The organism is Lactiplantibacillus paraxiangfangensis, from assembly GCF_036246185.1.
GTDB classification, from domain to species: domain Bacteria; phylum Bacillota; class Bacilli; order Lactobacillales; family Lactobacillaceae; genus Lactiplantibacillus; species Lactiplantibacillus paraxiangfangensis.
On sequence record NZ_BTPW01000020.1, the window covers coordinates 1 to 57,671 of the forward strand.

Annotated in this window: 60 protein-coding genes and 2 tRNA genes (1 of these 62 running past the window's edge); 53 read left to right on the forward strand and 9 right to left on the reverse strand. The window is 45.1% G+C overall.

The window, feature by feature from the left end:
* Nucleotides 1-337 (reverse strand): transposase family protein (locus AAA939_RS11100; RefSeq protein WP_338230860.1); only part of this gene is annotated, 337 nt, incomplete at its 3' end.
* A 455-nt stretch (nt 338-792) separates the two neighbouring features.
* On the opposite strand from AAA939_RS11100, the gene AAA939_RS11105 reads away from it, so the two are divergent.
* From AAA939_RS11105 to AAA939_RS11170, 14 genes are all read left to right on the forward strand, one after another.
* A complete protein-coding gene (locus tag AAA939_RS11105) occupies nt 793-984 on the forward strand; it encodes a hypothetical protein (protein ID WP_338208821.1) in 192 nt (63 codons plus the stop codon).
* A gap of 376 nt (nt 985-1,360) precedes the next feature.
* On the forward strand, nt 1,361-3,355 hold the full coding sequence (locus tag AAA939_RS11110; protein ID WP_338208822.1) for an ABC transporter ATP-binding protein/permease: 1,995 nt from the start codon (nt 1,361-1,363) through the stop codon (nt 3,353-3,355).
* A gap of 21 nt (nt 3,356-3,376) precedes the next feature.
* Nucleotides 3,377-4,936 carry a glycosyltransferase gene (locus AAA939_RS11115; RefSeq protein WP_338208823.1) on the forward strand — a complete coding sequence of 520 codons (1,560 nt, stop codon included), beginning with the start codon at nt 3,377-3,379 and terminating at the stop codon, nt 4,934-4,936.
* Complete coding sequence (locus AAA939_RS11120; protein WP_338208825.1) at nt 4,926-6,692, forward strand: ABC transporter ATP-binding protein; 1,767 nt, start codon at nt 4,926-4,928, stop codon at nt 6,690-6,692. The genes AAA939_RS11115 and AAA939_RS11120 overlap by 11 nt, the downstream gene beginning before the upstream one ends.
* A 959-nt stretch (nt 6,693-7,651) precedes the next feature.
* Entirely contained in the window at nt 7,652-7,789 is a 138-nt protein-coding gene (locus AAA939_RS11125; RefSeq protein ID WP_338208827.1) for a hypothetical protein, read from the forward strand.
* A gap of 37 nt (nt 7,790-7,826) precedes the next feature.
* Entirely contained in the window at nt 7,827-7,970 is a 144-nt protein-coding gene (locus AAA939_RS11130; RefSeq protein ID WP_338208828.1) for a hypothetical protein, read from the forward strand.
* Between the two features lie 51 nt (nt 7,971-8,021).
* Nucleotides 8,022-8,159, forward strand: a complete 138-nt coding sequence (locus AAA939_RS11135; RefSeq protein ID WP_338208830.1) for a hypothetical protein — start codon at nt 8,022-8,024, stop codon at nt 8,157-8,159.
* 34 nt (nt 8,160-8,193) lie between these two features.
* Nucleotides 8,194-8,337, forward strand: a complete 144-nt coding sequence (locus AAA939_RS11140; protein WP_338208828.1) for a hypothetical protein — start codon at nt 8,194-8,196, stop codon at nt 8,335-8,337.
* Nucleotides 8,338-8,548: 211 nt separating this feature from the next.
* Nucleotides 8,549-8,686 carry a hypothetical protein gene (locus tag AAA939_RS11145; protein ID WP_338208832.1) on the forward strand — a complete coding sequence of 46 codons (138 nt, stop codon included), beginning with the start codon at nt 8,549-8,551 and terminating at the stop codon, nt 8,684-8,686.
* A gap of 34 nt (nt 8,687-8,720) precedes the next feature.
* Nucleotides 8,721-8,864, forward strand: a complete 144-nt coding sequence (locus AAA939_RS11150) for a hypothetical protein (protein WP_338208835.1) — start codon at nt 8,721-8,723, stop codon at nt 8,862-8,864.
* A 41-nt stretch (nt 8,865-8,905) separates the two neighbouring features.
* Nucleotides 8,906-9,043 (forward strand): hypothetical protein, encoded by a 138-nt coding sequence (locus AAA939_RS11155; RefSeq protein ID WP_137606536.1) that lies wholly within the window; start codon nt 8,906-8,908, stop codon nt 9,041-9,043.
* A 484-nt stretch (nt 9,044-9,527) separates the two neighbouring features.
* Nucleotides 9,528-11,987 carry a MucBP domain-containing protein gene (locus AAA939_RS11160; RefSeq protein ID WP_338208839.1) on the forward strand — a complete coding sequence of 820 codons (2,460 nt, stop codon included), beginning with the start codon at nt 9,528-9,530 and terminating at the stop codon, nt 11,985-11,987.
* Nucleotides 11,988-12,089: 102 nt separating this feature from the next.
* Complete coding sequence (locus AAA939_RS11165; RefSeq protein WP_338230883.1) at nt 12,090-14,057, forward strand: hypothetical protein; 1,968 nt, start codon at nt 12,090-12,092, stop codon at nt 14,055-14,057.
* A 57-nt stretch (nt 14,058-14,114) separates the two neighbouring features.
* Nucleotides 14,115-14,603, forward strand: a complete 489-nt coding sequence (locus AAA939_RS11170) for a MarR family winged helix-turn-helix transcriptional regulator (protein ID WP_338230884.1) — start codon at nt 14,115-14,117, stop codon at nt 14,601-14,603.
* Between the two features lie 46 nt (nt 14,604-14,649).
* Here the strand turns inward: AAA939_RS11170 and AAA939_RS11175 are convergent, their stop codons facing one another.
* From AAA939_RS11175 to AAA939_RS11190, 4 genes are all read right to left on the reverse strand, one after another.
* Nucleotides 14,650-14,922: a hypothetical protein gene (locus AAA939_RS11175; RefSeq protein WP_338208846.1), complete on the reverse strand. Its 273-nt coding sequence runs from the start codon at nt 14,920-14,922 to the stop codon at nt 14,650-14,652.
* Between the two features lie 23 nt (nt 14,923-14,945).
* Nucleotides 14,946-15,179, reverse strand: coding sequence for a hypothetical protein (locus AAA939_RS11180; protein ID WP_057707805.1), 234 nt, complete (start codon nt 15,177-15,179; stop codon nt 14,946-14,948).
* A 228-nt stretch (nt 15,180-15,407) separates the two neighbouring features.
* Nucleotides 15,408-15,480: transfer RNA gene (locus tag AAA939_RS11185), tRNA-Glu, on the reverse strand.
* A 50-nt stretch (nt 15,481-15,530) separates the two neighbouring features.
* Nucleotides 15,531-15,734, reverse strand: a complete 204-nt coding sequence (locus AAA939_RS11190; protein WP_338208849.1) for a hypothetical protein — start codon at nt 15,732-15,734, stop codon at nt 15,531-15,533.
* A 140-nt stretch (nt 15,735-15,874) separates the two neighbouring features.
* On the opposite strand from AAA939_RS11190, the gene AAA939_RS11195 reads away from it, so the two are divergent.
* A tRNA-Gln gene (locus AAA939_RS11195) sits at nt 15,875-15,947 on the forward strand.
* 148 nt (nt 15,948-16,095) lie between these two features.
* Here AAA939_RS11195 and AAA939_RS11200 read toward each other — a convergent pair.
* Nucleotides 16,096-16,935, reverse strand: coding sequence for a polysaccharide deacetylase family protein (locus AAA939_RS11200; RefSeq protein WP_338208851.1), 840 nt, complete (start codon nt 16,933-16,935; stop codon nt 16,096-16,098).
* Nucleotides 16,936-17,175: 240 nt separating this feature from the next.
* Between AAA939_RS11200 and AAA939_RS11205 the strand changes: the two genes are divergently transcribed.
* The 4 genes from AAA939_RS11205 to AAA939_RS11220 all read left to right on the forward strand — a co-directional run bounded on the left by AAA939_RS11205 (nt 17,176) and on the right by AAA939_RS11220 (nt 22,451).
* Nucleotides 17,176-17,568 (forward strand): YxeA family protein, encoded by a 393-nt coding sequence (locus AAA939_RS11205; protein ID WP_338208853.1) that lies wholly within the window; start codon nt 17,176-17,178, stop codon nt 17,566-17,568.
* Nucleotides 17,569-17,845: 277 nt separating this feature from the next.
* Entirely contained in the window at nt 17,846-19,576 is a 1,731-nt protein-coding gene (locus AAA939_RS11210) for an ABC transporter ATP-binding protein (RefSeq protein ID WP_338208855.1), read from the forward strand.
* The gene (locus AAA939_RS11215) at nt 19,576-21,465 is read left to right on the forward strand and encodes an ABC transporter ATP-binding protein (protein WP_338208857.1); all 1,890 of its coding nucleotides are present in this window, start codon (nt 19,576-19,578) and stop codon (nt 21,463-21,465) included. Before AAA939_RS11210 ends, AAA939_RS11215 begins: the two co-directional genes overlap by 1 nt.
* 14 nt (nt 21,466-21,479) lie before the next feature.
* Nucleotides 21,480-22,451: a hypothetical protein gene (locus AAA939_RS11220; RefSeq protein WP_338208859.1), complete on the forward strand. Its 972-nt coding sequence runs from the start codon at nt 21,480-21,482 to the stop codon at nt 22,449-22,451.
* A gap of 362 nt (nt 22,452-22,813) precedes the next feature.
* Here AAA939_RS11220 and AAA939_RS11225 read toward each other — a convergent pair whose 3' ends face one another.
* Nucleotides 22,814-23,176 (reverse strand): hypothetical protein, encoded by a 363-nt coding sequence (locus AAA939_RS11225; RefSeq protein WP_057707763.1) that lies wholly within the window; start codon nt 23,174-23,176, stop codon nt 22,814-22,816.
* A 135-nt stretch (nt 23,177-23,311) separates the two neighbouring features.
* Between AAA939_RS11225 and AAA939_RS11230 the strand changes: the two genes are divergently transcribed.
* From AAA939_RS11230 to manA, 4 genes are all read left to right on the forward strand, one after another.
* A complete protein-coding gene (locus tag AAA939_RS11230; protein ID WP_338208862.1) occupies nt 23,312-24,340 on the forward strand; it encodes a branched-chain amino acid aminotransferase in 1,029 nt (342 codons plus the stop codon).
* Nucleotides 24,341-24,448: 108 nt separating this feature from the next.
* Nucleotides 24,449-24,634 (forward strand): hypothetical protein, encoded by a 186-nt coding sequence (locus tag AAA939_RS11235; RefSeq protein ID WP_338208864.1) that lies wholly within the window; start codon nt 24,449-24,451, stop codon nt 24,632-24,634.
* A gap of 79 nt (nt 24,635-24,713) precedes the next feature.
* On the forward strand, nt 24,714-25,733 hold the full coding sequence (locus AAA939_RS11240; RefSeq protein ID WP_338208866.1) for a serine hydrolase domain-containing protein: 1,020 nt from the start codon (nt 24,714-24,716) through the stop codon (nt 25,731-25,733).
* A gap of 103 nt (nt 25,734-25,836) precedes the next feature.
* Nucleotides 25,837-26,802 carry a mannose-6-phosphate isomerase, class I gene (manA, locus tag AAA939_RS11245; RefSeq protein WP_057707755.1) on the forward strand — a complete coding sequence of 322 codons (966 nt, stop codon included), beginning with the start codon at nt 25,837-25,839 and terminating at the stop codon, nt 26,800-26,802.
* Nucleotides 26,803-27,069: 267 nt separating this feature from the next.
* Here manA and AAA939_RS11250 read toward each other — a convergent pair whose 3' ends face one another.
* Nucleotides 27,070-27,792, reverse strand: a complete 723-nt coding sequence (locus tag AAA939_RS11250; protein WP_338208868.1) for a type 1 glutamine amidotransferase — start codon at nt 27,790-27,792, stop codon at nt 27,070-27,072.
* Nucleotides 27,792-29,138 carry a MurT ligase domain-containing protein gene (locus AAA939_RS11255; protein ID WP_338208870.1) on the reverse strand — a complete coding sequence of 449 codons (1,347 nt, stop codon included), beginning with the start codon at nt 29,136-29,138 and terminating at the stop codon, nt 27,792-27,794. Before AAA939_RS11255 ends, AAA939_RS11250 begins: the two co-directional genes overlap by 1 nt.
* Nucleotides 29,139-29,385: 247 nt before the next feature.
* On the opposite strand from AAA939_RS11255, the gene AAA939_RS11260 reads away from it, so the two are divergent.
* The 30 genes from AAA939_RS11260 to AAA939_RS11405 form a co-directional block, all read left to right on the forward strand.
* Nucleotides 29,386-29,964 (forward strand): thymidine kinase, encoded by a 579-nt coding sequence (locus AAA939_RS11260; RefSeq protein WP_338208928.1) that lies wholly within the window; start codon nt 29,386-29,388, stop codon nt 29,962-29,964.
* A 14-nt stretch (nt 29,965-29,978) separates the two neighbouring features.
* Entirely contained in the window at nt 29,979-31,061 is a 1,083-nt protein-coding gene (prfA, locus tag AAA939_RS11265) for a peptide chain release factor 1 (protein WP_057707749.1), read from the forward strand.
* Nucleotides 31,054-31,908: a peptide chain release factor N(5)-glutamine methyltransferase gene (prmC, locus tag AAA939_RS11270; RefSeq protein ID WP_338208873.1), complete on the forward strand. Its 855-nt coding sequence runs from the start codon at nt 31,054-31,056 to the stop codon at nt 31,906-31,908. The genes prfA and prmC overlap by 8 nt, the downstream gene beginning before the upstream one ends.
* 14 nt (nt 31,909-31,922) lie before the next feature.
* Nucleotides 31,923-32,942, forward strand: a complete 1,020-nt coding sequence (locus AAA939_RS11275) for an L-threonylcarbamoyladenylate synthase (protein WP_338208875.1) — start codon at nt 31,923-31,925, stop codon at nt 32,940-32,942.
* Between the two features lie 58 nt (nt 32,943-33,000).
* Entirely contained in the window at nt 33,001-34,239 is a 1,239-nt protein-coding gene (gene glyA / locus AAA939_RS11280) for a serine hydroxymethyltransferase (RefSeq protein ID WP_338208877.1), read from the forward strand.
* A gap of 80 nt (nt 34,240-34,319) precedes the next feature.
* Nucleotides 34,320-34,949, forward strand: a complete 630-nt coding sequence (gene upp / locus AAA939_RS11285) for a uracil phosphoribosyltransferase (protein WP_057707741.1) — start codon at nt 34,320-34,322, stop codon at nt 34,947-34,949.
* An 811-nt stretch (nt 34,950-35,760) separates the two neighbouring features.
* Nucleotides 35,761-37,041 (forward strand): uracil-xanthine permease family protein, encoded by a 1,281-nt coding sequence (locus tag AAA939_RS11290; protein ID WP_338208883.1) that lies wholly within the window; start codon nt 35,761-35,763, stop codon nt 37,039-37,041.
* A 277-nt stretch (nt 37,042-37,318) separates the two neighbouring features.
* Complete coding sequence (gene atpB, locus AAA939_RS11295) at nt 37,319-38,035, forward strand: F0F1 ATP synthase subunit A (protein ID WP_057707739.1); 717 nt, start codon at nt 37,319-37,321, stop codon at nt 38,033-38,035.
* A gap of 41 nt (nt 38,036-38,076) precedes the next feature.
* The gene (atpE, locus tag AAA939_RS11300) at nt 38,077-38,289 is read left to right on the forward strand and encodes a F0F1 ATP synthase subunit C (protein WP_003639224.1); all 213 of its coding nucleotides are present in this window, start codon (nt 38,077-38,079) and stop codon (nt 38,287-38,289) included.
* A 53-nt stretch (nt 38,290-38,342) separates the two neighbouring features.
* Entirely contained in the window at nt 38,343-38,861 is a 519-nt protein-coding gene (gene atpF, locus AAA939_RS11305) for a F0F1 ATP synthase subunit B (protein WP_057707738.1), read from the forward strand.
* A complete protein-coding gene (atpH, locus tag AAA939_RS11310; protein WP_338208892.1) occupies nt 38,851-39,396 on the forward strand; it encodes an ATP synthase F1 subunit delta in 546 nt (181 codons plus the stop codon). The genes atpF and atpH overlap by 11 nt, the downstream gene beginning before the upstream one ends.
* A 22-nt stretch (nt 39,397-39,418) precedes the next feature.
* Nucleotides 39,419-40,939, forward strand: coding sequence for a F0F1 ATP synthase subunit alpha (gene atpA / locus AAA939_RS11315; protein ID WP_057707734.1), 1,521 nt, complete (start codon nt 39,419-39,421; stop codon nt 40,937-40,939).
* Between the two features lie 30 nt (nt 40,940-40,969).
* Nucleotides 40,970-41,914 carry a F0F1 ATP synthase subunit gamma gene (locus AAA939_RS11320; RefSeq protein WP_057707732.1) on the forward strand — a complete coding sequence of 315 codons (945 nt, stop codon included), beginning with the start codon at nt 40,970-40,972 and terminating at the stop codon, nt 41,912-41,914.
* 19 nt (nt 41,915-41,933) lie between these two features.
* Entirely contained in the window at nt 41,934-43,337 is a 1,404-nt protein-coding gene (atpD, locus tag AAA939_RS11325) for a F0F1 ATP synthase subunit beta (protein WP_057707729.1), read from the forward strand.
* A gap of 11 nt (nt 43,338-43,348) precedes the next feature.
* Complete coding sequence (locus tag AAA939_RS11330; protein WP_057707727.1) at nt 43,349-43,777, forward strand: F0F1 ATP synthase subunit epsilon; 429 nt, start codon at nt 43,349-43,351, stop codon at nt 43,775-43,777.
* Between the two features lie 478 nt (nt 43,778-44,255).
* The gene (gene murA / locus AAA939_RS11335; protein WP_338208895.1) at nt 44,256-45,572 is read left to right on the forward strand and encodes a UDP-N-acetylglucosamine 1-carboxyvinyltransferase; all 1,317 of its coding nucleotides are present in this window, start codon (nt 44,256-44,258) and stop codon (nt 45,570-45,572) included.
* 111 nt (nt 45,573-45,683) lie between these two features.
* Nucleotides 45,684-46,238, forward strand: coding sequence for a GNAT family N-acetyltransferase (locus AAA939_RS11340; RefSeq protein ID WP_338208896.1), 555 nt, complete (start codon nt 45,684-45,686; stop codon nt 46,236-46,238).
* A 73-nt stretch (nt 46,239-46,311) separates the two neighbouring features.
* Nucleotides 46,312-47,313, forward strand: coding sequence for a rod shape-determining protein (gene mreB / locus AAA939_RS11345; protein ID WP_057707720.1), 1,002 nt, complete (start codon nt 46,312-46,314; stop codon nt 47,311-47,313).
* Between the two features lie 5 nt (nt 47,314-47,318).
* Nucleotides 47,319-47,591 carry a membrane protein insertion efficiency factor YidD gene (gene yidD / locus AAA939_RS11350; RefSeq protein ID WP_338208898.1) on the forward strand — a complete coding sequence of 91 codons (273 nt, stop codon included), beginning with the start codon at nt 47,319-47,321 and terminating at the stop codon, nt 47,589-47,591.
* Nucleotides 47,575-47,802, forward strand: a complete 228-nt coding sequence (locus tag AAA939_RS11355) for a DUF2969 domain-containing protein (protein ID WP_057707716.1) — start codon at nt 47,575-47,577, stop codon at nt 47,800-47,802. The genes yidD and AAA939_RS11355 overlap by 17 nt, the downstream gene beginning before the upstream one ends.
* Nucleotides 47,803-47,899: 97 nt before the next feature.
* Entirely contained in the window at nt 47,900-49,102 is a 1,203-nt protein-coding gene (locus AAA939_RS11360; RefSeq protein ID WP_338208901.1) for an FtsW/RodA/SpoVE family cell cycle protein, read from the forward strand.
* Between the two features lie 32 nt (nt 49,103-49,134).
* Nucleotides 49,135-49,431 carry a glycine cleavage system H family protein gene (locus AAA939_RS11365; RefSeq protein WP_057707712.1) on the forward strand — a complete coding sequence of 99 codons (297 nt, stop codon included), beginning with the start codon at nt 49,135-49,137 and terminating at the stop codon, nt 49,429-49,431.
* A 380-nt stretch (nt 49,432-49,811) separates the two neighbouring features.
* Entirely contained in the window at nt 49,812-50,843 is a 1,032-nt protein-coding gene (locus tag AAA939_RS11370) for a methionine ABC transporter ATP-binding protein (RefSeq protein ID WP_338208904.1), read from the forward strand.
* The gene (locus AAA939_RS11375) at nt 50,836-51,528 is read left to right on the forward strand and encodes a methionine ABC transporter permease (RefSeq protein WP_338208906.1); all 693 of its coding nucleotides are present in this window, start codon (nt 50,836-50,838) and stop codon (nt 51,526-51,528) included. The genes AAA939_RS11370 and AAA939_RS11375 overlap by 8 nt, the downstream gene beginning before the upstream one ends.
* Before the next feature lie 26 nt (nt 51,529-51,554).
* Nucleotides 51,555-52,373, forward strand: coding sequence for a MetQ/NlpA family ABC transporter substrate-binding protein (locus AAA939_RS11380; RefSeq protein WP_338208908.1), 819 nt, complete (start codon nt 51,555-51,557; stop codon nt 52,371-52,373).
* Between the two features lie 362 nt (nt 52,374-52,735).
* Nucleotides 52,736-53,665, forward strand: a complete 930-nt coding sequence (locus tag AAA939_RS11385; protein ID WP_338230885.1) for an L-lactate dehydrogenase — start codon at nt 52,736-52,738, stop codon at nt 53,663-53,665.
* A 187-nt stretch (nt 53,666-53,852) separates the two neighbouring features.
* Nucleotides 53,853-54,824: a DUF2785 domain-containing protein gene (locus AAA939_RS11390; RefSeq protein ID WP_338208912.1), complete on the forward strand. Its 972-nt coding sequence runs from the start codon at nt 53,853-53,855 to the stop codon at nt 54,822-54,824.
* A gap of 21 nt (nt 54,825-54,845) precedes the next feature.
* Nucleotides 54,846-55,883: a zinc-binding alcohol dehydrogenase family protein gene (locus AAA939_RS11395; RefSeq protein ID WP_338208914.1), complete on the forward strand. Its 1,038-nt coding sequence runs from the start codon at nt 54,846-54,848 to the stop codon at nt 55,881-55,883.
* A gap of 96 nt (nt 55,884-55,979) precedes the next feature.
* Nucleotides 55,980-57,092 carry a D-alanine--D-alanine ligase family protein gene (locus AAA939_RS11400; RefSeq protein ID WP_338208915.1) on the forward strand — a complete coding sequence of 371 codons (1,113 nt, stop codon included), beginning with the start codon at nt 55,980-55,982 and terminating at the stop codon, nt 57,090-57,092.
* 111 nt (nt 57,093-57,203) lie between these two features.
* Nucleotides 57,204-57,671 carry the 5' end (the start) of a glycerophosphodiester phosphodiesterase gene (locus tag AAA939_RS11405; RefSeq protein ID WP_338230886.1) on the forward strand. It continues 1,029 nt past the right edge of the window, so 468 of the gene's 1,497 nt are visible here — the first part of the coding sequence; it begins with the start codon at nt 57,204-57,206; the stop codon falls past the right edge of the window.

The following is a 57,671-nucleotide window of genomic DNA, read 5'->3' on the forward strand; positions in this document are numbered from 1 at the left end:
AGATAATCATTTGCTTCGTATCTTCTGATATCTGGCAATGCGGTTTAACTAATGATGTTTGTGCGCTAAAAGTATGCTTACAGGATTTACACCGATAACGTTGCTTACGCAATTTTAAAATAATTGGCCGTTCTTTGACTGGGGGCATTCTGACATTAATTAGATTAGTCCCAAAACGTACTACTTCTGGCTGGCCACAAAGTGGGCAGTTCTCTAAAGGATAGGTCAGTTTGGCGTGAACAACCTGTTTGCTTGGATCACTACTATCAATATCAGTACAAATAATATTTGGGTCTTTAATTTGAAGAGTATCTTCGATAAAATGGTTTTGGGACATCTTTTCTCACTTGCCTTTACTTTTACTTTGGTCGGTGCTAGTGGTGCATTGAGGAGATTTGTCCTTTTTATTTTACACAAAAACTGGGTGTTGATGGAAATCCATCAACACCCAATATTCTAGAGCCTAAATAAAAGAATAACGTCGTTCGGACTGCTTTTGTGGCGTCCGAGCGACGTTTTTTTGATTAGTTACTTATGAGCTATTCCGGTTGCCACTGATGACATGCGGTCGTGGGACCGGGGCTAGCCTGGGGAGCGGTCTAGCCCCTCGCCCGGAACGATTGCAAAAGTCGCAATTGTCCCGAACCGTCCGTGGCCTAAGACCGGAAAATCACCGGTCAAAAGCCACCTTCACGACCGATATCATTAGCAGCTCATCGTTGCGGTGATTTCAAAACGCTGTCACTTCAGTTATAATAGAAATAATAATCCGAGTCGATGAGGAGAGTAACTATGCGAACGTTGAACTTAGTTGAAAGTATTCTGATTGTCTTTGGCCTGATTCTTTTTGGTGCCGGCAGTCAGGTGGTCAGTATTAAAGATAGCCTCCCGTGGCTCCAATACGTTGGCCTCGGGATCGTGTTCGTGACCGGTCTTGGCGACGCCATTTATCGCATCGTTGCCAAGAAGAGTTTCTTTAAATAACAGAACGATAGCTTAAAATTAACAGCAAATATCCTTAAAACCCGTCTTCAGGAAAGTATCACTTTCTGAGGGCGGGTTTTTGTTTGGAAAAAAGCGGTTATTTAGTTTGCTAAAGCGCTTTATTAACCGGTGTACTTTTGCTGGTATCTGAATGGTCTGAGAAAGCATTTTCAAAGAAAATTCACAACTTGTTTACGTTAATTGTTACTAACAATAAGTAGTTACCACGGGGATTTAGGTGCTAATTGTTAGATTAATAAATAGTTACCCCTGGTATTCGATAACACTTTACATCATTCACTAAAAATCGCAAAGTTATTACTGAGGAACTGTATTCTGGGGTATTCTCCAAAAAAGAATCGGGAGGTACATATATATGAGCTTTTTAGAATTACATGATATTCGTAAAGCCTATACCTTAAATCACGAGGAAAACGTGATTTTGAAAGGTATTAACCTAAACTTTGACCGCGGGGAATTTATTTCAATTCTCGGGGAGTCTGGTGGTGGTAAATCTACATTGATGAACATTATCGGGGGCTTGGATCACCATTATGATGGTGACGTTTTATTGGATGGTAAATCGTTACGTTCAATGAATGAACGGCAGATGGACCGGTATCGGCGTGAAACGGTTGGGTTTATTTTCCAAAACTTCAACTTAGTAAGTTATCTGAATGTTTTGGATAACGTTTTACTCTCATTAAAGATGACACGGCTCTCACACGCCGAACAGGTGAAGCAGGGTGAGGCGCTGTTAAAACGGGTTGGCTTGGAAAAACAATCCCACCAATTTCCAAATGAGCTGTCAGGGGGACAAAAACAACGGGTCGCGATTGCGCGGGCGCTGGCCAGTGATCCTGATATTATCATTGCCGATGAACCGACCGGGGCGTTAGATAGTGAAAACACGCAGGATGTCATGGATATCTTGTATTCAATCGCTGCGGAAGGCAAGTTAGTTATCACGGTGACCCACTCACAAGAAGTTGCCGATTACGGGACGCGGATCGTGCACTTAGATGATGGGAAAATTCACGATGAGTTAGTCATCGGGGCCCCGTTTGATGACGTTGAAAAGCAGCCCACCCGTTACCGGGTACTAGGTTTTCGACAAATGTTTAAGATGTCAATGCAACATATGCGCCGGATGTGGTTACGGTACCTGTTGATTATCTTTGGCTCATCAATCGGGATCAGTAGTATTGTCGTGATGCTTGGATTGGGGTCTGGGATTCAGGATTATATGAATCACCAAATCACGTCACAAGTTAACCCAACGGCGGTTCAGATTAGTAAGAAGACGGGCAAAGTCAGCACCAAAGCGCGTGACAAAGCGAAAACGGCGAAGGCTTATAAGGAAGCGGTCAACAAAGAAACAACGGCGGCGGCCAAGAATGCTCAAATTACTAGTGCAAACATTAACAAGATTGCCAAAATCAAACACGTTAAATCCACGACACTCGGTTACTATGCGGGCGCCCAGGCTAGTTATAAGAAGAACAAGGCCACGGTTAGCTTACAAACGGATAACCAGACTATTTTAGCTAAGACCATTAAGAACGGGACCCGTCCCGGAACTAATGGAGTCTTGATTGGGCGGAAGCTCGCTAAAAAGTTAGTTGGGACGAAGAAGTACAAGCAAGCGTTGAATAAACGTGTGACGGTTAAGTTGTCCATGGTCGACAAGCATAACAAGTCCGTAACCGTGAAAAAACAGTTAAAAGTTAGCGGGATCACAGGTAGCAACGATACCAACGTCGTTGTGACACCTAAGACGGCTAAAGCAATGGTGAACACTAAGAAGGTTACTTACCGGCCAAACTTTGCCATTGTACAGATTGATAAGTTGAGTCACGTCAAGTCCGTTGAACACCAGATCAAGGCCATTAAGGGCTCAAATAAGAAGCAACAGTACAACTACACTGGAATTGGTGATTTGATTGATTCCTTGAACACCTACATTCGTTTAGCAACGAACGTCTTGACCGGGGTTGCGGGGATTGCGTTATTAGTTTCCGCCATCATGATCATCGTGGTCTTGTATGTCAGTGTGTCTGAACGGACACGTGAAATCGGGGTTTTACGAGCTTTAGGTGCCCGTAAGCGTGATATCAGTCACTTATTCTTTGCTGAAGCCCTAACTATTGGGGTATTAGCTGCAATTATGGGGATTATTTTTGGACAATTATGGCAAGTGTTAGGGAACACTGCTATCTACAGTTTAATTAAATATCCAATTGTGCGAATTTCAGGGACTGCAATGCTAGGCGGAATGGCTGTCAGTGTGGTTATTAGTTTGTTAGCGGCCTTAGCGCCAGCACACATGGCTGCCCGGTTAGATCCAGTTGAAAGTTTGTCACATGAATGATAAAAAATGAGGGCATAGGCTATGTACTTTTTCATTACGAGCAAAATTGATTCAACACCATCAGCCATTGAACTGGCGATGATCAACCGGCAACGCCTCTTTACGAAACACCGCGTACCGGCGATGATCGTGACGCGCAATTATGTGCGCGACTTGCATCAAAATATGCACCAAGTCGGGCTGGATGATGAATTTGTTGTTAATATGTACGATTATTTTCAAGGCACGACTGATTACGAAGGGGACCCACTGACGGCGGCCAACTATCCGCGCGTTAAGGGAGAAACCTTAGTACGGGTCAATACGCGTGAATTTGACGTGATCCAACGGAACCAGCGGCGCAAGCGGATCGTTTTGAATCCAAAGGGCAACATTGATTACGTTGATATCTTAAATCCACAGGATGCTGTTAGTCGGCGAGATTACTACGATACGCGGGGGTTCTTGTCCGTCGCGCAGTATTTTGACGAAAACCAGATCATTGTGTTTGAACAGCATCTAAATCCGAAGAGACAACCGGTTTTAGAGACCTTTTTCCGGCCCAATGAACACCACGAACCGGTGGCGACCCATCAACGGGTCCTCAATTACAAAGGGAATACCTATGAATTTGAAGACTGGGATCAGTTAACGGCTTTCTTCTTGGATGCAATCAACACGGAATTTGGCGGACACGGGACGATGATCGTTGATCGTAGCGACGCGGGGATGCACCCGCTAGTTGAAATGACGACCACGGCGCGTAAGTACGAATTCTTGCACAGTAACTTTACTTTGGATCCTTTAGACGTAGTCAATTCGCCAATCGTGCCGTACACCCAAATTGGGCTCGACCACGCTGACCAGATGAATGGCTTCATTATGTCCACTCAGGCTGAGTGTGATGATATGACGAACCATATCCATAACATCGTGCCAACCATCGGGATTCCGGTGGGCAGTGTCAGCGATGAACGGCTGGACGCGCAACCAGTAGACTTTAGTCAGCGCCAGGCAGGTAAAGTGATTGCCGTCGCCCGTTTGTCAGTCGAAAAGCAGTTAGATCAGCTGATCAAAGCAATTGCGTACGTGCATGAGAAGTTACCGCAAGTCACGTTAGACATTTACGGGTATGGCGACTCCTGGACGGGCTTCAAAGAAGAAAAACGGCTTCGTAACCTCGTTAATTCGCAACAGTGGCAATCCTTTATTAGTTTTAAGGGGTTTGTTCACGATTTGACGCCCGTCTATGACCAGGCTCAGATGATGGTCTTGACGAGTCAATATGAAGGATTCAACTTAGGCATTCTTGAAGCACTTAGTCACGGGGTTCCAGTAGTGGCGTATGACGTCAAATACGGGCCGTCTGACATGATTGAAGATGGCCAAAACGGACGGTTGATTCCGGCCAACAACTTGGTGGAATTAGGCAAAGTGATTCTCGGACTATTACGACAGCCAGAGCAATTAGCTGAAATGAGTGAAGCGGCGTACGGTCGCAGTAGTCAGTTCTCTGAAGCCAAAGTATGGCAAAAATGGAATGACCATGTCGTTCAGCCAGATATTCAGGCAATGAGGGGAGTAGCAACATATGGCGAGTAACGCAGCGAGTGCGGTTAAACAACCGCCTAAGCGTAAGTATGGCACGAGGGACCTACTACGCTTAATTACGACGAATGCGAGTCCTAAGAAAGGACTATTCATTTTAGGCATTTTATTATCCTTCGTAGCAACGATTTGTAGTTTAGGCATTACGTTAATGCTGAAAGATTTCATCGATGCGTTTAATCACGGGACGTCTGGACAACTGTTAGGAAAATTGGCCGTTGTGATTATTGTGCAACTCTTTTCAAGTGTGGCGTCGAGCTTTTTGCTGAGTTATACCGGGGTCGACGCGGTGTCCAAGCTGCGGAGTACGTTGTGGGAACACATTGTTGATTTACCCATTCCGTATTTTGACCATAACCGGACCGGGGAACTTTCTAGTCGGGTGGTTAACGATACGTCAACTATCTTTGAATTAATCTCTAGTCAATTCTCGAACGCCATTAATGGGGTCATCTCGATCATCGGGTCAGTGACCTTAATGCTCTTATTGAACTTTAAATTAACGATCATTATTTTGATTGTTGTGCCGTTGATGGCACTCATCATTGTACCGATGGGCCAAATTTTGGCGCGAATCTCGAAGGCAATTCAAAAAGAGACAGCCAACTTGAACAGTGCGTCCGTACAGATGATTTCACAAAACCGACTCGTTAAAGCCATGGTCGCTGAAAAATCCTTGAAGCAACAAGGGACGGATCAGGTTAACCGAATCAAGGGCTTTAGTGTTCGGCAAATTAAGTTAATTTCATTTTTGAACCCAATCTTAAACATCATGCTGCTGGGCGCTATTTTCGTCATCATCGTTTATGGTGGGGTCCTAGTGCAAACAAAAGCCTTGACCATTGGGAGTTTAGTGGCGTTCTTAATGTACGCGGTTCAGATGATCTCACCTTTGAGTAGTGTGACTGGGTTAGTGACTGCCGTTCAACAGACGGTCGGTGCTACTGAACGAATCGATGATATTTTGGACAGCCCGGTTGAAGACAAGCGGTTAGATGGGGCTACGTTAAGCACCATCGACACGGTTGACTTTGACCACGTGGACTTTGGTTATGAAGCTGATAAACCAGTTCTTAAAGATATTGACCTGCAAATTAACCGCGGTGAACGCATTGCCTTGATTGGTGAAAGCGGGAGCGGGAAGACCACCTTAGTTTCGTTACTAGAAGCTTATTACGAGCCGACTACTGGGTCGTTGGACGTAAACGGGCACTCCGTATCGAGTTATACGATTCCGTCGATTCGAAACCAAATTGGCTACGTGAGTCAAGAAGTTGACTTGATGCCCGGAACTATGCGAGATAATTTACTGCTTGGATCGACGACACCGGTCTCAGATGAGCGTCTAATGACGTTATTAGGCCAAGTCGGGCTTGGTGACTGGTTAGCTGAATTACCGGCTGGGTTGGATACGGACGTCGGAGAACGCGGTTTAAACGTCTCTGGTGGGCAGCGCCAACGCCTTGCCATCGTGCGGGCCTTAGTTCGTGAACCATCACTGCTGATCTTAGACGAAGCGACGGCGAGCCTGGATAATCAGAACCAGGAACGGGTAACGCAGCTGTTAGCAACGTTACCAGCAGAATTAACGACGATTACGATCGTCCACCGACTCAACCAGATTGAAGCCTACCCGCGGATTCTATTTATGGAAGACGGTCAAATTACGGGGGATGGTGATCATGAGACCTTACTAGCGACCCATGACCGGTACCGTGATTTTTATCGTTTGCAATATCAACACGGGTAATAAAAAAAAGATTTATGATGAATTACACAAAAAAGTCGACCGTGACGGAAGCGTCATCATGGTCGACTTTTTTGTGCAATTTTGATGTACTTACTTGGTAAACGATGGGTACACCGATTTGTCTAATTGTGAAGGAAGTATGTCTTTGTATTAATATTATTAATAATTATTTCAAAAAAAGGGGGCAATTTGGTCCAAAAAAATAAAAAATATTAATAGTGATATTAGATGGGTAATTAGTAATTTAGACCAATTTACTGACAGCAACAGTAAAATTAAAACCCTTTGATACCAGTAGGTTAAGCGGTGTCATTAGGGACGTTTAAGTGCATTAAAACATGCTGAAATAGGCCGAAATTGGGCTATTTTTAAATCATAGTGAAACGCATGACTTGTACATAGTGTGCATATTTTCCTAATGAATATGATACTGCCCTGTATTTATTCAAATATTAGTTATTTTATTGACGCAAGTGTGCCTGGTTGGTTACTATTTAACCGTAAACAAGGTTACTTGTTTCACATGAAGATTAAATGACTTGAACGATTCACTTAAATATTTCAAGCCACTGATAGGTTGGATGAACAAATTGAATGAGAACTTCAATCTGATAGTTCAATAACATGACCATCAAGTTGTCTGATATGACGATGGCTTAATCAATTAGCTTCTTCATGCTTTTGTAAATTTGTTTTCAATGTGATTGATGCTGTAAAAGGCTAAATCAATTAAAAAAAGTATTAATCAGAAAAGGGGGCAAACATTATGAGTTTCTTTAACGATTTCCACGTACTTCCAGGTACGCATACGTCATCATATACTTCAAGTGTTTCCAACGATCCATTTGGTGGTTTACACTCATTTCTTTTGAACTTAGTTTCAGCACTCAAAGGTTTATTCAACAAATAAGCTAAGTACTGATAACTAATAACTCATAATTAAAGGGAGGCAACATATCATGGGTATTTTCGGTGATTTTCACGTATTACCAGGCACACACACTTCATCACATACTGCTAGTGTTTCAAATGCGCCACTCGGTAGTTTCTATTCATTTGTTTTGAGCTTAGTTTCAGCACTCAAAGGTTTATTCTAAATTTTAAAATTTTTAATGCCATTAGGAGGCAAATAACATGAGTTTCTTTAACGATTTTCACGTATTACCAGGTACCCACACTTCTTCATACACTTCAAGTGTTTCCAATGATCCATTCGGTGGGTTACATTCATTTCTTTTGAACTTAGTTTCAGCACTTAAGGGTTTATTCAACAAATAAGCTAATTACTGATAACTAGATTAATACATTAATAAAGGGAGGCAACATATCATGGGAATTTTCGCAGATTTTCACGTATTACCAGGTACTCATACTTCATCACATACTGCTAGTGTTTCAAACGATCCATTCGGTGGATTCCATTCATTCATCTTGGACTTAGTTTCAGCACTTAAAGGTTTATTCTAAATTAAAATTTTAACTGCCATAGGAGGCAAATAACATGAGTTTCTTTAACGATTTTCACGTATTACCAGGTACCCACACTTCTTCATACACTTCAAGTGTTTCAAACGATCCATTCGGTGGGCTACATTCATTCCTTTTGAACTTAGTTTCAGCACTTAAGGGTTTATTCAACAAATAAGTTGAATCCTAAAAATCATTAATAGGGGAGGCAAACAACATGAGTTTCTTTAACGATTTTCACGTACTTCCAGGTACGCATACATCATCATATACTTCAAGCGTTTCAAACGATCCATTCGGTGGATTCCATTCATTCGTATTGAACTTAATTTCAGCACTTAAAGGTTTATTCTAAATTAAAATTTTAACTGCCACGGGAGGCAAATAGCATGAGCTTTTTCAATGATTTCCATATTTTACCAGGTACTCACACCGCTTCATACACTTCAAGTGTTTCAAACGATATCTTTGGTGGATTCCATTCATTCGTATTGAACTTAATTTCAGCGCTTAAAGGTTTATTCTAAATTAAAATTTTAACTGCCATAGGAGGCAAATAACATGAGTTTCTTTAACGATTTTCACGTATTACCAGGTACCCATACTTCTTCATACACTTCAAGTGTTTCAAACGATCCATTCGGTGGATTCCATTCATTCATCTTGAACTTAGTTTCAGCACTTAAGGGTTTATTCAACAAATAAGTTGAATCCTAAAAAATTCATTAATAGGGGAGGCAAACAACATGAGTTTCTTTAACGATTTCCACGTACTTCCAGGTACGCATACGTCATCATACACTTCAAGTGTTTCAAACGATATCTTTGGTGGATTCCATTCATTCGTCTTGAACTTGATTTCAGCACTTAAAGGCTTGTTCTAAAGTAAAATCATGATTCAACGGAGTTAAGCAGGTTTCTTATCAAACGCCTAACTTCCTAGTGTGTGTAGTAGCTGTTTTTACCAAAAGGTTAATTTTAGGACATAAATTAATTATTGTACTAATTTATCCCTTGATATTATTATAATTATGAGAGATTATAGAGTTAACAGGTTACCCCGTTAAATGATTGAGCTCGTAATTATAATAGTGATGCACATACTATGAGATTCAATGATTTTAATATTTTACCAGGGATGCACATCATCGTACACATTAAGTGTTACTAATGATGTTCTTTGGCGAATTACGCGGCCTTGATTCAAGTTTGAGTCATTACAGTGTGATCGAATGCCAATGGAATCATTAATGGTGTAATAGACACAACACAAATACGCGTGACTAAGATGGTGGGTTGGCAAGCGATTTGTCACCCACCGTTTTGATTAAGCGGTGTATTTGGTTGATGTTTGGGGAGGAAAACCACATGTCAAAAGATAATCAAAAAATTACCGGCGATTCAGTATACCGGGTAAAGATGTATAAGGACGGCAAAAAGTGGGTTGCTGCTGGTGCAACGACCTTAGCTTTACTTGCCGGACTCTCTCTTGCAAATGTAAACGCTTCTGCTGATACTTCCAATAATGGTGGTTCACAAGTTGAAGAAGTTCAAGGGGATACGAAGTCTAATACTGGTGCCAGTTCTGCATCGAATGTAAAGGACGATACTCAAGCACAAGTTAAGACTGACACTACGAATTCTGCTGCACCTGCTACCCAAGGAATTCAAGCAACGTCTGCCAAGGTTAATACTAACACTGCTGCAAAGCCAGCTGCTGATGATGCAACCAAAGGTGCTACTGCACCTAAAGCTGCTGATACGGCAGTTTCACAAGCTGCACCAACAGTTACGAAGCCAGCTTCACAAGCAACGGTTAGTGTTTCAGAAGCTGCCAAAGTTGATGTTACTTCCGTGGCACCTAGTGAAGTGGTTCCTACGGATAAAAACTCCGACACGGTTGCTAAAAATAATGATAATGTAGCCGGACAAGATGTTAAGAATACTGCAATCAGTAATCCTAAAGCCGGTGAATCTTATAATGTCAACATTACGTTGACAAAGAATACTACTCCTGGTGAAGTTGACTGGAGCAATGCTAATGGTCAGTTCACAATCAAGCAGACTAGTTCAAGCGCTGATCGTGGAACATGGACGTTGGCTTCTTACAAGACTAATAACAAAACAACTCAATTGAATGAAACCTCTGCGACTTCATTTGCACCGATTCCATACAGTGCTATTGGTGATGACATAACCTTCAATTTTGTTTATAAAGCACTTACGGATGGTGCTTCTGGTTCGTTGCAATTTGCAGATGTGCCGAATTCCAATGATCGTACCGTGGGCAATGCCTCTGTTCCCGGCTGGAACTATGTAACTGAAAATACATCAACACCAGTTGATCAAGCCAATATCAAGGTGACTTACTACATTGTCAATAAGCAAGGTGCAAACGGCAGTGAGTTGGTTCCAGTAGATGATGCTGTAGTCACTAAGGCCGGTGACGTAGGTGGCACTTACACGATTACACCAGCTGTATTGAATGGTTATCATTTTGTTGAAGCTGATAAGGACTTAACAGGGACGCTTGGTGCATCTGGCCTGGATGTTAGTTTAGCTTATGTTGAAAGTACAGGACTACAAGTTCAGTACCAAGATAAAGATGGTAATGAAGTTGCTCAAGCTACTGAATTTATCCAAGGTGCTGATGGGACATTTACCCAAAATGAAGGGACTTATTCCGCTGTTCATCCTGAAATTGCTGGTTACACTTACGTTGGCTACAAACTTGGTGATAACGGTGCCCTTCAAGATGGCGACGCTAATGCGGTTGCATTAGCTGCTGGTCCTAACGTGTTGACCTTTGTTTACAACAAAGACGTTGCTGCTCAATACACCGTAACTGCTAAGTACGTTGACGAAGATGGTAATGCACTTGCAGACGATCAAACCTTTACTGGTGAAACTGGCACAGACTACGATGCAACCAAGGATTTTGATGGTTACACGCTTAAGTCAGGTGTTGCTAAGGGTACGATTGGTGATGCTGACAGTGTTGTAACGTTAGTTTACAGCAAGGACGCTGCTGCTCAATACACCGTAACTGCTAAGTACGTTGACGAAGATGGTAACGCACTTGCAGACGATCAGGCCTTTACTGGCGAAACTGGTACGGCCTACGATGCAACCAAGACTTTCGAAGGTTACAGCCTCAAGGAAGGTAACGCTAAGGGTACGATTGGTGATGCTGACAGTGTTGTAACGTTGGTCTACGCTAAGACGTCGCAACCAACGACTGCACCAACTACGGCCCCAACGACCGCACCAACTACGGCTCCAACGACCGCACCAACTACGGCTCCAACGACCGCACCAACTACGGCTCCAACGACCGCACCAACTACGGCTCCAACGACCGCACCAACTACGGCCCCAACGACCGCACCAACTACGGCCCCAACGACCGCACCAACTACGGCCCCAACAACCGCACCAACTACGGCTCCAACGACCGCACCAACTACGGCGCCTACAACTGCACCAACTACGGCTCCAACAACCGCACCTGGCGATGGTGACAAGGTTCAAGGTAGCACCGCACCAACTACGGCTCCTGCCGATGGTGATAAGGCTCAAGGTAGTACTGCACCAGTTGCTAAACCGGTTGCACAACAACCCGTTGAAGCTGGGACTGCCGGTGTTCTTCCTGCAGCCGCTGCTTTGAAACCTGTTGAAACACCTAAGACTAAGACTTCCGATGCAAAGGCATTGCCACAAACTGACGAAGACGAAAATGGGACTGCTTTAGCAATCTTAGGTCTTGGGACGATGTTAATGGGTTCAGCACTGTACTTCGGTGTATCACGTCGCAAGCATGAAGCATAATAATTAATTACAACTTGATTATTTGCTGAACGGATGGAAAGGTCGCTTTCCCGACCTTTCTACTCTTTGAGCAAACAATCAAGTTTATGGAGGAGTTGCATTATGAAGATGTTCAGTTTAAAGCGCAAAGATAAGAATGAGGATTTTGCGGGTCATTCTGAGCGCGCAACAGCGACCTCGACTGTCGCTGCTCAGAAGCCAAAGCCCAAAGTTACACCTGGCAATGATCAAAAAGCCGCGGGTGCTTCACCAGCAGGTAGCAGTAGTGCGACTGCATCCAACGTTACACCAATTAAAGGACAGAACCGCGTCAATCAGCGTCGTGCAGGGCAAAAGTCCGCAAAGACCAGCTCAATGATTGAACGTGAAATGTCTGATTTGAACAGTCAGTACCAAGTTTTACGTGGGGAACTCAAGGTTCAATTGGTTCAGGACCGCAAGCACGAAAAGCAACGTTACGAGAGTTTAGTTGCGGAACAAAAGAACCTGGGTCAACAGTTAGCTGATGCTAAAGTTTCTTTACAGAAACAGGATAAAGTTGTCACGAATAATGGCGACGAACGTAAGACGATGGTTGCTAAAATCAATACTGCCCAAAAACAGTATGATGATGCTAAGCACTCCTTAGCTAAGAGCGACCAAACGTTGAACTCATTGCAACAAAAGATTAGCCAATCCGAACGGTCATTAGCTGATTTGCGTCAAAATGAAGCGGATATGCGTAAAGCTATTCAAGGCGAACAAGACTTGAAGAAGTTGTTTGTATTAATGAAGCAACAAGAAAAGCAAGCGCAAGACCTGTATTCAAAGAGTGACGCAATCAACAGTGAACTCGTTAAACTCCAAAAACGTGAACAATCTGAAACTCGTGAACGGTCAAGCAAAGAACACGCCATCACGACTGCGGAAAAATCGTTACATACCGCTCAAGATGCCTTAGTAGCCTATGACCGTAAGACTAAAAACGCGCAGGATGAACAGTCACGTCAGTTGAATTTGGTTAATCAAAAGATCAACCGGCTACAACATGACTATGATGAAAACGAAACTTCCGTTAAAGGCTTACAACAAAAGATTGAAAGCATTGACGCTAAGTTAAAATCAGATTACGGCACGACCCACTTGGTCTCACCTGTTGAGTTTGACCAATCATCGAAGTACTTCCTCTTCAGCAATGATTTAATTCAATCATTATCCGATGAAGAAAAGACTTCAATGGCTATGATCATGGGACTCTTGAAGAATGAAGTTAAGGGTGACGCTAACGTTGTCACGGTTAACTACAATGACAGCTTACCTGATATTTGGAAGAGCTATCAAAATAACGGCTTAGTTGAAAAACAAACTGGCCTATTTAACATGTACTATGCTATCCAATCAAAGGTTCCAGGCGAAGTGGCCAAATCAAAGCCAGAATTGCCTGACAACCCAGCATGGCAATACAAACGGAACTCAGACCAACAGATTACGGCTATCGCTGATGATGGTGGCAACTTGATTATGGATCTGAAGTACCGTAAGAACGGTGCTATTTGGTATATCACGTACTTCAACGGCTCAATTGCAACGCGGCGTGATGTTTATGACGCAGCTGGCTTCATGTCAGTAACGCAGTACCTCGACCGGACGAACAATTCACAAGTTACATTAGAAAACTTCTACCGGCCAGATCGCTCGATTGCGATGATCAAGCAATATGGTAGCAACCATGAATTATCGATTCAACTTGTTAACAAGGATGAAGCCATCACTAACGTATTCCATTCTGAAGCGCAATTATTAACTTGGTGGTTATCATCTGTCTTACAAAAGCAAGACAGTGTTCTAGTTATGGGTGTCGATACACCATTGTTTGATCAATGCTTAAAGGCAACCAACGAACATTTCCATGTCTTACCAATCGTGTCTGCAGACAACTTGGATAACCAACACGTCAAAGACATTATGGATGGGAAGAGTAAGTTATCTAGCTTAGTTGTAACGGATCGTGCCGTTCAAGATGCCATCGAAAAGAAGATGACACGTGACCTTAAAATTACAATTATGCCAGCAGTTAGTGACCGTGCTTAGTCACGGAGTCGTGAATAATCTCCGCCTGAACACGACGCTCAAATGGGGTTGGAAGAATTGAAGACTGATACCATGGAAAAAAAGGCAAAGTATGATGATGCAGAACTGTTTGAGAAGGTCTTAGTAGGGATGTCGTGGCTGGAAAGTCATTTACGAGAAATCATCCAAACGATGGTGGAAGACGCCGATATTTCGTTTGAACAATTTCTAATCCTTTACTACTTGGATCACAGCAGTGAACATCGGATTACAGTGAAGGAACTAGCAGCTGATCGGCACGTTTCTTCGTCTGCCATTTCAAGAAAACTAACCTATCTGATTAATAATGACTTGATTGTGTTGAACATCGATCCATATGATCGACGTTACCGGTATTTAACCCTTACTCCGAAGGGTGAGTCAGTAGCTAAGTTGATTGAAAAAGTAAATGAAGAACGCCTTGGCAAGTTCTTAGACGAGTTCGGCCGGATTCGGACTTCCGAATTGACCGATGAGCTACGAATGGTTAGCAAAGTACTCGTTGATACCAAAGAAATTAAAGGTTAACTAAAAGATCCCCACACATCGTTTGAATGTGTGAGGATCTTTTGCGTTATAAGCTAAGTGCGATTGAATAGATAATAAACCCGACGATAATCATTGCAAGAACGATCAGAACTGTAAAAACAGTGTAGCGAGTCATCCGGCTAACGCGGCGTTCGATGTCGTACCGTGATTGTGAATGTTCATGTTGGGCATTATATAGAGACGCGTTGGTGTCTTTGACCCATTCGGCCCCACGTTTACCGTAGTAGGGATTGGTGTGACGTGCGCCGGTGTGTTGGACCCGACCATCGGGTTTAGTTAACGGTTTGTATAGTCGCATCTGAATCCTCTTTTCGCCAAGTATCAGCGCTTTTGGGCTTTATAAGGGACAGCATAGTTCTTGGGGGCATCACTGGCTTTAGCGTACTTCCAGTGACCGGACATTTTCTTTTCGAGTGGGGCGCCGTCCTTAATACAAGTGAAGCGTGACCCGACTGAGTTTTCAATGATAAAAATACGGTTGAATTCGTGACGTGTTTGGACAATGTGGCAATCGTCATGATCGATCCCAAAAACATCTTTGTATACCAAAAACATTATCTCCTTTGTATTGACACTAAAACGGTTAATTTAACACTGAATAATTACTAACGGGTATTCCGTTACTCTTCTATTATAAACCCTGAAAGCCAACCGTAAAACGTTTTGCATGAATTCACGGGTTCATTGTGGTCAAATTGGAAGAAAACGACAATAAAAAAGCAAGCAGAACGCTGATACAACAACGTTCTGCTTGCTTTTTATTATCCGATATTTTTAATGAAATCACCCGCATGGGGATCGAACCCATAATTCCGCCTTGAGAGGGCGACGTCTTAACCAATTTGACCAGCGGGCACAAATTCAGTTACTATCTTACCGAAACATCAGGGCCTTGTCAAACGGATTTTAACGTTTTAAACGGAATATCGTCACAATAACTAAACCAATGAATAATAATAAACAGTAAGCCACACTACACCAGAAGACAAATGTCAGTAGGGTGGGGAGCAGAAAGGTCCGCATCACGGCTAGACCAACCGCAGTCACCGCCCACACGATCAGTTGTTGGCGTAAGTGGTTGAACATCCGGGTCAGCTCACCAGTTGACATGATAACCACCTCTACAGCCCAGTGTGTCGAAAGTTGGCGGGAAATGCAAGCCATAAGAAAAAATCCACTTTTATTGCATAAAGATGGCTAAGAAGTCTTGACAGTAATTGCGCGAAAAGTTACTATTAAATAGTTGTTATTGGGTATTCGCCAAATTGGTAAGGCAGCGGACTCTGAATCCGTAATTTACTGGTTCGAGCCCAGTATACCCAATTAGTACTGCTCGGTAAAACGTTGATTAGACCGCAAATCAACGTTTTTTTGTTGTTAACATTCATGGATTCTAAAATTCTATTACAAAATAACCAGCCAATCGCGGTAAAGCTTACCGGACGATTGGCTGGTTATTTTGATAGCAATGTTATTTTAGTAGTGCGGCAAAGGTGCCCATGCTCATTCCCGGGGTGACCCGCTGACGCGTTAGATTATACGGACTCTGGCGGCTCGTCGCGATACCTCCAGCCGTTGACAGGGCGTAGGTATAACCCGCAGCCTTGTCCGCTTTGATGGTGGCCCCGTCTGCTCGTCCGGCGGGGTAACAGATGACCTGCGTTTTTTGTTTTAAGTGTTGATCCAACCATTTTTTAGAACTGGTTAGTTCCGTTAGCTGAACTTGGTAGGTTAAGTCGTTGAGGTCCAAATGGCGGACCGTGTGACTTTCAAAGTCGATGTTGCCCGACGCCTTCATCTTTTGCGCTTCAGCCAAATTCAAGTGATTCTTCTTACCCGTGAAGCCAGTAATGAAATTGATGGTCGCGTGTTGATGATTCTTCTTTAGAATTGGCCAAGCTTGCGTCATATTATCCTTATAACTGTCATCTAAAGTAATCCAGACAACTTTTCCTTGAGGCAACGCTTTGTGTTTAAGTGCGTAGACCGCCTCATCCGCCGTTAAGGTTTGATAGTGATGGCGCTTTAGATAGGCCATTTGCGTGCGGAACTCCTTAGTTGGTACTCGCAGCGCGTTGCCACTGGAAATGCTGTGATACATTAAAATTGGTAGCTTAACTTCTTTAACGTGGTGCCAATTAGCGTAATGCCGTTTTTGACGCTGAGTGCTCGTCTGCGGGCTTTTAGTCGCCGCCTGCGCACTGGAATGATGTGCAGACTTACTGGCCGTAGAACCGGCACTACAGCCCCCTAGTAGTAATAACCCGAGTAGTGTGAGTAGCCAAGGTCGTCCCCATTTTTTTGATGACATGATAATCCCCCCTGATTGTACCTTGTTCCTATCTTAATAGATTTAGTAATGGGACGCAGTAATTATTTTGTAAAAATAGCATTTTTTTAATATATAGTTAGGCCGCATATCTTAAGAAAGGCTAGCATTACTTAGGGCTTTGCTAAGTTACTTAAAAATTACTTGGGTGGTCTAGACGACTGGCTATCAGTTGGATAATATAAAATTTGTAATACAAAATACTCGCAGGGGGCGATAAGTATGAAAAAGTTTTTACTCGGATTGGTAACCATTATTGTAGTAGGGGTGGGCGGATTACTGTTCTCGAGCCATCTAACTAAAAATCGGGGCGATGAGCTTGCGATGGCATTGGATAACGTCAATCCCATGGTGAAAGTGACGACGGTATACGGCCTGACGAATCAGGCTGTCAGCCATACGAAGGGTGAGATGAATGAAGATATTTTCACCTATAAGATGAAGACGGTCGATGCTACGGGCCAGACCCGAACACTGACGTTTAATGCGGATCACCGCTTGAAGCAGCAACATTATCTGAAAATTGAAACTAAGGGGCAGAATGTCAATACGTGGGAGGCAGTCAACGAAACGACCGTTCCTAACAATATTCGTACCAACTTAGCCGGTAGCTAAAAAGGCTTCATCAAAATTAAAACTTCCTAATAATTAAGCGCAGTCGTTTCGCAAATGAAGCGGCTGCGTTTTACTTTGCTTGAAATTAAGTAAAGAACATTGTTAACTAACTATTAAAGGCTTTATAAAAAATTAAAACATTTTAGATGTCAAAATTGCCGGAGTGAGTTGCAATAGTTTCCGTGAGTCTTGTCAGGATAGTTGACAAGGAAGTAATTTTTCGTTAGATTAGAATACTGCATTATTATTTTGATAATGAATGAAGGGGAGCGTGTAGATGCTTAAAATAGCGAAGGGGCGTATTTCATATGGCGCAGTCATTGGGGCAATCTTATTCATGATCGTCCAAGTGATTGCTAACTTGAATTTGCCTAGTTTGACGTCGAACATTGTGAATAACGGGGTCGCCACTGGTGACATTGATTACATTTGGAAAATCGGGTTTGAAATGATCGGTTTTTCACTGTTATCCGTAGTTGCCGCTTTCGGGAACGTGTTTCTCGCAGCGCGGTCATCCCAACAATTAGGGAAAAATTTACGTTCGGATATTTATAAGAAGGTCATCAACTTTTCAAATGATGAATTTGATAAAGTCGAAACTTCTTCATTAATTACCCGGACGACTAACGATGTTGTTCAGATTCAAAACGTCGCAATGATGGCGTTACGGATGATGATCATGGCACCAATCATGTTAGTCGGGGCAAGTTTCCTGGCATACACGAAGAGTCATGAATTGACCTGGATTTTCGTGGTCTCAATTCCGGTATTATTAATTTTTATCGGTTTGATTATGTGGGGCGCCATTCCATTGTTCCGGGCAATGCAAACGAAGACCGACCGCATTAACTTGGTCTTTCGTGAAGGTTTGACCGGTGTTCGGGTTATCCGGGCATTCCGACAAGACAAATTTGAACAAAACCGTTTTGAAGACGCCAACCAAGATTACACGGCTAATGCCATTAAAGTTAACACAATTGTTGCCTTAGCTTACCCCGTCATGACCTTGATCATGAGTGGAACGAACGTGGCGATTGTTTGGTTTGGTGGTCAATTGATTGGTAGCCAAACGATGCAAGTTGGGAACATGATCGCATTTATGACTTACGCCATGCAAGTCTTGATGAGTTTCATGTTGCTTGCCATGGTCTTTGCCTTCATTCCACGGGCCGCAGCCTCAGCTTCACGGATTCAAGAAGTCTTAGACATTAAGACCAAGATTACGAACCCAGACAAGCCAGAAGCATTGCCAGCAACGACCACTCACAGCTTAGCATTTGATCACGTTGATTACCGTTATCAAAGTGCTGAACAGTTGGCTTTATCGGACATTGACTTTAAGGCTCATTCCGGGCAAACGGTTGCCATCATTGGTGGGACTGGTTCCGGTAAGACGACCTTAGTTAACTTGATTCCACGGTTCTACGACGTTGAAAATGGTGCCGTTAAATTAGATGACGTGGACGTCCGCAACCTAAACCTGACTGACTTACACAAGGCGGTTTCTTTTGTTCCACAAACGGCGACACTATTTACCGGGACGATCCGGGATAACATGCGGTTTGGGAATGAAAAGGCAACCGATGATGAAATTTGGCACGCCTTAGAAATTGCCCGGTCAACCGACTTCGTTAAAGAAGAAGGCGGACTGGATGCCCACGTTGAACAGGGTGGGGGTAACTTCTCTGGTGGACAACGGCAACGGTTAGCCATTGCCAGAGCATTGGTTAAACATGCTTCCGCGTACGTTTTTGACGACTCGTTTTCAGCTTTGGACTTCAAGACCGACGCTGAATTACGGGCAGAATTACGCCAAGACAAATTGATTCAGCAAAGCGTTGTGGTCATTGTGGCCCAACGGATTGCCACTGTGGCCGATGCCGACTTGATTCTTGTTTTAGATAACGGGAAGTTAGTTGGTAAAGGGACCCACGCTGAACTAAAAGCGAATAATGAAGTTTATCAAGAAATTATGAAGTCACAATTACGAGAGGAGGATCAACTTTAATGAGCGAAAAGAAATCAAATTCAGCCGATGCACCACGTCCTAGTGGGCCACGGCACGGACCTGGCTCGCAAGGGGTCGTTGAGAAGCCTAAGAGTTTTTGGAAGACAGCGATGCGCTTGATGCGCTACATGTCGGACCGTTGGGTTGGTCTGGCCATCGTAATGATTTTTGCCATCACTTCGGTTATTTTCCAAATCCAAACCCCTAAGATTTTAGGGAAAGCGACGACTGAAATTTATAAGGGCATCATGAAGGGTGTCGCACAACAAAAGGCCGGAATTAGTCAAAATGGTTATCCCATCAACTTTGAAAAGATTGGGCAGATCATTCTGATTGTTTTGCTGATGTACGTTGCATCCGCACTGTTTAACTTTATCCAACAATATATCATGACGCGAATTTCCCAACGCACCGTTTATAAATTACGGCGCTCGTTTAAGGGCAAGATGCAAAATGTGCCGATTTCGTACTATGATACCCATTCTAACGGGGATATTATGAGTCGGGCCGTCAACGATATGGATAACATTGCGAACACCTTGCAACAAAACTTAACGCAAGCCGTAACGAGTGTTGTGACATTCGTTGGGACGATTTGGATGATGCTGACGATCAGCTGGAAGTTGACGCTGATTGCCTTAGTTACGATTCCATTGAGCCTGGTCGTTGTTGGTGTGATTGCACCAAAATCACAAAAGTTCTTCGGGACGCAGCAAAAGTCCCTGGGGTTATTGAACAACCAGGTTGAAGAAAATTATGCTGGGCACGTCGTTATCAAGAGTTTCAATAAGGAACAAGACACCATTGATGACTTCGAAGAACAAAACAATAATTACTATCAATCTGCATGGAAAGCCCAGTTTATTTCTGGGATTATCATGCCGTTAATGATGTTTTTGAATAACATCGGTTACGTGTTTGTCGCCATTATTGGTGGGATTGACGTTGCTAACGGGCACGTTTCTTTAGGGAATATCCAAGCATTCTTACAATATACTCAACAGTTCTCACAACCAATCTCGCAAATGGCGAACTTAATGAACACGATTCAGTCGACGGTTGCGTCTGCGGAACGGGTCTTCGAAGTCTTAGACGAAGAAGAAATGAAACAAACCCACTCCAACTTACCAGCTAAGACGGATACGGATAACCTGATCAGTTTGGAACACGTTCAATTTGGTTATACCGACGACGCCTTGCTGATGAAGGACTACAACTTAGACGTTAAACGTGGGCAACAGGTCGCCATTGTCGGGCCTACTGGTGCCGGTAAGACGACCATTATCAACTTGCTAGAACGTTTCTACGATATCAAGGGCGGTTCGATTCGTTTGAATGGGACTGATACCCGTGATTTGAAGCGGGAAGACTTACGGTCGCACTTCGCAATGGTGTTGCAAGATACCTGGCTATTTACCGGGACAATCTATGACAACTTGAAGTACGGACGTGAAGATGCAAGTAAGGACGAAATTATGGCTGCGGCCAAAGCGGCCCACGTGGACAGCTTTGTACGGAAGTTGCCAGATGGCTACGATACCGTCTTAAACGAAGAAGCTTCTAATATTTCACAAGGGCAACGTCAACTTTTGACCATTGCCAGAGCCTTTGTTGCCGATCCAGAAATCCTGATTTTGGATGAAGCGACGAGTTCAGTGGATACTCGGACTGAAGTGCACATTCAACACGCCATGGAACGGTTATTGAAAGACCGGACTAGTTTCGTGGTTGCGCACCGGTTATCAACGATTCAAGGTGCCGATAATATTATCGTAATGAACCACGGTTCCGTTGTTGAAACGGGGACTCACGAAGAGTTAATGGCTCAAAACGGGTTCTATGCTGACTTATATAACAGTCAGTTTACTGGAAATATCGATATTGATTAAAGGAGGGGTGTCATTTGTTTCGGAAAACAGTAATGGTGGTTGCCGGCGCAGGTCTGCTTAGTTTAGTATTAGCAGGCTGTGGGCAGTCCACTTTATCAACCACTAAAACCACTTACAAACAAAACGGGTTAGTCGCTGCCGTTAAGGGTAATGCGAAGACAAGTCGGGTCAGTTACCAAATTGACGGTGCCAAGACAAAACACGCGCGCGTTCGTAACCATACGTTTGTGATTCAAGTTCCAACGAAGACGACCCGCCAGACGGTCAAGATCAAATCTGGTAGCCGCTCAAAGACGGTTCACGTTCAAGGCAGTAAGAAGCTCGTTGGCTATCAAAAGATGGCAACGACTTACAACAATGCTTTGATTGGGTCCAAGCTCAGCAAGTCCGACCAAGCCGCTGCTAAAAAGTTACAGACGCAGGGTGCGGCCTTGAAGAAGCAACAGACGGCGATCCAAGCTAAAGTTAAAAAGGCGCAAGCCCAACTTAAAGCTGGTGGTGCTGCCGCTGCGACGGGTGCCCAAACGTTACAAGCCCAACAAGTCGCTGGTGCAAAGTTGAAGACTGAGGCGGCTAGCTTACAAACCAGCCAGAAGCAAGTTGCCGCAGCCATGAAGACTGCGAAGGCCAAGGTCAAAGATGACTTACTGCCAACGAAGACACCAAGTGACGGCCTAACCAATGTGCTTAAGACTAAGGACTACACGGTTCGTCTTAATGTTCAAAAGGGTGACGTTTTAGGTGCAGCAATGATTGTCCCAACTAAGGCGTTCAAAAATAAGACCCGCCAAAAGAATTTCGGGACGGCTTTTGCGCTGTTGAGCACCACGACTGGTGCCGATGCTAAGACCGTGATGAAGAAGTTCCAAAAAGAAACCAAGAGTAATAACAGCAGTACGACCACGATCGATCCCATTACATCAAAAGGGGTTCGCTTTACGATTGGTGTCTCAGCCGCTGACCTTTACATTTTTATGAATAAGTAATCTAATCTCAAACGGACGACCAAGGCAGTAATGCCAATGGGTCGTCCGTTTTTTTATGTATTAGTCGCTTCGGCTGGCAGAACCGGTGTGCCATGAGGGACGGCCCCAGCCACAGGGCGGTCTGGCGCCTCAATTCAAAGCCGATAGACCGCGTCTTTGAATTGCCCATCCAGATTAGTCGGCTAGAAAGCGCCGACCAATCTGGATACCACGGCACACCAATTCTGCCAGCCTTCGCTAAATAGGTGATTACGCCGGCTTGAGTGTGCTATAGCAGTAGCTGCTTTGAAAATTAATAAATGTGTCACTGGATTTCGAAACTAAAAAAAGAGCCACGACGTTTGCCGTAAGCTCCGATGAATTTATTCAAATGACAATTCCAAAAAATAGATATGTTTGTCAGACAGATGGGCAGTAGAGACCCAGACTTCGTGATAGTTGGGGACTTTTTTTTCGGTGTAATCGAAGAAAAAGTCGAGTAAGTTACCATTTTTGGCCACAAAGTCGTCCTGAAAACGGTTGACGAGCAGTTTGTTATTGGGAAAGTAGATTTCCGGGTTGGCGACTTTAATCTGGTCGGGAATGCTCATGCGCACCACGTTGGTGTAGCCCGGTGTCGTGAAGGTGATTTCTGCCGGGTGATGAGCGATATAGAACATGACATTATAGATTGAATCAGAATTACTTGCCACGACGAACCAGTCCTTTGTTAAATTTAAGTCCATTATAACAAAGATTAATTCATTTGATGGAAAATGTTTTCTGAAACAGCTTGACAAAGTTCTCATAAACTATTAATCTTTTAATTAAATTCAAATTAATTAATTTGAGTAAATTACATATAAAGGAAGTTGAATTACATGGCAGATGTACAATTGGACTGGAATAACTTAGGGTTTGAATACCGCAATCTTCCATATCGTTATCGTGCGTATTATAAAGATGGCGAGTGGTATAAGAAAGAACTTACTGGTGATGCAACTTTACATATTAGTGAAGGTTCGACAGCTTTGCACTATGGTCAACAAGATTTTGAAGGCTTAAAAGCTTATCGGACTAAGGACGGTAGTGTTCAATTATTCCGGCCAGACCGGAACGCAGCGCGGATGCAGACCAGCTGTGAACGCTTGTTAATGCCACAAGTCCCAACCGACATGTTCGTTGACGCGGTCAAGCAAGTTGTTAAGGCGAACCAAGACTACGTTCCACCATATGGGACGGGCGCAACCTTGTATTTACGGCCTTTAATGATTGGGGTCGGTGGCAACATCGGTGTCCATCCTGCCCAAGAATACATTTTCACAGTCTTTGCAATGCCCGTTGGGAGTTACTTCAAGGGCGGCATGACGCCAACTAACTTCACGACGTCAAACTACGACCGGGCTGCACATAAAGGGACCGGTGCTTATAAAGTCGGTGGGAACTACGCGGCTAGCTTATTCCCAGGACAAGAAGCACATCAACATGGTTACTCGGATTGTGTTTACTTGGATCCAGTGGACCACAAGAAGATTGAAGAAGTAGGTTCAGCGAACTTCTTTGGGATTACTAAAGATGGCACGTTTGTGACACCAAAGTCACCATCAATCTTGCCTTCCGTCACTAAGTACTCATTGCTCTACTTAGCAGAACATAAATTTGGGATGAAGACCGAACAAGGCGACGTCTACATCGACGATTTAGACCGTTTTGCAGAAGCCGGTGCTTGTGGGACGGCCGCCGTTATTTCACCAATCGGTGGGTTGGAACATAACGGTAACCTTCACGTCTTCTATAGTGAAACGGAAGTTGGCCCCGTCACGAAGAAGTTATATGACGAATTAACGGGGATTCAATTTGGGGACCGTGAAGCCCCTGAAGGCTGGGTACAAAAGGTAGATTTAGATTAAAATAAGTGATTTAGCGACGATTAGTACTGCTTAGCGGTATTGATCGTCGTTTTATTTTGACTGGATAGCCAGCTGTTCGTTAAAATATAAGTTAATAGAGGTGATACCATGGCTTTTTTATATCGTTATGGCAAGTACGTTGAGTGGGGGAGCGCCACTGTGATCGTCGTTGCGATGATCTTGTGGCAATTACAATTTATTGGGATTCACGTTGCTGGTAGTGTCGCCGTAATCGGATTTATCGCGTATTGGGCGGCCGTATTACCCCGGCTGCTCCACGAACAGAATCACTAAGTTTTGTTAAAACGACTAGTGATTGCCAGAAAGTTGACGCATACTGAAAGTAATTATTTTAGAAGAGAGAATGCAATAGATGGAATTTGAAAGAACACAGCAAGTCATTCAAGCAATGGTTGATCAAGGCGTTATTCCGGGGGCCAGTTATGGCCTGATTAGTGGAACCGACCTTGTCCAGCGGCAGGTCGGCGTGGCGGCCATTGAACCGCAACGAGAAGCTTTGTGGCCCCACGCGTTGTATGATCTGGCATCGGTCACTAAGGTGGTCGGAACGACGACGGTCGCCTTACAGTTGATGAAAAGTGGCGCTTTGGACATCAATCGGCCGGTACACGATTATTTACCAGCTTTTCAAGCGCCAGCGGTGACCGTCTTAAATTTAATGACGCATACGAGTGGGCTCAGTGGCTATATTTCGAATCGTAATGCATTGCCCGCAAGCGACCTACTAGCGGCGATTCAAGCATTGCCCGTCAGCGCGGCAAACTTAAATCACCGGGTGGTCTATACGGACCTGGGGCTAATTTTAATGGGCCTGATTATTGAAAAATTAACGGGGGAAGCGGTTCAGGATGCCGTGACTCACCGTGTATTAGAGCCATTAGGGTTACCGGATGCCACGTTTACACCGGACCCAGCGCAGGCCGTCCCAACGGTTTACTCACAAACGACGGGGCTTTTGCGGGGCATCGTGCACGATCCAAAGGGGCAGGTGCTTCAAGAACACTGCGGTTCGGCTGGCTTGTTTGCCAGTGTCGCCGACTTGACGCGTTTTTCCCGGCTCATGTTAGGTCAGTTGGATGTGCCGAGCGTGCTTGATCAGCCGACGATTCAACAACTTTATCGTGATTGGACGCCGAACCACCACTTGCGGCGCAGCTTTGGTTGGAACTTATGGCATTCGGACGCACAACAGCCACCGATTATTTTTCACACCGGCTATACCGGAACGTTATTGATGTTAGATCGCCAACGCCAGATTGGTTTGATTTTTCTGTCCAATCGGGTTCATCCAACGGTGCGCAACAGTAGTTTCTTACCGGCACGGCGGCACCTAATTGCGGCTTGGCTAGCAGACGTTGCTAATGGCGAATAAAAGAATAGACAATTTTTAATAAAAGAATAGTCATCATTTCACAACCGCTTTCATTTATGATAGAATTTAACTAACAAATCAAACAATGGAGTGTGTCGAATTTATGAGCGAACCTTATTTCTTAGAGCCCGTTTTTCACGAAAAAATTTGGGGCGGTACGAAGTTACATACTGACTTTGGTTACGATATTCCAAGTGACCATACTGGTGAATGCTGGGCAATCTCAGCGCATCCCCATGGTCCCGCAACCGTTGAAAACGGACCGTACGCAGGGATGACTTTGGACCGGGTCTGGGCCGAACACCGCGATGTTTTTGGCAATGCCAAGGGCGACGTGTTCCCACTGTTAACTAAGATTTTGGATGCCAGTGAAGACTTATCCGTGCAAGTCCATCCCGACGATGCTTACGCCGCTGAACATGAGCACGAACTCGGCAAAACTGAATGCTGGTACGTGATTGCGGCTGAACCAGGGGCGACGATGATTTATGGTCACCACGCCAAGACCCGTGAACAACTTGCCGAATGGATCAATAACGGCGAATGGGATAAGCTTTTACGGCGGGTACCCGTTAAACCGGGTGACTTCCTCTACGTGCCATCTGGGACCATTCACGCGGTCGGGAAGGGCATCATGGTGCTTGAAACGCAACAGAGTTCTGACACCACTTACCGGCTTTACGATTGGGACCGGGTTGACAAGACGACTGGTCAAAAGCGTGAATTGCACTTGCAACAGTCAATTGATACGACGAACGTGCCGCACCATGATCCTGACCTAGATATTACGACGACGAAGGTTGGGGATGCGACCGTCACGAAGTACGTCCAGTCACCATTCTTTGGTGTTTGGCAATGGCGTTTGACTGATGGTCAAGCGACCTTCAATCGTGGTAAAGCCCCATACACCTTGGTCTCCGTATTAGCTGGCAAGGGGAGCATCAGTGTTGATGGCAAGGATTATCCACTTGCTAAGGGTGTGCACTTCATTTTACCGTTTGATGTTAAACAATGGACGTTAAAGGGTGACTTACAAATTATTGCTTCTGAACCTGGTGAAAAAGCGTAATTAGTTAAACCCCTGATATGATAAAAAAGATTGATACGCGCAGTTTAGCGGATCAATCTTTTTTTGCCTAATTAACTGATACTATCAGGTTATTGTAGGATTACTTCTTTAAAGTCTATAAATATTTTTTATAACTTTGAGGGGTTAACTAATGGTAGGGCTTACATTGAGGCTGTAACTAAAAAACGTTTGTCCCACTTCCTAGACATAACCGGGTTATCGGATTGGGCTGGGGAGTGGGGCAAACGTTTAGCTGTTAAATAACGATTAAGGCTTGACCACGACGTTTTTGGTCAGGTCTTCGTTTAATTGATCAAGAGCGCTGAAATCGGCATCCGGGTACTTCCGTTGTAAGGACAATTTAAGAATCCGCTTAGCGAGCGCTTCGTTGCGGGCGAGGATTGGGCCGTGGAAGTATGACCCAAAGGTGTTTTTATAAATAACGCCTTCGGTTGCGTCCTTGCCGTTATTCCCGTTACCTTGCAAAACTTTACCGAGTGGACGTTCACCTTCACCGAGGAAGGTCATCCCGTTGTGGTTTTCAAAGCCGTAGTAGGTTTGGTCGGTCTCGGCGTTTTTGATCGTGATGTTACCGATGAACCGGTTATTGTCTTGGCTTAGCGTGTAGTGGTCCAGTGCACCGATACCGGGGATTTTTTCACCCTGAGCCCCGATGTAGTAGTGGCCTAACATTTGAAACCCACCACAGATGGCCAAGAAGGGCCCACCGTTTTCGATGTAGTCCGTTAGTGCGGCCTTTTTAGTCTGAAGGTCTTTAGAGACGATGGTCTGTTCGTAGTCTTGACCGCCGCCGAATAAAACGAAGTCGTACTGGTCGGCATCAAAGGTGTCGTCCAAGCTGACCAAGTCAACGTCAATGGTGGCGTCGACTGCTTTAGCGTAGTAGCGCATGGCTAAGATATTGCCAATGTCGCCGTAGGTATTCATTAAGTCGCCGTATAAATGGGCGGCGTGTAGTGTGTAAGTCATTAAGCCATCCCCCCATCAATAATGCCTTGACTGGCTAGTTGTTTCCGTAATTGGAGCATCGCCGTGTACGTTGCGACGACGTAGACCTGTTTAGTTGGTAATTTTTGAATGGCAGCGGTCATTTCCGTTAAGTCGGGGATAACCGTTAAGTCATCGGTTGTGACCCCGGCAACCTTCAAACGGAACGTGATGTCGCGGTAACGCTCACCACCACTAATGAAAGCGGGGATGTCCATTTGTAACAACTTCTCAAAGTCGCCGTCCCAGATCCAACTAGTGTCAATTCCATCAGCGTAGTTGGCATTCAACAACGCCGCAAAGGAGAAAGGCCGGTCGTCGGTACTGATCATTTGAATCACTTGGTTTAAACCAACCGGATTTTTGACCAAGACTAGCGTGACGTCCTTGTCCCCAACGTGGAAAATTTCTTGGCGACCAAAGACTTGTTCGTCATTTTCGCTGAGTGCGTGGGCGATCTTTTTAGCGGGAACGTCCATGAAACGGCCAACCGCAAAAGCCGCTAACGCGTTATAAATATTATATTGGCCACCGATATTTAAGTGCATTGGTTGACCGTTGATTTCAAAATCAGAACTCGTCGGTGTCATCGTAGTTAAGGCGTTGAGCTTCCAAGTCAGCTGTGGGCGTTCAAAACCACAGTGTGGACAGTAATACTTCCCCATATTGCTATAAGTGCGGCTATGGTAGCGCAAAATGTGTTGACAGTTAGGACATAACAGGCCGTCCGTATTAGCCGGTGCCTGTTGGTCGTGGTCAGCTTGATAATCGAATCCGTAGTATAAAATGGGGTTCGGCAATTTCTTTGAGTGGAAGAGGGGCAGGTCGCCGTTAGCAATGATCGTCGCTTCGGGTGCCAGCGCGACCCCATCTAAGATTTTTTTGTAAGTGGTATAAATTTCGCCGTAGCGGTCCATTTGATCACGGAAAATGTTGGTGAAGACAAACGCTTTGGGCGTGATGTACTTCGTGACCATGATGACGTTAGCTTCGTCGACTTCTAAAACGGCTAGCGGTTTTTGATGCGCTTTAGGGGCCGTTAAAAAGGTCGTCACGATGCCTTGTTTCATATTGGAGCCACTAGGGTTGGTCAAAATGTCAGGGTACTGTTCGCGTAAAACTTTGACCGTCAGTGCGGTCGTAAGTGTTTTACCATTGGTCCCAGTAATGACGATGACGTCATAGTTTTTCGCGAGATGTTTTAAAATGGCTGGATCGAGTTTTAACGCCAGCTTACCAGGCAAGGAACTTCCGCCGCCACGAAAGGTGTGTAAAAACCAATACGCGGATTTGCCGGTCCAAGTGGCTAATGTACTATTAATTGACATAAGTTATCCGTACCCCTATATATTAATTTGCGCCTAGTAAAAATCGGTGCGCAGTGAAAACCAAAGCTCGGACAAACGTCCTACTCTCAAGTATTTTATACTGAACGCTCCTAAAAGAAAAGCGATACTCCCGCCGTTTAAGTCCAACTTATGAATTCGTTAATAGCTTTTCACAGCTCAGTGCTGAAATTCGCGGGAAAATCCGCTATAATTGATTAGAAATGTGTAAAAAAGGGGAATGAGTCGCTTGGCACAGTTATTCTTTCGATATGGTGCGATGAATAGTGGGAAGACCATTGAAATTTTGAAAGTGGCCCACAACTATGAGGAGCAAAATAAGTCGGTCATTATTATGACAAGCGGCTTAGATAACCGCGATGGGGTTGGCTACGTGGCAAGTCGGATTGGCTTAAAGCGTGAAGCAATTCCGGTTTTTGATGATACCAACGTGTTGGACGTGGTCAAGAAGACGAACCTTGATGCGGCCTGCATCTTAATTGATGAGGCGCAGTTCTTGAAAAAACACCACGTTTTAGAGCTGGCCCACATCGTTGACGATTTGCATATCCCAGTGATGACGTTTGGGTTAAAAAATGATTTTCGCAATGAACTGTTTGAAGGCAGTAAGTACCTACTATTGTATGCGGATAAGATTGAAGAAATGAAGACCATCTGCTGGTTCTGTCGCAAAAAAGCCATTATGAATTTACGTTTTCATGATGGCAAACCCGTCTACGAGGGCGAACAAGTTCAAATCGGGGGCAACGAGGCGTACTACCCGGTTTGTCGACGACACTACTTTTACCCGCCGAAATTAACAAAGTGAGGAATTAACTAAGTATGGATAAGTTTTTTGATAAATTACAGGCGGTTGCGGACCGTTATGAAGAACTGGGTGAACTGTTAAGTGATCCTGAAGTGATTGCAGATTCGCAACGTTTTATGAAGTTGTCGAAAGAAATGGGGAACATCCGCGAAACGGTTGAAAAGTATAACCATTACAAGGAAGTTCAAAGCCAGATCGAAGAAAACAACGAATTATTACGGGAAAAATTAGACGACGAGATGAGTTCAATGGTCAAAGAAGACTTGAAGAACTTGAACGCCGAAAAAGAACAGTTGGAACATGAAATTACCTTATTAATGTTGCCACAGGACCCGAATGATGATAAGAACATTATTATGGAAATCCACGGTGCTGCCGGTGGGGATGAAGCCAGTTTGTTTGCGGCGGACCTCTTCAACATGTATTCAAAATACGCAGAACGCCAAGGCTGGAACGTTGAAGTCGCCGACCGTAACGAAACGGAAGTCGGTGGGTTTAAGGAAATCGTGCTGATTATTTCTGGTAAGAAAGTTTACTCAAAGCTGAAGTATGAGAGTGGCGCGCACCGGGTTCAACGGGTGCCCGTTACCGAATCAGCTGGCCGGGTCCACACGTCAACTGCAACGGTTGGGGTCATGCCTGAAGCTAAAGACGTTGATATTAAGTTGGAACAAAAGGATATCCGGACCGACGTGTTCCGTTCTTCCGGTGCCGGTGGTCAGCATATTAACAAAACGTCTTCTGCCGTTCGGATGACCCACTTGCCTACGGGGATCGTTGTTTCAATGCAAGATCAACGGTCACAACAACAAAACCGGGCGAAGGCGATGGAAATCTTACGCGCACGGGTCTACGACTACTACCAGTCGCGGGAACAAAACCAATACGACGCCGAACGGAAATCAGCCGTCGGTAGTGGGGATCGTTCCGAACGAATTCGGACGTATAACTACCCACAAAACCGGGTTACGGATCACCGGATTGGTTTAACGTTAAATAAATTAGACCGGGTAATGAACGGTGAATTGGATGAAGTCATCGACGCGTTGGTCTTAGCAGATCAAGCCAAGAAGATGGAGCGATTAGCCAATGACTAATTCTGCCCCAACTTACTTTGAAGCCCAGAAATGGGCTTCTTTTTGTCTAAAAACGGCGGACTTACCAACGGACAGTGCGCGGTTTTTAATGCTCGGGTTAACGCATTTAAATCAGACCCAATTGTTGATTCGGTACCGTGACACAATGCCTAGTGACGTTTATCAAACTTACCAGGCCGCCGTTGACCGGGTCGTAGCGGGCGAGCCCGCACAATACGTGCTGGGTTGGGCACCGTTTTACGGCTTAGAACTAACGGTTAATCCCGCAGTTTTAATTCCACGGGTGGAGACGGAAGAGCTGGTCGATTGGATTTTGACCGATTACGCGGATGCACGGACGCTTAACTTATTAGATGTTGGGACGGGTTCCGGTGCCATTGCGTTAGCGTTGAAGCACGAACAAGCCACTTGGCAAGTGAGTGCGAGTGACATTTCATCGGCGGCGTTGGCCGTTGCTGAGGCGAATGCGGCACGTTTAGGATTGAAAGTGTCGTTTTATGAAAGCAACTTGTTACAAGCGGTGCCATCAACAGCGTTTGACGTCATCGTCAGCAATCCACCTTACATTGCACATGCCGAAGAAGCGGTCATGGATGCCAGTGTGTTGAACTACGAACCCCAACAAGCGTTGTTTGCTGATCACCAGGGACTAGCGCTTTATGAACAGTTAGCGGCGACGGTTGCGACGCACTTAACAGATAATGGTCGGCTGTACTTAGAATTTGGCTACCATCAAGGTGCGGCAATTCAACAATTATTCCAACAAGCAATGCCAAAAGCAACGGTCACGATTCGTCAAGACATGGCGGGCCATGACCGGATGTTACGGGTTATCAATCATAAGTGAGGAAGCTAATAATAATGAAAACAAAAATATTTAAGCCGAGTGAAGTCGGTGCGGCTGCTCAGTTAATTAATGAAGGGCAATTAGTCGCATTTCCAACCGAGACCGTCTATGGTTTAGGTGCCGACGCGACTAACGTGGCCGCGGTCAAGCAAGTTTACGTCGCAAAGGGGCGTCCCAGCGATAATCCACTGATTGTCCACGTGGCCGATCTTGAAACGGTGGAGCGTTTTGCCCAACCGTTACCAGAGGCAGCCAAGAAATTGGTCAAGGCATTTTGGCCCGGTCCACTGACGATGATTTTTAAGCTGAAGCCGGGGGCCTTAGCGCCTGAAGTGACGGGCGGCTTGAATACGGCGGCATTCCGGAATCCGGATAACGCTGCGACGTTGGCGTTAATCAAGCAAGCCCATACGCCAATCGTTGGGCCATCTGCCAATACGTCGGGTAAGCCTAGTCCCACCACCGCACAGCACGTTTTGCATGACTTAGACGGTAAGATTGCTGGTATTTTGGACGACGGCGCAACCAAAGTCGGCGTTGAATCGACCGTCCTCGACCTTTCAACGGATATGCCGGCCATTTTACGGCCCGGTGCCGTAACGGCCAGCGCGATTGAAGAAGTGATTGGGATGCCCGTTCAGACTGAACAACATCACGTTGGGGCGACGGAAGTACCAAAAGCACCCGGGATGAAATACAAGCACTACGCGCCCGATGCACAGGTTTACATTGTTGATCGTACGGAAGATTGGCCAGCCGCGTTAACGTGGGCGGCCCAACAAAAGGTCCCAATGGGAGTGATGGCAACGGACAGCGTTTTAGCGAATAATGTCTTGCCAGCTAATTGCGAACAATTTTCGTTAGGAACGGGAATTCAATCGGCAACTCAGGAACTGTTTGCGGGGCTGAGACATTTCGATACCGAAACTAATATTAAGGATATTCTCTGTCAATCCTTTGATAATAACGGTTTAGGAGCTGCCTATATGAACCGGTTAAATAAATCTGCCGGTCAAACCCATTTTAGTGTATAATGATTGAAAGTCGGGAAAACCCGAAAGTTGTCACTTGCGAAATGGAGGAGAATTATTCATGAATTACCAAGAACAAGATCCAGAAGTATGGTCTGCTATTAGTAAGGAACAGGCGCGTCAACAACATAATATTGAGTTGATTGCTTCCGAAAACATCGTCTCAAAAGGCGTACGGGCTGCTCAGGGTAGTGTCCTCACTAACAAGTACTCTGAAGGTTATCCTGGTCACCGTTTTTACGGTGGCAACGAGTTCATTGACCAAGTTGAAACGTTGGCCATTGAACGAGCAAAGAAATTATTTGGCGCCGAATATGCCAACGTGCAACCACATTCTGGTTCACAGGCAAACGCCGCTGCTTACATGGCCTTGATCCAACCAGGTGACCGGGTCATGGGGATGTCGCTGGATGCGGGTGGTCATTTGACCCACGGTTCCAGTGTCAACTTCTCAGGAAAACTTTATGATTTTAATGATTATGGGTTGGATCCTGAAACTGAAGAATTAAATTACGATGCAATTTTAGAACAAGCTAAGGCATTTAAGCCTAAATTGATCGTGGCCGGGGCCTCAGCCTACAGCCGCATCATTGATTTTGCGAAGTTCCGTGAAATTGCGGATGAAGTCGGCGCCCTATTGATGGTCGACATGGCCCACATTGCTGGGTTAGTTGCGGCGGGGTTACATCCAAGTCCAGTCCCTTACGCCGACGTGGTAACGACAACAACGCATAAAACGTTACGCGGCCCACGTGGTGGGATGATCCTTGCCAAAGAAAAATATGGCAAGAAGATCAACTCCGCGGTCTTCCCAGGCAACCAAGGTGGTCCATTAGACCACGTGATTGCTGGTAAGGCGATTGCTTTAGGTGAAGACTTACAACCAGAATTTAAAGCCTACGCCCAACAAATTATTGATAACGCTCAAGCAATGGCGGAAGTCTTCAATCAATCCGACCTCGTTCGGGTTATCTCTGGTGGAACGGATAACCATTTGATGACTTTGGACATTACGAAGTCCGGTTTAAATGGTCGCCAAGTCCAAGACTTACTGGATACGGTGTACATTACCGTTAACAAGGAAGCCATTCCAAACGAAACGTTAGGCGCCTTCAAGACGTCCGGGATTCGTCTAGGGACACCCGCTATCACAACGCGTGGTTTTGACGCGCCTGAAGCGGCCCAAGTCGCCAAATTGATTTTACAAGCTTTAAAAGCGCCTCAAGATCAAGCCAACTTGGACGATGTCAAACAGCAAGCAATGGCGTTAACATCGAAACACCCAATCGATGTTGATTAAGGAATTTATATTGGGGTCTGGTTTTTTCTCTCTAAATTAGCTACAATAGAAAGAAATCACTAAGGAGCGTGCGTAGCAACATGGGTAAGTTTGAGGTTTTGAATCATCCGCTCATTCAACATAAGTTAACGATTATTCGGGAAAAGCAATGTGGAACAAAGGTTTTCCGTGAAATGGTCAATGAAATTTCAACTTTGATGGCATACGAAGTCTCACGGGACATGCCTTTGGAAGATATTGAAATTGAAACGCCAATTTGCAAGACGACCCAGAAGACACTAGCTGGTAAGAAAGTAGCTATCGTGCCAATCTTACGGGCAGGCTTAGGTATGGTTGACGGGGTCTTAAACATGATTCCCGCCGCTAAAGTTGGTCACGTCGGGATGTATCGCGACGAAAAGACTTTAAAGCCAGTTGAATACTTCGTTAAATTGCCAAGTGATATTTCACAACGCCAATTATTCGTGGTTGATCCAATGTTAGCCACTGGTGGTTCTGCCATCATGGCCATGGACATGTTGAAGAAGCGGGGCGCAAGCAATATCAAGTTTATGTGTTTAGTTGCTGCTCCAGAAGGGGTTAAAGCCCTTCAAGAAGCTCACCCAGATATTGATATCTACACGGCCGCATTAGATGACCATCTGAATGAAGATGGCTACATTGTCCCAGGTTTGGGCGATGCCGGTGACCGCTTGTTTGGTACGAAGTAAATAGCTTTTAAAATAGCGTACGGACTTTATAGTCCTGCGCTATTTTTTGTCTTTTAAATAAAACAGCCACTTGTCAGTTATTCCGGTTGCCACTGATGACATGCGGTCGTGGGACCGGGGTTAGCCTGGGGAGCGGTCTAACCCCTCGCCCAGAACAGTTGCAAAGGACGCAACTGTTCTGGACCGTCCGTGGTGTAAGGAACGGCAAAAAAGCGCCGCTCCAACGCCACCATCACGACCGATGCCATCAGTGGCAACCTCAGATCAGCTGACAATAATAACAATGGTACAGCTGTTTTAGTGTAGTCGGGTGGGGATGATTGGTAGGTGATTTTTACGCCAATCTCGTAGGGCATTTTAAAGTCGCTGGTTATCGAGCTTGAAGTGACGTTTCAAAATGAATTATAGTTGGGGCCATACTTTATAGCACCCAATTCTGTTCGACGGAGTGGCCTATTCAATAATTATTTCCTATTATATAAGGAAGTAATCAATAAAGCGGGTGGAAAGCGACCAAATATATTACACGTGTGTACAATGTGAAATATATTTGGTTGCTGATACTAGGTCAATTGATCTGATTGAATTAGGTCATGGTTATGATTGAGATTTGCTTTTGTTAGTTGACAAGCACAACGTTCACGAGTAAAATTATTTGCAATTGAACAGTTCCTTTAAATTAGCTCAGAGAGGCTGATAAGGATGACGGATGTGTGAACCCTTACTGGATTTGCGTGAATTTTCTGACAGCCCGGCCACTTTGAGTGGTGGGCTGTTTTTTCATGGCAATTTTTGTAAAAAGGGGTGCGTTATGACAAAGAAGCCAGCGTTTCACAATGATGATGTTGTCTTAGATATTCATGACCGACCGAAATTTGGTAGTTGGTTAGGATTGTCGATTCAACACTTGTTCTCTATGTTTGGTTCGACCGTGTTAGTGCCAATCTTGGTGGGCCTGGATCCAGGGATTGCGTTATTCAGTTCCGGGGTTGGGACCTTAATGTATATTTTAATTACCCGACATAAAATTCCGGCATACATGGGGTCTAGTTTTTCATTTATTGTGGTGATGCAATCATTGATGAAGACGGCAGGATACCCGGCCATTGCACAGGGGACCATTGCCGTTGGGTGTGTTTACTTGTTAGTGAGCCTGCTAGTGACTTTAGTTGGTTCAGGGTGGATCGATAAGGCTTTACCACCAATTGTTGTTGGCCCAATTGTTATGGTGATTGGGTTGTCCTTAGCGGGTACGGCTGCTAAGGATGCGACGATGAATGGTAGCGCGTATAGCCTGCGATACTTCATCGTTGCCATGCTGACAATGCTTTTGACGATTGTCTTTAACATGTACCTGCGCGGGTTCATGAGCCTGGTTCCTATTTTATTAGGAATCGTGTGTGGGTACTTGATTGCTGTGGCTGCTGGTATCGTGAACTTTCAGCCGGTCATGGACGCACCCTGGTTCTCGTTACCGAAATTTCAAATTCCATTTGTAACGTACCATCCAGGCATGTATTGGGGCGCCATATTGAGTATGGCACCGATTGCCTTTGTGACGATGTCCGAACATATGGGCCACATCATGGTATTAAATAAATTGACTAAGCGGAACTTCTTCAAGGATCCCGGTTTAAATCATACCTTAGCCGGTGATGGGACGGCTTCAATTGTGGCGGCCTTCTTTGGTGGCCCGCCAGTAACGTCTTATGGTGAAAATATCGGTGTTTTAGCGATTACGCGGGTACATAGTATCTACGTTTTAGGCGGCGCAGCGTTCTTCGCCATCGTCTTTAGTTTCGTTGGTAAATTATCCGCTTTGATTGAAAGTATTCCGTCACCAGTAATTGGTGGGGTCAGCTTCCTCTTATTTGGGGTGATTGCTTCCAGCGGGATGCGAATTCTGATTGATAATAAAATTGATTTCAATAAAAAACGGAATTTAATGATCGCATCCGCAGTTTTAGTTATTGGGATTGGAAATGCCTATTTACAAATTAATTCTTTCCAATTCAGTGGTTTGGCGGTCGCAACGGTGTTAGGAATTTTGATGAACTTAATCTTACCAAAGACGGCGGTTAATGAAGAGTAAGCGCAACCAACGCTTGTAAGAATTGAAAATCAGAATGACTTTATGAAAATCCTACGGTGTGAAAGTTGATTGAAAGCTTGATATCGTGGGATTTTTACGTCGTGAAGAAAACGTGAAATTGTTTTGAAATTTTTCGACGGTGGTGGTATTATTACCATTGTATTTTGATTAGGGGTGACCCTAGTCTACCATTTCAGATTCCGATAAAATTGACGTTGTGTTCGTTACAGGTTAAGGTTATCGTGCACCTGAAATTAAAGGAAAGAGGTGAAATTCAGTGGATGAGGCAGTTCCTACGGTTCACTTTCTAGGGTTAACGTTTAATATTGCGAATGACATTTCAATTCTGTTGACGTGTCTAATAGTCTTCTTATTTGTTTTCTTATTGTCGCGACATATAACGCTTAAGCCTAAGGGTGGCCAAAATGTGCTGGAGTGGCTCATCGAGTTCACGAATGGCATTGTCAAGGGTTCGATCAAGGGTAATGACGCGGGACATTTCGGTTTGTACGCGTTCACGCTGTTCCTATTCATCTTCGTCGCTAACCAACTTGGGTTGTTCTTACACGTCCAAGTCGGCCAGTATACGTACGTTAAAAGTCCAACCGCAGATCCGATTGTGACGTTGACGTTGTCATTTATGACAGTGGCAATAGCGCATGCTGCTGGAGTACAAAAGAAGGGTATGAAGGGTTATCTTAAAGAGTACACTTCACCGTTCCTTGTATTCTTGCCGATCAACATTTTCGAACAGTTTACCGACTTCCTAACCTTAGGACTCCGGTTGTTCGGGAATATCTTTGCTGGTGAAATGTTATTGAGTAAGGTTGCGACTTTAGCAACCGGGAGTGGTAGCTGGTTCAGTTACGTCTACTCCTTCCCAATTGAATTTCTTTGGCAAGGGTTCTCAGTATTTATCGGGAGTGTTCAAGCATTCGTGTTTGTCACCTTGACTTCAGTTTATATTTCTCAAAAGGTTTCATCTGAGGAATAAAGAATTTCTTGTTTTTTAATTTTAAGGAGGATACACAAATTATGGGAGCAATTGCTGCAGGTATTGCTATGTTTGGTGCCGCTTTAGGTGCCGGTATTGGTAACGGTTTGGTTATTTCAAAGATGCTTGAAGGTATGGCCCGTCAGCCAGAATTATCTGGTCAATTACGGACTAACATGTTCATCGGTGTTGGGTTAATTGAATCAATGCCAATCATTTCCTTCGTTGTTGCCTTGATGGTTATGAACAAGTAATCATTGGTCAACGAGTTCATTTTAATGAAAATGAAAGAAGGAGGTGTCATTAGATGCTCTCGCATTTAATTCTCGGTGCATCATCCGGTTTATACCTTGGCGATATGCTGTTTATTGCGATTAGTTTCATTATTTTGATGGCGTTAATTGCAGTCGTTGCTTGGAACCCAATCACGAAAATGATGGGTGAACGGGCTGACAAGATTGCAAACGATATTGATTCTGCACAAAAGTCACGGCAAGAGGCCAACGACTTAGCAGATCAACGGCGCGACGCTTTATCACACTCACGAACTGAGGCCAGTGGAATTGTGGCTGACGCAAAGCAGAGTGGTGAAAAGCAACGTGCAACCATCGTTGCTGACGCTCAAAACGAAGCAACGCAGTATAAGCAAAACGCGCGCAAGGATATTGAACAGGAGCGTCAAGATGCCTTAAAGAACGTCCAATCTGACGTGGCAGATATTTCGGTTGAAATTGCTTCGAAGATTATCAAGAAGCAGTTGGATCCGGAAGGCCAACAGGCATTAATTAATTCGTATATTGAAGGGTTGGGAAAGCATGAGTCTTGATAAACTTACAGTTGCAAACCGATACTCAAAGGCACTCTTTGAGCTTGCAATTGAAAAGGATCAGACCGAAGCATTCCTGACTGAGTTAAAGCAATTACGGCAAGTCTTTGTCGACAATCCGCAATTGGCAGAGGTCCTTTCAGGATCATTGCTTCCGGTTGATCAAAAACAGGCCACGTTGTCAACTTTGACTGACCATGCTTCTGAATACATTAAAAACTTTATTCAAATGTTGTATGATTACGGCCGCATGTCGAACTTAATTGACATTGTCGACGCGTTTGAAGCACGTTTCGATGAAAGTCATAAGATAGTGCATGCCGAAGTGACGTCTGCGGTCAAGTTGTCAGATGAGCAAGCTGATGCCATTGCAGCGGCGTTTGCCCAACGCGTTGGCGCACAAAAGGTTGTTTTGACCCGTAAAGTGGACGAAGCAATCATTGGTGGCGTAATTGTGAAATCAAATAATCAAACGTTTGATGGTAGCGTTGCGTTACAATTAACGAATTTAAGACGAGCACTCATCAACAATTAGTTTACGAAGAGGTGAAACTTTTATGAGCATTAAATCTGAAGAAATCAGTGCTCTAATCAAACAACAATTAGAAAGTTACCAGACTGAACTCTCAGTTGCTGAAACCGGTACTGTCACCTACGTTGGTGATGGGATCGCCCGGGCACATGGACTCGACAACGCCTTACAAGGTGAATTGCTCGAATTCAGTAATGGGGTTTATGGAATGGTCCAAAACCTCGAAAGCAACGATGTTGGTATCGTTGTTTTAGGGGATTTTGATGGTATTCGTGAAGGCGATACGGTCAAGCGGACAGGTCGTATCATGGAAGTTCCCGTTGGGGACGCCATGATTGGCCGGGTTGTTAACCCGTTAGGTCAACCCATTGACGGTTTAGGTGAAATTAAGACCACGAACACGCGGCCAATTGAACATAAAGCGCCTGGGATTATGCAACGGCAATCCGTTAGCGAACCATTACAGACTGGGATCAAGGCCATTGATGCCTTAGTTCCAATCGGTCGTGGCCAACGTGAATTGATTATCGGTGACCGTAAGACTGGTAAAACATCAGTTGCCATCGATGCAATTTTAAATCAAAAAGATCAAGATATGATTTGTGTCTACGTCGCTATTGGTCAAAAAGACTCAACAGTGCGGGCCCAAGTTGAAACGCTTAAGAAGTTAGGCGCGATGGATTACACCATCGTCGTAACGGCCGGTCCTTCTGAACCAGCACCGTTACTTTACTTGGCACCATACGCCGGCGCAGCGATCGGTGAAGAGTTCATGTTTAATGGCAAGCACGTTTTGATCGTGTACGATGACCTTTCAAAACAAGCAACGGCTTACCGTGAACTTTCATTGATCTTACGTCGTCCTCCAGGTCGTGAAGCTTACCCTGGTGATGTTTTCTACTTGCATTCACGTTTACTCGAACGGGCTGCAAAGTTGAATGACGAATTGGGTGGCGGTTCAATGACGGCTTTACCAATCATTGAAACCCAAGCGGGCGATATTTCCGCTTATATTCCAACCAACGTTATTTCCATCACCGATGGGCAAATCTTCTTGGATAGCGATTCCTTCTATTCTGGGGTTCGTCCAGCCATCGATGCTGGGGCCTCAGTTTCCCGGGTTGGTGGGGATGCTCAAATCAAAGCCATGAAGTCCGTTGCTGGGACTTTACGTTTGGACTTGGCATCATACCATGAACTTGAATCCTTCTCACAATTTGGTTCTGACTTGGATGCGGCAACGCAAGCTAAGTTGAACCGTGGGCAACGGATCGTGGAAGTATTGAAGCAACCTGTCCATTCACCATTAAAGGTTGAAGAACAAGTCATGATTCTGTACGCATTGACGAATGGTTACGTGGACAAAGTCGCAGTTTCAGACATTGCGCGTTACCAAGCAGAATTATTTGAATCTCTTCATGCAAATCACCAAGAACTCTTTGACGCTGTCACTTCAACTGGTAAATTACCAGATACTGACAAGTTAAACAGTGCTTTGGATGAATTTGCTGCGCAGTTCCAGCCTACCGCTGCTACTGCAAAGTAATTAATGGCTGAAAAGGATGGTGAGTAGTGCATGGCAGAATCATTAATGGATGTTAAGCGCCGCATTGACTCAACCAAGAAGACCCACCAAATTACGTCCGCGATGCAAATGGTCTCAACTGCAAAGTTGAACCAGATTCAAAAGCATACGTCGACGTATCAGGTGTACGCTTCAAAAGTTGAAAGCATTGTGTCACATCTTGCCAAAGCTCATCTGATGACATCCAGTGCCGGTGTGCCTAACAGTAATTCCAACACCATTTCGGTTAGTGAATTGTTGGCACAACGTCCCGTTAAAAAGACCGGTTTATTAGTGATTACCTCTGACCGGGGGCTTGTGGGAAGCTATAATAGTAACGTCTTACGACAGACGAATGACTTTATGCAAAACCACGACTTAAACGCTGATAATACCGTTGTTTTGGCGGTAGGTGGTACTGGTGCGGACTTCTTTAAAAAGAACGGCTTAAACGTGGCGTACGAATACCGCGGCGTCTCTGACGTACCAACTTTTAAGGAAGTGCGGGAAATCGTTAAAACAGTCACCTCGATGTACCATAACGAAGTGTTCGATGAACTTTACGTTTTCTACAACCACTTTATCAACCGGCTTTCTTCCGGGTTCCGGTCAGTTAAAATGCTGCCGATTTCCGAAGAAACCTTTGCACAAAGTGAAAAAGATAACCGTAAAGCTAAGGACAGCCGGGTAGACGTTGGTCCTGAATACGAGATGGAACCATCGGAAGAAGCCATATTGTCGGCCGTGTTGCCACAATACGCCGAAAGCCTGGTTTATGGGGCAATCTTGGATGCCAAGACTGCTGAACACGCTTCATCGTCAACGGCGATGAAGGCCGCATCAGATAACGCTGGCGATTTAATCGATCGCTTAAATCTGAAATATAACCGTGCGCGTCAAGCTGCTATTACCACTGAAATTACTGAAATCACTGGTGGCTTGGTTGCGCAAGAATAGTGGGAGGAATTAACGACTAATGAGTACAGGTAAAGTTGTACAAGTTATTGGACCCGTTGTCGACGTTGAATTCTCTCTAAACGACAAGTTACCGGATATTAATAACGCCTTGATCATCCAAAAAGACAACGACGAAACCTTAACGGTTGAAGTATCGTTGGAATTAGGTGACGGGGTTGTTCGGACCGTCGCAATGGATGGTACGGATGGTTTACGTCGCGGGATGGTTGTTGAAGACACTGGTTCTTCAATCACCGTTCCCGTTGGTAAAGAGACGTTAGGCCGGGTATTTAACGTTTTAGGGGAAACCATTGATGGTGGTCCAGAATTCGGTCCAGATGCTGAACGTAACCCAATCCATCGGGATGCGCCTAAGTATGATGAATTAACGACCAGTACGGAAGTTCTGGAAACTGGGATTAAAGTTATCGACCTCTTAGCACCATATGTTCGTGGTGGTAAGATTGGGTTGTTCGGTGGTGCCGGTGTTGGTAAAACCGTTTTAATCCAGGAATTAATTCATAACATTGCCCAAGAACATAACGGGATTTCCGTCTTCACCGGTGTTGGTGAACGGACTCGTGAAGGTAATGACCTTTACTTCGAAATGAAGGGGTCTGGGGTTCTTAAGAACACCGCCATGGTCTATGGACAAATGAACGAACCACCGGGTGCCCGTATGCGGGTTGCCTTGACTGGTTTAACCATTGCGGAATACTTCCGTGATGTTGCTGGCCAAGACGTGTTGTTATTTATTGATAACATCTTCCGGTTTACCCAAGCTGGTTCTGAAGTTTCCGCCTTACTTGGCCGGATTCCTTCAGCCGTTGGGTACCAACCAACGTTAGCAACTGAAATGGGTCAATTGCAGGAACGGATTACTTCAACTAAGAAGGGTTCCGTTACTTCAATTCAAGCCGTTTATGTGCCTGCCGATGACTATACCGACCCGGCACCTGCAACGACTTTCGCCCATTTGGATGCAACGACCAACCTGGAACGTTCTTTGACTGAACAAGGGATTTATCCAGCCGTTGATCCGTTGGCTTCTTCATCAATCGCCTTGGATCCATCAATCGTGGGTCAAGAACATTATGAAGTTGCTACCGAAGTTCAACGGGTCTTGCAACGGTACCGTGAATTGCAAGATATCATCTCAATTTTAGGGATGGATGAATTATCTGACGAAGAAAAGACGACCGTTGCACGTGCACGGCGGATTCAATTCTTCTTGTCACAAAACTTCTTCGTTGCTGAAAACTTTACGGGTCAACCTGGTGCTTACGTACCAATTAAAGACACTGTAAAGGGCTTCAAAGAAATCCTTGAAGGTAAATACGATGACCTACCAGAAGACGCATTCCGTCAAGTTGGTAAGATTGAAGACGTCGTCGAAAAAGCGAAATCGATGGTCACTGATTAGGAGGGGTTTCTATGGCTGACAATGGAAAATCATTAACCGTTAGCATCGTAACTCCAGACGGTCAGGTCTATGAGAACAAAACCCCGATGTTGATCGTACGTACGATCAACGGGGAACTCGGGATTTTACCGAACCATATTCCCGTGATTGCGTCATTAGCAATCGATGAAGTCCGAATCAAGCAAATCGAAAGTGATCAAGAAGATGATGAAATTGCCGTTAACGGTGGTTTTGTTGAGTTCAGCGAGAACGTTGCAACCATTGTAGCGGACAGTGCTGAACGTCAAAATGACATTGACGTTGCTCGGGCCGAAAACGCGCGGAAGCGGGCGGAAAGTCGGATTCAAGAAGCGCAACAAAAGCATGATGATGCTGAGTTAGCGCGGGCGCAAGTCGCATTGCGGCGGGCGATGAACCGGCTCCACGTTGCGCACCGGTAATCGTGAATATCCTGCAAAAGCATCTGCATTAGTGCGGATGCTTTTTTTGTGACCTAAATTTGAGAAGGTACAGCTGCGATAGATATGCAAATATTTAGCCTCACAACGAGTAAAAATAAGTGAAAAAACGGGTAATGATACGTAATTAATTAACCAATCATAAGCCTTAAATATTTGTGATGAAATTGTAACAGAAATGTAAAATGTAATATTTATTCAGAAGGGTTCTATGTTATGATGATTAGGAACCGGCTGGGGACTAGCGTTCGGTTAGTGTAAAGGAACGTTAGTCATCATCCATGGTTGTTGCTTTAAATTTGGATTGCTTATTGGGCAGTGTTAGCACTGTTTCGGTACCATGATCGTAACTTGTTTTAGTAACGATTCAATGAGGTTGCTCTTCGAACTTCTTTTTGACGCAATCCGAAATCTCACGTAACTTGTTTGTTTATAATCGCTTGATGATGGAGGGTTATCCATGGAAGAAATTGTTGTTCATGGCGGTCAACGTTTGACAGGAAATGTTCATATTGAAGGGGCTAAAAACGCGGTCTTACCAATTTTGGCAGCGGGTTTGCTTGCAAGTAGCGGTCAGACTCACTTAACAAATGTCCCCGTTTTATCGGATGTCTTTACAATGAATAACGTCTTACGGTTCTTAAATACCAAAGTTGATTTTGATGAAATTAATAAGACGGTTGATATCGATGCCAGTCAGAAATTATCTGCTGAAGCACCGTTTCAATACGTTTCAAAAATGCGGGCTTCCATCGTTGTGATGGGCCCACTCTTGGCACGCTTAGGGCGAGCCAAAGTGGCGATGCCCGGTGGTTGTGCAATTGGTTCACGACCAATTGACCTTCACTTGAAGGGCTTAAGTGCTTTAGGAGCTGAAATCGAACGCCATGATGGCTACGTTGAAGCTCGGGCAACCCATTTACACGGTGCCCAAATTTACTTAGACTTTCCAAGTGTTGGGGCCACACAAAATATTATGATGGCGGCGACCTTGGCTGACGGGACCACGACGATGGAAAACGTGGCTCGTGAACCAGAGATCGTGGACTTAGCAAATATCTTGAACCAGATGGGTGCGAAGATCACCGGTGCCGGAACGGAAACGTTGCGGATCGAAGGGGTCAAAGCCATGCATGGTTGCGAACACAGTGTGGTTCAAGATCGAATCGAAGCCGGGACGTTCATGGTTGCGGCGGCGGTTACTCGGGGGAACGTCTTAGTTGAAGATGCCATTGCTGAGCATAATAAACCGTTGATTTCTAAAATGCGTGAAATGGGTGTTCAAGTCACTGAAGAAGACGCTGGCATTCGGGTAATTGGCCCGGAAAAGCTGAAGCCTACTTCAGTTAAGACGTTACCGCACCCCGGTTTTCCAACCGACATGCAGCCTCAAATGACGATCTTGCAGCTCTGTGCGCAGGGGACGAGTTTGTTAACTGAAACGGTCTTTGAAAACCGGTTTATGCACCTTGAGGAATTACGCCGGATGAACGCGGACTTCAAGATTGATGGGCGTTCGGTCATTTTATATGGTCCAACGGACTTCAACGGGGCGCAAGTGGCTGCTAGTGATTTACGAGCAGCGGCAGCCTTGGTGATTGCCGGCTTGGTTGCGCATGGTTACACCGAGATTACTAATTTGAAATACCTTGACCGTGGCTACTTTAATTTCCACGGTAAGTTGGAAAAGTTAGGGGCGGAGATCGAACGGATCAACGTTCCGGATGAGACCGTTTACGCGTTGAATCCTGACTTTGCTAACGAAGCGGCAGAATAAAAAAGATAATAATTGCTTACAAAACCTTCAAAATGCGATAAACTCGTTTTTGAGGGCTTTTTTTGTGACACGAAGCTACGTAAACCAGTTAATTCATTCAGGAGGACTCAAATGTTCATTAACATTATTGACAAACATATTTCTTTGAAACCAACCGAAGTTGCCGATGCCGAACCATTATTTGACTTAGTTGCGCAGAACCGCGCGTACTTAAAGACGTGGTTACCATGGGTCGATGCAATGACGACGGCAAATGACGAACGTCAATTCATCGAAGGCATGTTAACTAAACAGGCTCAAGGTGACGTCTTTTTGGCAACCATCATCGTGGACGGTGAAGTTGCAGGGGTCATTGATATCCATAATATCAGCGCACTGAACCACCGTGGCGAAATTGGGTACTGGTTAGGCCAAGCCTTTACGGGCCGCGGCGTCATGACTAAATCACTCGAACGCCTAGAAGAAATTGCGTTCACCGAATTAGATCTTCATAAGATTCAATTGGGTGCCATGGTGGACAATAAGGCAAGTCGTGCGGTTGCTGAACGACGCCAATACCATTTAGATGCGACCTTGCCTGAAAATATTTTGGTCAATGAACAGTATCATGATGAAGTAATCTATTCGTTAACGGTCGATGAATGGTCAAAACGGCGCGACGATTAGCGCGTGTTCTCATGAACTATTGAGTATGGTATAATGACAAGTTGTATATTGGATGTTTGAGAGGAGCAAAAACATGGCTTTAGATATTGGTATTGATTTGGGTACTGCCAATGTTTTGATTTATGTATCGGGTAAGGGCATCGTATTGAACGAACCGTCCGTAGTTGCCATTGATACCAACACGAATCAAGTTTTAGCGGTAGGGTCCGAAGCCTATCAAATGGTAGGTAAGACACCGAGCAACATTCGCGCAATTCGTCCGTTAAAAGACGGTGTGATCTCAGATTTTGACGTCACGGAAGAAATGCTGTCGTATTTCATTAAAAAATTAAACGTTCGGGGAATCATGTCGCGTCCTAGCATCATGATCTGTACCCCAACGAACACAACTGAAATTGAACGGAAGGCCATTTTGCAAGCTGCCGAAAAATCCGGTGGTAGCAAGGTCTATTTGGAAGTGGAACCAAAAGTGGCGGCCATTGGTGCCGGCATGGATATCTTCCAACCACGCGGTAACATGGTCATTGATATTGGTGGTGGGACCAGCGATATTGCCGTCCTATCATTGGGCGATATCGTTGCCAGCAGTTCATTACGAATGGCTGGAGATCGCATGAACCAAGATATCGTTAACTATGTGAAGGACAACCATCACTTGTTAATTGGTGAACGTAGTGCTGAACAAGTTAAGATTCAAATCGCCCAAGTCTTCAAACAAGATGACGAAGACGATAAGGTCATGCAAGTTCGGGGCCGGGACACGGTTACTGGGATGCCACGGTCACTTGATATCGATTCAAATCAGGTCGAAGAAGCCATTCACGAGACTTTGATGCAAATCGTCAGTACCGCACACCACGTCATGGAGACGTTGCCACCAGAAATTGCAGCGGACATCATTGATCGTGGAATCACCTTAACTGGTGGTGGCGCGTTACTCAGCGGCTTAGACCAACTTATCAGTGAAAATCTGAAGGTGCCGGTTGTGGTTGCGGAACACCCACTCAACAACGTTGCGCAAGGTGCAGGGATTTTACTCGAGCACATGCAAAAAACGGCTAAAAACAAGAAGTAACACCCATGAAGCGGCTATTAATGAAAGGCATTCGTTTTTATCAACGGGCCTTTTCTGCGTTTACACCGTCGCACTGCCGGTATCAGCCAACCTGTTCCAACTACGCACTAGGCGCCGTTGAAAAATTTGGCTGGTTCAAGGGTGGTCTCATGGGAATTGCCCGGGTCTTACGGTGTCAGCCGTTAGTTAAGGGTGGCTTAGACCCGGTTCCGGACAATTTCACGTTGCGCCGTAACCCGCTATTTAGGGAGGATAAAACGAGTGTCAAAAAAAGATAAATCAATTTCTGTGACTTTAAACGAAACCAAGGTCAATGACCAAACGGTAACGGAAGTCCTAATTGGCAAACAAATCATTGGTCAGGTCATCCAAAATGGTGACCGCTATGAAGCCGAAATGATGAGTGATAATCAACCATTTGCACACAGCAAGTCGTTTGATGAAAGCTTACAAGAAGTTTTGTCAGCTTATCACTTACACAAAGGCTAATTTTTAGTAAACCTTCAACCTGGTTCCGTTTACTCGGGGCCAGGTTGTTGTATAATTAAACGTATCTTAAAGGCATTAAAATTAAGGAGCGTTATTTGTGGCAGAACAATCTAGACTCCGTGGTCAAGAAGACTCACGAATTGACTGGGGTATCATATTTTCAGTGATGATGCTAGGCTTGATCGGGTTAGCCTCGATCTACGTTGCCGCCGTACACGACTCAAGTTCTGTGAACGTGACGAAACAGGTTATTTCACAGTTGATGTGGTTCGTTATTGGGACAGCACTGGCCGTCATCATCATGCAGTTTGATTCAGAACAGCTCTGGCGGGTCGCTCCGATTGCATATTGGTTCGGGATATTTCTATTAGCGGCCGTTTTGATCTTTTATAGTCGGCCAATGTTTAATAGTACCGGGGCCAAAAGTTGGTTTGGGGTTGGCTCGCTGACCTTCCAGCCTTCGGAAGTCATGAAACCGGCCTTCATCTTAATGATGGGGCGGGTCGTGACGATGCATAATACGGAGAATCCGACGCACACCACGGCTGGTGACTGGCAGTTGATCGGAAAATTGGTCGCGTACATGGTACCAGTTGCCATCCTGCTAAAGTTACAAAATGACTTTGGGACGATGTTGGTGTTCTTCGCCATTTTAGGTGGGGTCATCCTCGTCTCAGGAATTTCTTGGCGATTGCTTGCACCAACTTTTTCAGTGGTGTTTGTGGTTGCTGCGACGGCTTTATATTTAGTGATTTCGAATAGTGGTCGGCATATCTTGGAAGCACTTGGTTTCAAGCAGTACCAGTTCGCACGGATTGATACTTGGTTGAATCCATCTACGGATACGTCTAACAACGCGTACCAAGTTTGGCAAAGTATGAAAGCCATTGGTTCCGGACAAATCACGGGACGCGGTTTCAACGTGTCCCACGTGACCGTGCCGGTGCGTGAATCTGATATGATTTTCTCCGTTATTGGGGAAAACTTCGGGTTCGTTGGGGCGGCCGTTGTGATCTTGCTATATTTCTTGTTGATTTACCAAATGATCCGGGTGACTTTTGATACTAAGAATGAATTTTATGCTTATATCTCAACTGGGGTTATCATGATGATCTTGTTCCACGTTTTTGAAAACGTTGGGATGAGTATCGGACTGTTACCGATGACCGGGATTCCATTGCCGTTTATCAGTCAAGGGGGCTCAGCTTTAATTGCTAACATGGCCGGGATTGGACTAATTATGTCGATGCGGTACCATTACAAGTCATACATGTTTAGTCGTAATGACCGGTTTGAATAGTTAAAAAATTTTAGGAAAGCATGGTGTTAAGTATGAGTGAAGACGCAAATTACTTTTGGACTAAGGATGTTGATGGGCGGACGCGGTTAGGATTAACTAAGGCAGCGCATGAAGCTTTGGGTGAAATCAAATACGCTGAGTTACCCGCCGTGGGTGACAAAATTAGTCAGAAATCTGCTTTTCTAAGTGTTGAAGCAACTAAGGCGGTCTCCGAATTTAACGCGCCTATCAATGGTACGGTCGTTGCTGTTAATCCGGCGCTGTCCGCTAACTACGACGCGTTAAACAGTGTTGAAGACGGGGTTGCATGGTTAATCGATGTGGACTAATCTGGAACTCTTGACAACCAGAATGTTGGTCGGGTATACTCAGTACATCGAGCAACATTAACAATTGATTAAAAAATTTATCATTTTGAAAAGATGAGTACGTGGTTATGATTACTTAGAGAGTCCCGGGTTGGTGCAAAGGGATTGATCATGAAGCCGAAGATGGTCTTGGAGTAATGAAGTCTGGTGAGCGAATTCGTAAGTCAGGCTTGAGTCGCACCCATTATCGTGCGGAGTTTGTTAGAACTCTTGAGACAATTAGTGTGAGCTAATTGTAAAAATGGGTGGTACCACGAGACCGAGCTTCTCGTCCTGTTGATAATTATGACCGTAATTATCTGCAGAACGGGAAGTTTTTTTATGTGTAAGGAGGAATTGAATTGATTGAATTTAAAGATGTGACAAAAACCTTTGATGCCAAACAGGGGAGTGTCCATGCGGTCCAAGATGTTAATTTAAAGATCGAAGACGGACATATTTATGGAATCGTTGGTTATTCTGGTGCTGGTAAGAGTACGCTAATGCGGATGCTGAACGGATTGGAAACACCAACGAGCGGTTCGGTCAATATTGACGGGGTCGAGATTTCCGCGTTAAGCGGGGCGCCGTTACGGGAACAACGACATAAAATTGGGATGATCTTCCAACATTTTAATTTACTATGGTCGCGGACCGTCTTAGAAAACATCATGTTTCCACTAGAGATTGCGGGCAAAAGTAAAGCTGAAGCGAAGCAAAAGGCTGAACACTTAGCCGATTTAGTTGGGCTAGCTGGTCGGGAAACGGCTTACCCTTCAGAATTATCCGGTGGTCAAAAGCAACGGGTGGGGATTGCCCGGGCGTTAGCAAATGACCCGCAAATCCTGCTATCCGATGAAGCGACTAGCGCGTTGGATCCACAAACGACGGACGAAGTTTTAGACTTATTATTATCGATTAACCAGAAATTACACTTAACCATCGTGCTAATCACACACGAGATGCACGTGATTCGTAAAATTGCGGACCACGTGGCCGTGATGGAGGATGGTAAGATCGTTGAAAAGGGGCCGGTCTTAGAAGTCTTTAAACGGCCAAAACAAGCGGTTACAAAACGCTTCGTTAATGAAGAAGTGACGCCGTCATTAAACGATACCACGGTTGTTGTGGATCAGTTGTTAGCCAAGTATCCAAACGGTACGATTGTTAAGCTGACGTTCCATGGTGATCAGGCGCAATTGCCGATTGTTTCGGAAATGCTGAAACAGTACCCACTGGACTTGAACATTATTGAAGGTGGGATTCACCAGACACAAGAAGGCGCGATTGGGTCGTTATACCTCCAATTGACGGGGGACCGGACGCAGATTGATGGTGCGCTCGCTTACTTACAAAAGATGCGCGTAGAAACGGAGGTATTGAACCGTGAATAGTCAGGGTTTAAGTTCGTATTTTCAATTTTCAAACGTTGATTGGGGCAATATGTTCTCCGCAACTTGGGAAACGGTATGGATGACCGTTGGTTCAATGATCGTCGTCGCAATTTTGGGACTGGCCTTAGGATTGCTGCTATTTGAAACAACGAATAGTCACAATCCGTTGATCAAAGTGTTAAATTGGCTAGTCGCGTTGTTCGTGAACGTTTTCCGGTCGATTCCATTCATCATTTTGATCGTGCTATTATTGCCGATTACGCAAAAACTGGTCGGTACGATTATCGGACCACGCGCAGCGTTACCTTCATTGATCATTTCCGCCGCACCGTTTTATGCCCGGATGGTTGAATTAGCCTTTCATGAACTCGATCACGGGGTCGTGGAAGCCGCTGAATCCATGGGTGCAACGCGTTGGCAAATTATTCGGAAGGTCTTGTTACCAGAAAGTATGCCAGCATTGGTATCCGGGATTACCGTTACAACCATCAGTTTGATTGGCTACACGGCTATGGCCGGTGCAATCGGGGCTGGTGGGCTGGGAACCCTCGCTTACCAAGATGGGTTTCAGTCGAACAATAACGCGATTACGTTAGTCGCAACGGTGATTATCGTGATCATTGTGTTTATTTTTCAATTCATTGGGGACTGGGCCGTTCGTCGAATCGACAAACGTGCAAATTAAGAGAGAATTTTTAGGAGGCATTTGAGATGAAAAAAAAGGGAATTTTAGGATTATTAGCAGTTGCAGCAACCGCCTTTTTACTAGTGGGATGCGGTAAGTCGTCATCAAGCAATACCATTACAATTGGGGCTTCCTCAGTCCCACACGCTGAAATTTTAAAGCACATTCAGCCGCAACTTAAAAAAGAGGGCGTTGATTTAAAGATCAAAGTTTTCCAAGACTACGTATTACCAAATAAGGCGTTGGCATCAAAGGAATTGGATGCCAACTATTTCCAACACGTCCCATTTTTGAAGAATTGGAACAAGGAAAATAATGGGACCCTCGTTTCCGCAGGGGCCGTGCATTTGGAACCGATCGGTGTCTTTTCTAAGAAGGTCAAAAACTTAAAAGACTTGAAGAACGGTGCAACCGTCCTAGTTAGCAGCAACGTTGCCGACTACGGCCGGGTCTTAACGTTGTTTAGAGACGCCGGGTTAATTACCTTAAAGCCCGGAACGGACTTAACGTCAGCTAGTTTCAATGATATTAAAACGAACAAGCGTCACCTGAAGTTCAAGCATTCGTACGAACCTAAATTAATGGCTCAGTTCTATAAGAATAACGAAGGCGACGCGGTCGTTATCAACGCGAACTACGCGGTACAAGCCGGATTGAACCCAACTAAGGACGCCATTGCGCTAGAAAAATCGGATTCACCATACGCAAACATTGTGGCCGTTCGAAAAGGCGATCAAAACAAGCCAGCCATCAAGAAGTTGATGAAGGCGTTGACGTCTAAGAGTACCCAACAATGGATCAAGACGAAGTACAAGGGTGCCATCATGCCCGTATCTGATAATTAGAGTGTGACCACAGGCGGTTAGTTTGTGAGCATTAACGTAAAATCAGCGCTTATTCCTGGTCTTGGAATAGTCGCTGATTTTGGGTTAAGCGGAGCAAACTGCCGGTTGTCGCACGTTTCGACTATAATAATTGGAAAAGCTGTTCAGCCATATTTCTGGACAGCTTTTTTTGCGTTTTGCCCCGGATTTTTAGTGCCGTATGAACGACACCTTCCAGTTGGATCCTAACTTACGAAAAGCAAGTAAATTGGCTAGAAAAATTAATTTATTAAAATCGCATGAGACCGCGCCCCGCTTGACTTTGAGCGCCCTTAAAGGTACGCTAAACGGAGTAAAATAAACTACAGAATGGGGTTTGCACAATGCGTAAATATGGTGTGATTGGGTTAGGACAAGTCGGTGCGACCGTTGCTTATACGTTGGTCCAACAAGGGACCGTTGACGAATTAGTTTTAATCGATAAGAACGAAGCGTTAGCGACTGCTCAAAAACTTGATTTAGATGATGCTTCGGCACGACTAAGTTCAACCACGAAGATTATTTTAAACGACTACTCGGCGTTGGCCGATGCGGAAGTTCTAATTATCGCTTCTGGTAATATTAAAGCAATCGATATGACTAGTAGCAAGGGGCGTTTTGGCGAGTATGATTCTAACCAAGCCATTGTGCGTGATATTGCACCCAAGATCGTGGCGTCTGGTTTCAAAGGGATTCTGATTGATATCATGAACCCGTGCGACGTCATGACGGATTACTTGCAACGGATGACGGGCTTTCCACGTAACCGGGTATTCGGAACGGGGACGTTCTTGGATACGGCGCGGATGCAAAAGTACGTCGGTCAAGCGGTGCATACGAATGGTAAAAATGTTTCGGGTTACGTTTACGGTGAACACGGGAACTCTCAGTTTGTGGCGTGGTCAACGGTTAGCGTTAACGGTCAGCCAATTCAAAACTTTGAAGGTTTAGATTTAAAAGCCCTTGAAGAGGATGCACGGCAAGGGGCGTTTGCCGTGATGGCTGGGAAACATTACACCAACTTTGCGATTGCGACTTGCGGGGTGCGTTTAGCCGAAGCCGTCAGTGCGGATGCACAGTTAGCTTGTCCCGTTTCAGCATACGACCCAGAGTTTGGGACGTACGTGGGGATGCCAGCAGTCATTGGGAAGAACGGGATTGAATCCTTGATCAAACTTGATTTAACTGCGGACGAACGCGAACAATTGAGCGCATCGGCCAAGTTCATCAAGTCGCAAGTGGATATCTTGCCCCAACCAACGGGCAAAAATTAAATTAAAACACAATTGAACGGGTGGAAATCACCATGGGCGGGTTACTGGATGGCATAATTGCGATTTGGTAACGCGCCCCTTTCATCTCAAAAATTCCTAGCGTTTCTGTTAGAATCAGTCGTATTCCATGGGCAGCGCTTGGTCAACATGCTAAAATAGAACTTAAATTGGATATAACGAGGTCATTATGCAAGCAGAAAAATTAGCGCAAGTAAAAGCTTCAGTATTAGAAATTAGACAAGAATTACGAGCTGGCAAGTTATATCAGTCACTACCACAACGATTGGGAACGGTGATTGATCAGCTAGAGCCAACGCCGGCAACGACGGTCAGCACGCCTGAAGACGATATTCTGGATTTAGTTCAGGAATTGCGTACTGGTTTGGATGCGGGGACGTTGACCGAAATTACGGATCAACAGCTTGAACAGTTGCTCAGTCACGTTGGTTCATTGAACCCAGCTATTCGCGACCGGGGTTGTTATTACCTATTGAACGAAGCGTTACAACAACAACTGTTGACCGCTGATCAACTCGGCACCATTTTTGATTGGTTGGTTCAAGATGATCAACTATTCGCCCACATCAATGAGCCAGAAAATGACGCGGTTTTTGTGCGGTCCTTTTCCGTATTACTCCTGTCCGTATTGTTATACGCCGATCACGCTGGTGTGACGTTTATGACCGATGCGCGCCTCCAACAGTTAGTCAGCCAGTTCACGGTCTACGTCTTATTGGAAAATGATACGCGGGGGTTTGTTGGGACCCACGGTTGGGCCCACGCCTACACCCACATTGGTAACTTGTTAGACGAACTCGCGGACGAAGCACAATTGGCGCGTGCGGATAAACTATTAATGTTAGCCGCAATCATCAGCCGTTATCAACGGTTGAGTACGCCTTTAATCTACGGTGAACCGGAACGGCTATCAACATACTTGGCACTCATTACGAACAAGGATGAGTTATACAGTGATTACCTGCTGATGGCGATGAAGGGCTGGCACCGCTCGATGGTGATGCAGCCAGCACCAGGTACGGAAGCGGCGTGGACACGCGTCTTTAACCGGAATCGGTTACTCGAAGCCATGGCGTTACACGATGATTTTCCAACCGCCGTGGTCGATTATTTGGATGATGAATTAGAATTTTTAGGATGAGTTTGGAAGGAAGTCTCAGGGATGCAAGCAAAAGCGGTCGGTCTATATCAAGGATTACCTATTAGTGATCCGGCTAGTTTTCAAGATATCAAGGTTGAAGTCGCACAGCCACAGGGACGTGATTTGCTAGTGGAAGTACTCGCAACCGCGGTCAATCCAATCGATACTAAGCAACGTCAGGGGCAGGCAGCGACTAGCGACCCGCGGATTCTTGGGTTTGACGCTGTGGGTAAGGTCCTTGCCGTGGGTGATCGGGTCACGTCAATTATGACCGATGACTTGGTTTATTACGCTGGTGCGGTCGATCGACCAGGCAGCGACGCGCAGTACCAATTAGTTGATGAACGGTTAGTTGCCTTGGCACCGCAGAATTGGTCAGTCGCACAGACGGCGGGGTTACCGTTGACCACGCTGACGGCTTGGGAAGCGTTGTTTGAAAAGTTACCGTTAAAAGCGGAACGGCAAGCCAATCTCGGCAAAACCGTCCTGATCGTTAACGGTGCTGGTGGGGTCGGCTCGATTGCGATTCAGTTAGCCAAGTGGGCCGGTTTGACCGTGATTACGACGACTGGCAAACCAGCAACGACCGCTTGGGTCAAGCAGTTAGGCGCCGACGTTGTTCTGGATTATCACGATGATTTGGCCAAGCAATTACAGGCGGCAGGGTATGACAGTGTTGATCACGCGATTATTTTGCATTCGACCGACGGCTATTTACCAATCGTGGCACCGTTAGTTCGGCCATTGGGAACAATTGTCGCCGTGGTGACGAACCAACAGCCGCTGCCAATGGACCTATTAAAGCCGAAGAGTTTAAACTTTGCGTGGGAGTTCATGTTCACCAAAGCGAATTATCGGCTCACTGCCATGGCGACGCAGGGGATGATTTTGGCACGGGTCGCTGAGTTAGCTGACCAAGGGGTGTTGCAACCGACGACCAAGCGCGTGCTTGAGGGCATCAACGCAACGAACTTGAAAACGGCCCATGCGGTCGTTGAATCTGGACAGATGTTAGGTAAGATTGTGCTAACTGCACCGTTTGATGCGGATAATAACTAAATAATTGATTGCAAAAATGTTTTCAATTGTCACGAATTATTGTAGAATTGACTAAGCCGTAGTATGAAATAAATCTTGATAGGATGAACATAAATTATGGAGACACAAAAAAAGATCCACGTTGGCTTACTGTTTGGCGGTAACTCTTCGGAACATGACGTTTCGAAGCGTTCAGCGCATAACATTTACGATGCCATGGACAAAACAAAGTATGACATTGACCTCTTCTTGTTGACGAAGGATGGGATCGTCTTGAGTGACGCGGCAACTCGCCGGGTCTTCGCTGGCGAACCTGAAGATGACGTTGTGGCTACCGAAATGCCAAAATTGGATATGAGTGATCCATTGGCGCCCATCAAGAATTTGGCGTTGGCCAAAGACATTGATATCTTTTACCCAGTCGTTCACGGAAACTTGGGTGAAGATGGGACGCTGCAAGGACTCTTTAAATTATTGAAGAAACCCTACGTTGGGAGTGGTGTATTAGCTTCCGCTGCCAGTTTTGATAAGGATATTACTAAGCAGATTTTGACGCATCATCACATTCAAAATACGAAATACGTCGTTGTTACGCCGGAAAACCGGGACCAAATGACTTACGACTATTTACGTGAAAAGGTGGGCGCCCACCTCTTCATCAAGCCAGCTAACCAAGGTTCATCGGTTGGAATTCACAAGGCTGAAAATGAACAGGAATACGTGGATGGTTTGGCTGATGCTTTTAAGTATGATTACAAGATCTTAGTTGAAGAATCAATCGACAACCCGCGTGAAGTGGAATGTTCGATCTTAGGAAACGAGGATGCCAAAGCTTCTAAGCTAGGTGCAATCGACGTTCCCAAGAGCGATACGTTCTATGACTACAACAACAAGTTTGTCGATGCCAGTGGTGTGAGTTTCGAATTGCCAGTTGAATTGCCAGCTGACTTAACCAAGCGGATTCAAGACATGTCCTTAGGGGCGTTTAAAGCGTTGGGTCTAAAGGGGATGGCGCGGGTCGATTTCTTAGTTTCAGAAGATGGCGAACCGTACTTGGGTGAAATCAACACGTTACCTGGGTTTACGAACATCAGTCTGTATCCAAAACTATGGGAAGTTTCAGGGATTAGCTACACGGACCTGATCGACAAGTTAATTCAATTAGGGTTTGATGAATTTAAGCATCAATCAGAAATCCATTATGATTTTGTTGCATTAGATGCTGAATAAATAGATCACGAGTTTGTGGTGGCCGGGATGAAGTCCATTCATCGTGGCCACCATTTTTAGTTGGGGGGTGTAAATATTTTTAAACCTAATAAGAAAAGAATGTCCTTATCGTTGAGTACAACGTACTGGTGGGGAGCCGGCTTGACGTTAGCGTTACTAGTGAAAGTAGCTGGGTTAACGGTCGGGGGCTGGCTCAGTGCCTTGGGGCTGCTTTTGGTGAGCGTTTGGGTGCCTAGTTTGGCCGAAGTGAGTGGACAAAAAAGTTGGTCCTGGCGACAAAGGGGCCTGACGTGGGCGCTAGTTGTCCTGACGGGTGCACTCTGGTTGCCGCTCGGCTGGGGCGGTTACTTAGCGACGCTGCAGGCCAGTATTCAATTGCCGGCAAGTTTTCAGAATGTTATTTTTAACACGCGCTACGAGTGGTTGCCCGTCGTGGGTCCACTTTGGTTGATGGCCTGGCTATGGTCGTTTAAATGGCTACCGAGTTTGCGGAAACAGTTACAACGCCCAACGAGTTACCGGGAGTATTGGCTAACGGGTTGGCACGCGTCCTGGTGGGCAGCAACTAAGCAAGTGCTG

Excerpts from the sequence above, each read along its gene's own strand:
- AAA939_RS11400 (WP_338208915.1), top strand. The coding sequence starts at position 55,980 with ATGGAGACACAAAAAAAGATCCACGTTGGCTTACTGTTTGGCGGTAAC.
- prmC (WP_338208873.1), top strand. The coding sequence starts at position 31,054 with ATGACTAATTCTGCCCCAACTTACTTTGAAGCCCAGAAATGGGCTTCT.
- atpH (WP_338208892.1), top strand. The coding sequence starts at position 38,851 with ATGAGTCTTGATAAACTTACAGTTGCAAACCGATACTCAAAGGCACTC.
- AAA939_RS11190 (WP_338208849.1), bottom strand. The coding sequence starts at position 15,734 with ATGTCAACTGGTGAGCTGACCCGGATGTTCAACCACTTACGCCAACAA.
- AAA939_RS11130 (WP_338208828.1), top strand. The coding sequence starts at position 7,827 with ATGAGTTTCTTTAACGATTTTCACGTATTACCAGGTACCCACACTTCT.
- AAA939_RS11320 (WP_057707732.1), top strand. The coding sequence starts at position 40,970 with ATGGCAGAATCATTAATGGATGTTAAGCGCCGCATTGACTCAACCAAG.
- atpD (WP_057707729.1), top strand. The coding sequence starts at position 41,934 with ATGAGTACAGGTAAAGTTGTACAAGTTATTGGACCCGTTGTCGACGTT.
- AAA939_RS11200 (WP_338208851.1), bottom strand. The coding sequence starts at position 16,935 with ATGTCATCAAAAAAATGGGGACGACCTTGGCTACTCACACTACTCGGG.
- mreB (WP_057707720.1), top strand. The coding sequence starts at position 46,312 with ATGGCTTTAGATATTGGTATTGATTTGGGTACTGCCAATGTTTTGATT.
- AAA939_RS11115 (WP_338208823.1), top strand. The coding sequence starts at position 3,377 with ATGTACTTTTTCATTACGAGCAAAATTGATTCAACACCATCAGCCATT.
- AAA939_RS11365 (WP_057707712.1), top strand. The coding sequence starts at position 49,135 with ATGAGTGAAGACGCAAATTACTTTTGGACTAAGGATGTTGATGGGCGG.
- AAA939_RS11255 (WP_338208870.1), bottom strand. The coding sequence starts at position 29,138 with ATGTCAATTAATAGTACATTAGCCACTTGGACCGGCAAATCCGCGTAT.
- AAA939_RS11385 (WP_338230885.1), top strand. The coding sequence starts at position 52,736 with ATGCGTAAATATGGTGTGATTGGGTTAGGACAAGTCGGTGCGACCGTT.
- AAA939_RS11215 (WP_338208857.1), top strand. The coding sequence starts at position 19,576 with ATGAGCGAAAAGAAATCAAATTCAGCCGATGCACCACGTCCTAGTGGG.
- AAA939_RS11225 (WP_057707763.1), bottom strand. The coding sequence starts at position 23,176 with ATGGACTTAAATTTAACAAAGGACTGGTTCGTCGTGGCAAGTAATTCT.
- AAA939_RS11240 (WP_338208866.1), top strand. The coding sequence starts at position 24,714 with ATGGAATTTGAAAGAACACAGCAAGTCATTCAAGCAATGGTTGATCAA.
- AAA939_RS11150 (WP_338208835.1), top strand. The coding sequence starts at position 8,721 with ATGAGTTTCTTTAACGATTTTCACGTATTACCAGGTACCCATACTTCT.
- upp (WP_057707741.1), top strand. The coding sequence starts at position 34,320 with ATGGGTAAGTTTGAGGTTTTGAATCATCCGCTCATTCAACATAAGTTA.
- AAA939_RS11140 (WP_338208828.1), top strand. The coding sequence starts at position 8,194 with ATGAGTTTCTTTAACGATTTTCACGTATTACCAGGTACCCACACTTCT.
- AAA939_RS11340 (WP_338208896.1), top strand. The coding sequence starts at position 45,684 with ATGTTCATTAACATTATTGACAAACATATTTCTTTGAAACCAACCGAA.
- AAA939_RS11390 (WP_338208912.1), top strand. The coding sequence starts at position 53,853 with ATGCAAGCAGAAAAATTAGCGCAAGTAAAAGCTTCAGTATTAGAAATT.
- AAA939_RS11380 (WP_338208908.1), top strand. The coding sequence starts at position 51,555 with ATGAAAAAAAAGGGAATTTTAGGATTATTAGCAGTTGCAGCAACCGCC.
- AAA939_RS11395 (WP_338208914.1), top strand. The coding sequence starts at position 54,846 with ATGCAAGCAAAAGCGGTCGGTCTATATCAAGGATTACCTATTAGTGAT.
- AAA939_RS11250 (WP_338208868.1), bottom strand. The coding sequence starts at position 27,792 with ATGACTTACACACTACACGCCGCCCATTTATACGGCGACTTAATGAAT.
- AAA939_RS11135 (WP_338208830.1), top strand. The coding sequence starts at position 8,022 with ATGGGAATTTTCGCAGATTTTCACGTATTACCAGGTACTCATACTTCA.
- prfA (WP_057707749.1), top strand. The coding sequence starts at position 29,979 with ATGGATAAGTTTTTTGATAAATTACAGGCGGTTGCGGACCGTTATGAA.
- murA (WP_338208895.1), top strand. The coding sequence starts at position 44,256 with ATGGAAGAAATTGTTGTTCATGGCGGTCAACGTTTGACAGGAAATGTT.
- AAA939_RS11125 (WP_338208827.1), top strand. The coding sequence starts at position 7,652 with ATGGGTATTTTCGGTGATTTTCACGTATTACCAGGCACACACACTTCA.
- yidD (WP_338208898.1), top strand. The coding sequence starts at position 47,319 with ATGAAGCGGCTATTAATGAAAGGCATTCGTTTTTATCAACGGGCCTTT.
- AAA939_RS11180 (WP_057707805.1), bottom strand. The coding sequence starts at position 15,179 with ATGTTTTTGGTATACAAAGATGTTTTTGGGATCGATCATGACGATTGC.
- AAA939_RS11105 (WP_338208821.1), top strand. The coding sequence starts at position 793 with ATGCGAACGTTGAACTTAGTTGAAAGTATTCTGATTGTCTTTGGCCTG.
- atpA (WP_057707734.1), top strand. The coding sequence starts at position 39,419 with ATGAGCATTAAATCTGAAGAAATCAGTGCTCTAATCAAACAACAATTA.
- AAA939_RS11175 (WP_338208846.1), bottom strand. The coding sequence starts at position 14,922 with ATGCGACTATACAAACCGTTAACTAAACCCGATGGTCGGGTCCAACAC.
- AAA939_RS11235 (WP_338208864.1), top strand. The coding sequence starts at position 24,449 with ATGGCTTTTTTATATCGTTATGGCAAGTACGTTGAGTGGGGGAGCGCC.
- AAA939_RS11155 (WP_137606536.1), top strand. The coding sequence starts at position 8,906 with ATGAGTTTCTTTAACGATTTCCACGTACTTCCAGGTACGCATACGTCA.
- AAA939_RS11210 (WP_338208855.1), top strand. The coding sequence starts at position 17,846 with ATGCTTAAAATAGCGAAGGGGCGTATTTCATATGGCGCAGTCATTGGG.
- AAA939_RS11330 (WP_057707727.1), top strand. The coding sequence starts at position 43,349 with ATGGCTGACAATGGAAAATCATTAACCGTTAGCATCGTAACTCCAGAC.
- manA (WP_057707755.1), top strand. The coding sequence starts at position 25,837 with ATGAGCGAACCTTATTTCTTAGAGCCCGTTTTTCACGAAAAAATTTGG.
- AAA939_RS11290 (WP_338208883.1), top strand. The coding sequence starts at position 35,761 with ATGACAAAGAAGCCAGCGTTTCACAATGATGATGTTGTCTTAGATATT.
- AAA939_RS11165 (WP_338230883.1), top strand. The coding sequence starts at position 12,090 with ATGAAGATGTTCAGTTTAAAGCGCAAAGATAAGAATGAGGATTTTGCG.
- AAA939_RS11110 (WP_338208822.1), top strand. The coding sequence starts at position 1,361 with ATGAGCTTTTTAGAATTACATGATATTCGTAAAGCCTATACCTTAAAT.
- AAA939_RS11145 (WP_338208832.1), top strand. The coding sequence starts at position 8,549 with ATGAGCTTTTTCAATGATTTCCATATTTTACCAGGTACTCACACCGCT.
- AAA939_RS11160 (WP_338208839.1), top strand. The coding sequence starts at position 9,528 with ATGTCAAAAGATAATCAAAAAATTACCGGCGATTCAGTATACCGGGTA.
- glyA (WP_338208877.1), top strand. The coding sequence starts at position 33,001 with ATGAATTACCAAGAACAAGATCCAGAAGTATGGTCTGCTATTAGTAAG.
- atpF (WP_057707738.1), top strand. The coding sequence starts at position 38,343 with ATGCTCTCGCATTTAATTCTCGGTGCATCATCCGGTTTATACCTTGGC.
- AAA939_RS11275 (WP_338208875.1), top strand. The coding sequence starts at position 31,923 with ATGAAAACAAAAATATTTAAGCCGAGTGAAGTCGGTGCGGCTGCTCAG.
- AAA939_RS11120 (WP_338208825.1), top strand. The coding sequence starts at position 4,926 with ATGGCGAGTAACGCAGCGAGTGCGGTTAAACAACCGCCTAAGCGTAAG.
- AAA939_RS11230 (WP_338208862.1), top strand. The coding sequence starts at position 23,312 with ATGGCAGATGTACAATTGGACTGGAATAACTTAGGGTTTGAATACCGC.
- AAA939_RS11205 (WP_338208853.1), top strand. The coding sequence starts at position 17,176 with ATGAAAAAGTTTTTACTCGGATTGGTAACCATTATTGTAGTAGGGGTG.
- atpE (WP_003639224.1), top strand. The coding sequence starts at position 38,077 with ATGGGAGCAATTGCTGCAGGTATTGCTATGTTTGGTGCCGCTTTAGGT.